Source organism: Mesorhizobium sp. WSM2561, from assembly GCF_000513915.1.
Lineage (GTDB): Bacteria > Pseudomonadota > Alphaproteobacteria > Rhizobiales > Rhizobiaceae > Mesorhizobium > Mesorhizobium muleiense.
Window position 1 is genome coordinate 1 of the sequence record NZ_AZUX01000018.1, and the last position, 56,995, is coordinate 56,995.

Below are 56,995 nucleotides of genomic sequence, written 5' to 3' on the forward strand. Positions count from 1 at the left end.
TACCGTGGCGACGGGCTGACGGGAGAGCGGCAGAAGGAACTCAACACCGAGATCATGCTGCGGCTGCAGGAAGACGGCATCGCCGTCCTCTCGGATACGACGGTGCACGGCCAGCATTGCCTCAGGGCAGCGATCAACAACCACCGCACCCGGCGCGACGACCTGGATTTGTTGGTGCGGGAGACGGTGCGGCTTGGACGGGAGGTTTCAAGGCGTGGCGTGGCTCTGCCTTCTCCCCTTGTGGGAGAAGGTGGCCGCGNAGCGGCNGGATGAGGGGTGTTCCAGCTTGGCACCGCCGCACTCCATCCAGCACCCCTCTTCCGTCTTGGCGCTGCGCGCCAATCCACCTTCTCCCACAAGGGGAGAAGGAAAGACCCGCGATCACGCCTCGAGCCAAACCTTGTCGAAATGCTGCTCCAGCGACTGATGCTGCTCGCAGCCGTGCACGCCCTTGCGGAACGTCCGGTAGACCGAGCGCCAATAGGGCTGGATGATGATGCCGGAGTCGCGCAGATTCCGCTCGATCTTGGCCATGATCTCCTTGCGCGCACTGGCGTCGGGTGTGGCCAGCGCCTTGTCGAGCAAGGCGTCGAACTCCGGGTTGGCGTAGGCGGTCTCGTTCCAGGCAGCGCCCGATCTGTAGGCCAGCGCCAGCACCTGGACGCCCAGCGGCCGGCCGAGCCACTCGGTGCAGGAAAACGGATATTTGCTCCAGTCGTTCCAGAACGTCGCCGCCGGCAGCACGGTGCGTTTGACCTTCAGCCCGGCGTCGCGCATCTGCGCGGCGATGGCGTCGCCGGTGTTCTTCTGCCAGTCGACATCGACGGAGATGAGCTCGTATTCGTGATCGGACTTGCCGGCCTCGGCAAGCAGCGCCTTGGCTTCGTCGACATTGCGGACGGCCGGGCCGATAGCGGCGTATTCGGCATGCATCGGGCCGACATGATGGTTCTCGGCCGGCTTGCCGCGGTCGTCCATGCCGATCTTCAGGATTGCGGCATTGTCGACGGCGAGCTGGGCGGCGCGCCGCACCCTGATGTCGTCATAGGGCGGATTGCCGACGTTGAAGCGCGCGACGATGGTCGAGCCGGTGGCAAGCTCGGAATTGCTCAGACCCATGGCGTCGGTCTGCGAGACGGTATCGGCGGCGGTTTCGTGGTTGGTGTCGATCTCGCCCGATTCGAAGGCCGAAAACATCGCATTGGGATCGGAGCCGTAGTCGACCCATTGGATGCCGTCGAGCCAGAAATCGCCCTTCCACCACGGCTTGTCCTTGCGGCGGACCTCGGCGCCGACCTCGGCATCCCATGCCACCAGTTCGCAAGGTCCAGTGGTGATCGCCAGGGCCTTCAGCGGATCGCTGTCGCCGTCGTAGCTGCGGTGCATGATCAGCGCCGGATAGTCGGTCATGCCGGCAATCAGCGAAATGTCGGGCTTCGGCAGATTGAGCCGGACGGTAAAGTCGTCGACACGCTCGATGCCGCCGTCGATCGGCTTCTTGGTGGCGGCGTCGACCAGCGCCCCCATCCGCTCGGCGACCGAATTGCCGGCAACGCTCGCATCGCACCAGCGCGTCAGGTTGTGGACGACGTCGTCGGCGTTGAAAGTGTCGCCGTTCGACCAGGTGATGCCCTTGCGGACGTGCAGCGTCAGCACGCGGGCGTCGTCGCTGGTCTCCCAGCTCTCAAGCAGCCACGGCTCGAAGGTGAAATCGCGGTTCCAGCGCACCAGATATTCGTTGCAGTGGCGGGCAACATTGGACATTTCGACGCCGTCGAAGGTGCGCGGGTCCTTCCAGCCCTTGACGTTCATGGCGACGCGCAAGACGCCGCCGCGCTTCGGCTCCTGCGCCCTGGCCGGGGAAGGCGCGAGGCCGCCAAGCGCCAGCGCGCCGGCGACGCTGACGCCAAGTGCTGCCATGGTGGCGAGATATTCGCGCCGGTTCATGCTGCCTTTTTTAAAACCGTCGGCGACGGGCTCGGCCTGCGGATGCAGCGCTCTTTCGGTCAGCATCAACTTCATCGTCGAATCCTCCCTGTCGGCGCCCGGTCGACCGCGTCGCGGGGGCGGATGCGGCCGCCGGGCGCCTTTCGCCAAGCGATGATAGTGCGGGATTCAGCGAGGAAGTGTTCGGGTTTCCGCAGTTGTTGTGCGTTGTTCCGCAGAAGCTTGCGCTACTGCGGCGCAGAACCTTTCGAGACGCCGGCGGGACAGCGCCCCCCTCTGCCCTACCGGGCATCTCCCCCACTTGGGGGGAGATCGGCTGTCGTCCCGGCTCGCCAATTTCCAACATCGCAGCAGGAGCGCAGCGCCGAAGCTGCCAATCTCCCCCCCCGTGGGGGAGATGCCAAGTTTTGGCAAGGAGGGCAGGACAGAGGGGGGCGCCAAGGATCGCCAGCCTTCCTGGTTCAGAGCTCGGCGTATAGCCGGGCGGCGTTTTCATAGGTGAAGCGCAAAGGCACCGAACCCACGACCTGCCATGCATCGACCGTCTCGCCTGTCATCAATCGGCAGGCGCCCTCGGTTGTGGTGACGGCGCCGCCATAGAGCCGGTTGGCAAGGTTGAGGATGGCGGTCTGGTGCATCGCCGTGCTCCCGCTGCCGCAGGCATCCTTGACCAGCAGCACGCGAAAGCCCGATGATACCGCATCCCTGACGGTGGCGTCGATGCAGGCCTCGGTCCACACGCCGGCAACGACCAGCCATTCGATGCCTTTGGCCCTGAGCCGGCCCGCGGCAGGGCCCGAACCGAAGGCGCTGGCCTCGGTCTTGACCAGCATCATCTCGCCGTCGACCGGCGCCACTTCCGGACAGATCGCCGTCAGCGGATCGTCCTTGTCGGAGAAGGCCGACCTGCCATTGGCATCGACCGGATGGAACCGCCGCGCCTCCCTGGTGAGATCGACGATATAGGCCGAATGGTAGAGCAGCACATCGTTGGCCCGTGCCGCCGCCTGCAGGCGCTGGACGTTGGCGAGGATGTCGGCAAAACCCTCGACCAGATAGCGCTTGTCCTGCCGGTGCTCCTCCTGGAGGTCGACGAACACCGCGGCCGCCGTGCCGCGTCTGATCGAGACCGGGCCCTTCATGCGGACACCTGAACGAAAGCATGAGCGCTGCGGTTAGTCCCGACGATTTGCGATACCGCACCGCGATTGGTGGTGGATGTTGGGATCAAACCTGTTTCTCCAGAAAATCGTCCTCATAGGGAAAGCGCGACAAAAGCTCGGTGCCGGTCTCGGTGACCAGGATCTCGTCCTCGAGCTTGACGCCCTCGCGTCCGCCTTTCTCGCCGATATAGCTCTCGACGCTGACCACCATGCCGGGCACGACAAAACCGTCGCGGCCATAGGTCTCGTAGTCCATGGCGTGCGCGATGAACGGCGTCTCGCCATGCATGCCGACGCCGTGCATGACAGACGTATAGCGCTGGTCGACGAAGCGGTCGGGGATATTCCAGGCCTTTTCGGCGATCTCGCGAAACGCCATGCCCGGCCTGACGATCGAGATATTGTGCTGAACCTGGTCGTGGGCCATGCGGTAGAGCGATTTCTGATAATCCGTCGGCTTGCCCGGGCCGCAGCGGAAGGTGCGCGAGAAGTCCGAATAATAGCCGTAGCAGCCGATCGTATCGGTATCCAGCGCCAAGAGTTCGCCGGGCCTGATCTTGCGGCCGCTGGCTTCGTTGAACCACGGATTGGTGCGCTGGCCCGAGGTCAAGAGCCGGGTTTCGATGAACTCGCCGCCCTGCCGGATCACCTCGTGATACATGATGGCGAACAGTTCGTTTTCGGAAACGCCGGGCTTGATCGCCTCGCGCACCGCATAGACGGCCGCCTCGGCGCCGGCCATCGACACTTGCAGGCATTTTACCTCTTCGGGCGTCTTGACCGCCCGCACGGCAAGAATTTCGCCCTGGCAATCCCGGACCTCGCAGCCGCGCTTTTCCAGCGCCAGCGCCTGCAGATGGCCGCAGCGGTCGAGGCCGAGCTTCATCGAGCCGCCGCCATGTACCTTGAGCAGCTCAGTGATCTCGTCGGCGAAGGGGCCGGCGGTCTCGTCGTCGCGGCCCGACACCGAAGACCACACCAGCTTGGACGGCCGCGCCTCGTCGATGGTGTCGAGCACCATCGAGACATGATAGCTCTGCGGATATTCGAACAGCACGATCGGCCCTTCGGTCGGGATGAAGAAGTAGCGCGTCGAGTTGCGCAGAAAATAACCGAACATGTTGCGCGAGCCGGTGGCGTAGCGCTGGTTGTAGGGGTCGAACAGCACGACGCCGCCATAGCCGGCCTCGCGCATCCAGGCACGCAGCTTCGCCAGCCGGCCTTTGCGCAGCGCGTCCGCATCGATGAAGGACGGCTCGGTGTCGGACAGCCACATGCCGCCGGCCGGATCCGCCGCCGCCGGGTGGCGCATGCGGTTCTTGAAGTCGACGTCCTCAGTGCTGTCGGGGTCGAACACGACAATGCTCATGGGTGCCTCCTGGAAGCCCTGAACATAGCGGTGCACCGCGAAGAGGCTGTGCGGAATTTCGCAGATGTTGTGCCGGATACCGCTTGAAGCCGTTCCGTGATGCTCTACGGCGCCCCCTCTGTCCTGCCGGACATCTCCCCCACTTGGGGGGAGATTGGCAGCTTCGGCGTTCCGCTCATTCCTGTAACGTTGGCGATTGGCGAAATCAGCGATGACAGCCGATCTCCCCCCAATTGGGGGAGATGGCCGGCAGGCCAGAGGGGGGCGCTGTCCCGCCGTCGTTGCGCCGCGTCAGCGCGCGGACGCCTAATGCCTCCGCGCCACCTTCGGCGCATGCCCATGCTCCTCCCGAAACGCCCGCGCAAAGCTCGACATCGAAGCAAAACCGCAGGCCAGCGCCACGTCGCGCACCATCAGCGTCGAATGCGCCAGGAGGTCGGCGGCGCGCTTCAGCCGCAGGCGGCGGTAATAGCCGTTGGGCGAGATGGCGAGCTCGGAGCGGAAGTTGCGTTCGAGCTTGTCGGAGGAGACGCCGAGCTTTTCCGCCAGCGCCGCCATGCCGAGCCGCTCCTCCACCGCATCCTCCATGATGGCGATGGCCGACAGCACCAGTTCGTTCTGGACGCCGGTGCGTAACCGCAGCGGCATCAGCTTGCGGTCGACGCTGGAGCGCAGCGGGCTGTGCACGAACCATTCGGCGACGCCGGCCGCGAGTTCGGCGCCATAGTCTGATGTGATGATCTCCAGCATCATGTCGAGGCTGCCGACGCCGCCGGCCGAGGTGAAGCGCTTGCGGTCGATCACGTAGAGATCGCGCCTGAGCTCGATGTCCGGAAACGCCTCGGTGAACGCCGCCTGGCTGGTCCAGTGCAAGGTGCAGGCATGGCCGTCGAGCAGGCCGGCGCGGGCCAAAAAGAAGGCGGCGTCCGCCACCGCGCCGATATGGGCGCCGCCGCGTAGGCTCCTGCGGATCCAGCTCACCGCGTCTTCGGCCACGAGATGATCGGCATCGCCGCCCGAGCAGACGACGATGCGGTCGACCTTCGGCGCATCGCCGGCGAAAAAGCCGGGCTGGATGACGACCCCGTTCGAGGCCGCGACCGGGCCTTCAGCGGCGCCGACGATGATCCAGCGGTAGCATTCTTTCTTGGCCAGCACGTTGGCCGCGCGCAACGGCTCGATGACCGAACTGAACGCCATCATCGGAAAGCCGGGGAAGACCAGCACCGCGAAGGTGAGCGGGGCGTCGTTTGCCGTCGGCTGGTCTCGCTCTCGAGTAGTCATGACTTCAACCGTGCCTGTGGGCAATTGCAGGGAAGGCCACAATTCCGCCGGATGCCACTCAGGTCAACGGGCGGTTGGGTCAGTTTGAAAATTCCATCGCGCCTAGGCGTTGTCGCCTATCGGCCGAACTCCTAAATGCTTGCCGTAGCATTGGAGATAGTGACGGTCGCACTGCGCGGCCCGTATTAGAAGCGAGTTTAGGTCGCTAAAATTAGCTTCTTGACCTGTTTACGGTCTTCCGGCGATCATTGCTTCGGGTCTTCCCCGTGAGCGATCGCGCCGTGAAGCTCGACGTGCTTCATCACTTCCGCCTCGGTCTCTGCCGTGAACATCGCTGGACAGGCCTCGTTTCCCGGATAATCCCTGCAACGATACGAGTAAGCCATGACTTTCCCTCCAGGTTGCCCCGATAGCAAAGCGAGGGTACGTCGCCTTTGTCAATTCACAGTTGGATGCGCCAGTCAGCCGGGAAATTTCAAACTGACGCCACTATCCAACAGGGCACGGACCCCCCTTCAACTCGCCAGCGCCTGATCCAGATCCGCGATCAGATCGTCGCCATCCTCGATACCCGCCGACAGCCGCACCAGCGAATCGGAAATCCCGATTTCCGCGCGTTTTTGCGCCGGGATCGAGCCGTGCGTCATCAGTGCGGGGTGCTCAATCAGGCTTTCGACGCCGCCGAGGCTTTCGGCCAGCGTGAACAGTTGCGTGTGCTCGAGGAAGCGTTTGGTGCCGGCGAGGTCGCGGTCGAGCTCGACCGTGATCATGCCGCCGAAGGCGTGCATCTGCCGCCTGGCGATGGCGTGCTGCGGGTGGCTGGGGAGACCGGGATAGATGACGCGGCGGATGTCGGGACGGCTTTCCAGCCAGTGCGCGATCTTCTGGCCGTTCGACGAATGGCGCTCCATCCTCAGCGCCAGCGTCTTGAGGCCGCGCAGCGCCAGAAAACTGTCGAACGGTCCGGAAATGGCGCCGATGGCGTTCTGCAGGAATTTCAGCCGGTCGGCGAGATCCTTGTTGTCGCCGACCACGGCGACGCCGCCGACCATGTCGGAATGGCCGTTGAGGTATTTCGTCGTCGAATGCACCGATATGTCGATGCCGAGCTCCAGCGGCCGCTGCAGATAGGGGCTGCAAAAAGTGTTGTCGGCAACCGAGAGCACGCCTTTGCGCCTGGCCAGTGCCGCGACCGCTTCGAGATCGACGACGCGCAGCAGCGGGTTGGTCGGCGTCTCGACCCAGAGCAACCTGGTTTCCGGGCGGATCGCCGCTTCGACCGCGGCCAGGTCGGTGAAGTCGACGAAGTCGACCTGCAAATTGGCCGAGCGCTTGCGCACCCGCTCCAGCAGCCGGAACGTGCCGCCATAGATATCGTCGGTGGCGACGACATGGGCGCCGGAATCGAGCAGTTCGAAGATGGTGGCGATCGCCGCCAGCCCCGAGGCGAAAGCGAAGGCGGCTGCGCCGCTTTCGAGATCGGCCACTGCGCGCTCGAAGGCAAAGCGGGTCGGGTTCTGGCTGCGGGCGTATTCAAAACCCTTGTGCACGCCCGGGCTCTGCTGGCCATAGGTCGAGGTCGCATAGATCGGCACCATCACCGCGCCGGTCGTCGGGTCGTGGCTCTGGCCGCCATGGATGGTGCGCGTCGAGAAGGCCAGGCGGTTGCTGCCCGATACGGTGGCTTTGATGGTCATCTTGCGCGGCGCCTCAGATGGTTGATCAGGTCGATGCGGGTAATCAGGCCGATGAATTCGTCGCCGTCGAAGACGATGGCGACCTCGTTGCGGTCGAACACCGGCAGCAGCGCGTCCAGCGTCTGGCTGGCCTGCAGCGTGTGCAAATTGGCGGTCATCGCCGTGCGCACCGGGGCCTTGAAACGGTCCCAGCGGCTGTCATAGGGGCCTTCGACGTGGGCGAGGATATCGCTTTCGTCGACGATGCCGACGAGCTTGCCGTCGTCCAGCACCGGCAGTTGCGAGACATCCGAACGGCGCATGCGGCCATAGGCGTTGAGCAGGCTTTCGTCCGGGCCGACAGACACGATGTCGCCGGTGCGGTGCGTGCGCATCACCAGGTCGCGCAGATCGCCATGCTGCTCGTGCTCGGCGAGGCCCTGCTCGATCAGCCAGAAATCGTCGAACACTTTCGACAGATATTTGTTGCCGCTGTCGCAGACGAAGGTGACGACCCGCTTCGGCACGGTCTGCTCGCGGCAATAGCGCAGCGCTGTCGAAAGCAGCGTGCCGGACGACGAGCCGGCGAGGATGCCCTCCTTGGAAAGCAGGTCGCGCACCGCCAGCATGCTTTGCTTGTCGGTGATCGAGTAGGCCTTCTTGACCAGCGACAGATCGGCATTGGGCGGGACGAAATCCTCACCGATGCCCTCCACCGTCCAGCTGCCGGCCTCTTGCATCTTGCCGGTCTTGATCAGGGGCGCCAGCACCGAACCGACCGGATCGGCGAGAATCATCTCGGTCTTCGGCGAGATTTTTGCGAAATAGCGGCCAAGCCCGGTCAGCGTGCCGCCCGAGCCGACGCCGACGACCACTGCATCGACGTCGCCGTCGAGCTGCGAATAGATCTCCGGACCGGTCGTGGTTTCATGGGCGTCCGGATTGGCCGGATTGGCGAACTGGTTGGCATAGAAGGCGCCGGGCAGCTCGGCGGCGATCTTTTCGGCCATGTCCTGATAGTATTCGGCGTGGCCCTTGCCGACATCGGAACGGGTCATGCGCACTTCGGCGCCGAGCGCCCGCAGATGCTGGATCTTCTCGCGCGACATCTTGTCGGGCACGACGAGGACGATGCGATAGCCCTTGGGGATGCCGACCTGGGCGAGGCCAAGGCCGGTGTTGCCGGCGGTCGCCTCGACAATGGTGCCGCCGCGCCTCAGCTTGCCCTGTTTTTCGGCGTCGGCGATCATCGACAGCGCAATGCGGTCCTTGATCGAGCCGCCGGGATTCTGGCTTTCGAGCTTGATGAACAGCCGGCACTTGCCGATGTCGAATTTGGTCAGCTCGACAACCGGCGTCTGCCCGATCAGGTCGAGAACCGATGCATAGGGCGGACGCAGGCGGGACATTGCCCTGTCCGGGAGGGCGATCTTGTGCACGCTCATGCTGATGCTCCATGGTCAAGCGACCGCCTTGGGCAGGCTGTCAGCCTATCTTCTTTTCCAGCCGTTTGTAGTCTGAAAGAAGATAGATCGTGCCAATCCGTTGGCCAGACGGGGAATGGGATTCCGGTGGGGCCGCTCCGTCACGCCAATCACGATAAGGTCGCGGGACAGCNCCCCCCTCTGGCCTGCCGGCCATCTCCCCCAGGTGGGGAGATCGGCAGCTGCGCTGACCCGCCATTCTTTCGACGTTTGGGATTGGCGAAGCCTTTGCGACATCCAATCTCCCCCCTCGTGGGGGAGATGCCAAGTTTTGGCAAAGAGGGCAGGACAGAGGGGGGCGCCGTAGAGCGCCGGCCTCACCAGTCATATCCTCACCCGAGCAGCCGCTTCCCCAGCCGCGCGCATTGCACGCGAATATCCGGTATGGCGTCGATCTCGAAGAAGGTGCCGCGGGTCAGCGGCCCGACCGCGAGAATCTTGGCCGATACGGTGCCGTCGCTGGCGATGACCTCGCAATTGTCCGATACGTCGAGGCCAAGGCGCAGCGGATCCGGCCGGGCCAGCCCGCGGTCGACCAGCGATCGCACCACGCTGTTCGACGTTGTCGAGATGTCCCTGGCGATGCCGGTGCAATCGTAGATGCGGGCGACATCGAACGTCTCGATGTTTTGCGTGTGGCGCGACTGGACCTGCACGCTGAATTCGTCGCCCGCCGTGATGCCGACGACGCGCCCGGCGACAAGCCGGATGCGGCCCGACTGCACCGCCTCGGTGACACGGGCATAGACTTCCGGCGCCATGCGATGGCGGTGGATGTCCCACCACGCCTTGGTGTGCTCGACGAAGCGGCGCTTGGCCGAAGACGGCCAGTTTTGCCAGATCTTCTGGTTGAACGGCCTGAGACCGTCGACGACGTCGCGCCAGTCGATGCCGGCCTTCTGGTTTTCCCGGATCAGGTCGCGGAACCAGCCGACGAAATAGGAGAGCTGGGTGCCGAGCGGAATGTCGGCGACGTCGAGCTTGATCGGATTGCCTTTGCGATGCGGCGAAGGCAGCAGGCCGCGCCGCGACACCGCAATAATCTCGCCGCGATGGCCGCGCTGTTCGAGCGACAGGAAGGCATCGACCATGCTCAAACCCGTGCCCAGCACCAGGACTCGGGCTTCCCCGTCGACCACGGTGTCGGCCTCCGATCCCATCCTCGTCGCATGGCCGTGGCCGGCGCCCGGCTCCTCGTCATGTCCGGTCGCCAGCACGGCAAGGTGGGCGACGACGCTGGTGCCGTTGGCCAGCGCCACCTCGACCCCGGATCCGGTCGGCGAGATCGACAGGCTCTCCTCGCGGATCAGGCGAAGACGCCCCGTCTCGCGGGCCTCGAGCTCGTCCAGCAGTTCCTTCAGGTAGCGGGCGTAGACGCTGCGCGGCGCGTAGACCGGCGCCTGCTCTGGGGTTGCCAGGCCGCGCTCAAGCAGCCAGCGCCAGAAATTGCCGGGGTCGTCGGCATGGGCGCTCATGCCGGCCGCGCTGACATTCAGCACATGCGCCGACAGCAGCGTGGAATAGGCGATGCCCTGGCCGAAATGCGGGCGCTTTTCGATCAGCGTGACACGCAGATCGGGATTGGGCGACTTCAACAGATGCGCGGCAAGGACGACGCCGCTGGCGCCGCCGCCGACGATAATGATCGAACTTGGGACAATCGAATTTGCGCGGCCGGTCATGCGCGCACCAAGTGCCTGAGGAGCCGTCGGTTCCGGCTCAGGCCTGGATTTTCAACGCAGCCGAAAGGTCGTCGTCGCCGGCGATATCGCGCATCTCGGCGAGGCTGCGCTGATCCAGCACCTCGGCGATCGCTTGCCGGACCTCCAGCATCAGATGTCGGACTTGGCATGTCGCCTCGTTGCAGTCTTCACAGCGCGAATACCGGGTGCGGCTGGCGCAGGGAATTGGGGCAAGCGGTCCGTCGAGCACGCGCACGACGTGGCCGATCTTGATTTCATCCGCCGGCCGCGCCAGGCGGTAACCGCCCTCCTTGCCCTTGCGACTCTGGACGAAACCGGCATTGCGCAGTTCGCCGAGGATGGCGTCGAGAAATTTCTTCGGAATGTTGTTTCCGGTGGCGATATCGGCAACGAAGGCGAGCTGACCAACCGGCAGCCGCGCCAGATGGACGAGCGCCTTGAGGCCGTACTTGCCCTTCTTTGTGAGCATGGACCGAACGTTTCTCTGTCATGCAATGGCGCAAGGCCACCGGTTGCGAAACGCCTGGCGTGCGTCCCCACCGCGTCCGCGTCCAGGCTTTCAAGACACATAATTCTAGTGACATGATATACAAGACGGGCACCATTGATTTTGCTTGATTTTCAAGCCGCTGCGACGACTTGCCGGACGTTTTTCCTCCTGAAGCCGGGAGGCACGCCAATGGCGACAGCCAGCCCTCGACCCTCATGCGGGTGATCGCCGCGATATGGACATCGCTCCGTTCTCCCAATTCCTGCAATGTCGATAAGACTACTATACTTAGCCGCGATACAGGAACCGGTTTTCAAATCGTCGGCCATTCGCAGCATTCATTTGCCGAAGCTGCGTGCAAAACAGGAAATGCTTGTTTGCGGCGGGCGCGCATTCGCCGGTCGACCGAAACGCCGCCAGGGTGAGTGTCAGGGGAGCGAACGGTTCGCCCACACCAGTCCGCCTAGGCCGACCAGCGCAGTGACGATGCCGATATAGAGCCATTGCGACTGGCCGGTCATGAAGCTGCCGCCGACGAGGCCGATGCCCTGCAGCGACCACAGCGCACCGCTGGCGAGCACAATCAACGCCAGCAGATTCTTGATCAATCTCATCGTCGCAATTCCCTTCCCAAGTCGATCGTCAATTCCGCCATGACCGCGATGGCAAGGCGAAAGGAAGCGACCCGATCGCTCTCACATCTACTTGCATGATAAAGCCGGGTCTTGCCGGAAACACCCCGGTGCTGGTGCGAAGACCACCAGACATACATCGGCGCAATCCCGACATTCCATGACAGACTGTTTCCCGCCGACTCCAAACGTGTACTGTTGTCATGGAACCGCCAGACGACTGCCGCATTTGGTGCCACATTCCATCCGTAACGGCCGGGTCTGTCAAACGGAGCCCCTTGCCGCAGATGAAGAAACCCAACCGGACCGCGCTTGTCGCGGCGGCGATAGCGGCTGGCCTGATGGTCGGCGCATCCACCTCCCCTGCCGCCGCGCAATGCGGCCGCGCCTCCTGGTACGCGCTGACCTCGAAGACCGCTTCCGGCGAGCGGATGAACCCGTCGGCGCTGACCGCCGCGCACCGCACCTTGCCTTTTGGCACCAGGCTGAAGGTCACCAACCGCAAAAACGGCCGCAGCGTCGTCGTGCGCATCAACGACCGCGGCCCGTTTATCAAGGGTCGCGTAATCGACCTGTCGAAGGGCGCAGCGGGGCGGCTCGGCTTCATCAGCTCAGGCCATGCTGCTGTGTGCACCGACCGCGTGTGAATGGCCGCGCCGCTTTGCGGCCAGGCGGATGAGGGGCAGCGCAAACCTGAAGCGATTACCCATGCTCTCTCCGGCACCTTTCGCAGCTGCACAATAAGCCGGCTGCCGCCGTTCAAAACCGATTTTCAACGCCTTAGACAAAAGTATAAGCATAAATCAATTCAATTGACGTATTGCATCGCAGCAGTTTGTTGTTAACCTTTGCGCGAGAGATTCAAGGCTCGGCACTGCTGTCGTCCCTTCGGTCGCAGCAGCGGAGTTCTCGATGTTCTACCAGCTCTACGAATTGAACCACGCCGCCGTTCAGCCGGCCCGCGTCTATGCCGATGCGGTGCGGATGTTCTACACCAATCCGCTCAATCCGTTTGCGCACACATCCTGGGGCCGCTCGGTCGCGGCGACGGCCGAATTGTTCGAGCGCACGACGCGCCGCTACAGCAAGCCGCAGTTCGGCCTGACCAGGACCGTCGTCGACTGGAAAAGCGTCGCTGTCACCGAAAAGACGGTGTGGTCGCGGCCGTTCTGCAATCTGCTCCGTTTCGAGCGGGCGGTTCCCGCCGGCCGCCGGCCTGATCCGAAGCTGCTGATCGTGGCGCCGATGTCCGGCCACTACGCGACGCTGCTGCGCGGCACGGTCGAGGCGATGCTGCCGCATGCCGACGTTCACATCACCGATTGGGTCGACGCCCGCATGGTGCCGCTCAGCGAGGGCAGCTTCGACCTCGACGACTATATCGACTACATCGTCGACATGCTGCATGCGCTGGGCCCGGACACCCATGTCATGGCGGTGTGCCAGCCTTCAGTCCCGGTGCTGGCGGCGGTGGCGCTGATGGAAACGCGGGGTGACCCGTTCGTTCCCTCGACGATGACGCTGATGGGTGGGCCGATCGACACCCGCCGCAATCCGACCGCGGTCAACCTTCTGGCTGAGGAAAAGGGCACCGACTGGTTTCGCGACAACGTCACCATGCAGGCGCCATGGCCGGTGCCGGGCTTCGGCCGCGAGGTCTATCCCGGCTTCCTGCAGCTTTCGGGTTTCATGAGCATGAATCTCGACCGCCACATCATCGCCCACAAGGACTTCTTCATGCACCTGGTGAAGCATGACGGCGACAGTGCCGAGAAGCACCGCGACTTCTACGACGAATATATGGCGGTGATGGATCTGACAGCGGAGTTCTACCTGCAGACGGTCGACACCGTGTTCGTCCGCCATGCTCTGCCCAAGGGCGAAATGATGCATCGCGGCATCGCCATCGATCCCGCCGATATCCGCAATGTCGCGCTGTTCACGGTCGAGGGCGAGAACGACGACATTTCCGGCCTCGGCCAGACCCAGGCCGCGCACGACCTCTGCATCAACATCCCCGCGGACAGGCACGCCCACTACATGCAGCCGGCGGTCGGCCATTACGGCGTCTTCAACGGCTCGCGCTTCCGATCCGAAATCGTGCCGCGCATCGTCGACTTCATCACCAGCTATGGCCGCCAAACCCGCGTTGCGGTGAGGCCGAAGCTGGTTCGCACCGCCAAAAAGTAAAGATGTCCCGGATGGCAGCCGCCGTTCAAGTCGACCTGTTGCACAATAGCCGCGCTTTCGGCCGCGCGGGTAACCATATCGCAAAACTGGCCGTTGGTATTATTGACAGGGACTGTAGATCGCCCTTAACGTTTCATTAACAACAAGGGACGAGGGGGACAATGATTTCCTCACCAATGGCGAGAGGGCTGCGCGTGTGCGCCCTGTTAGGGCTGGCACTTGCGACAGGCTGGTCTACGGCGGCTTCGGCGGCCGGGCCAATGGCAACCGGCGGCCCGACATCGCAGCCGATCGGCCATTACGATTTCTGCAAGACCAGTCCGGCCGAATGCTCGATCCACCCGGGCAATCTCGCCCCCGCCACCATGACAGGCGCGCTCTGGCGCAAGATTCTCAGCGTCAACGCCAGGGTCAACAACGCCGTCAAGCCGATAAGCGACATCGATATTTACGGCAAGGACGAGGTCTGGGCCTACCCCGTCAGGGGCGTTGGCGACTGTGAGGACTATGTCCTGGAAAAGCGCCGCGAATTGAACCGCTTGGGCGTGTCGTACGCCAATCTTCTGATGACCGTCGTGCGCAAGCCGGATGGCGAGGGCCATGCCGTGCTGACCGTGCGCACGAGCAAGGGCGACTACGTCCTCGACAATCTGGACGGAAAGGTCCGCTCGTGGGACCGGACCGGCTACCGCTTCCTCAAGCGGCAGGCGATCGACAATACCGGTCGCTGGGTGTCGATCCGTGATGGCCAGCAGGTCCTGGTCGGCGCGGTCCAGTAAAATATCTAACCCGTGAGGGTGAGCAGATGAATAGAGTTCCGCACCCTTGCGACGCTCCATCGTTACGGCATGGATCCTAGGGTCTCCGCTACGTCGCTTCGCTCCTGCTCCGCCCTAGGATGACGAACGCAGGTGGTTTAAGGCCAATCGCGGATGTCGGAAATTTGCAGCTGCGTGCCGGGTAGCGGGATCGCGGCCAATGGCAATCGCAAACCTTCGAGATTGGCTGAACCGATCCTCACTTCGTCATCCTAGGGCGGAGCGCAGGAGCGAAGCGACGTAGCGGAGGCCCTAGGATCCATGCCGTTACCTTCGAGCAATGCCGCGTTGAACAGCGCTCTCGCTTGACGGACTGCCTCAGTCGTCGTGGCGCAATGATGACCCTCAAGTCCGGGATCAAATACCTACCTCCGCCCCAGCGCGGCGCGGATCGATGCGGTGATGCGGCGAAGCTCCGCCTCGTCTAGTTTTTCGATGTTTTCGGCCAGGACATTGGCAAGCTCGGTGGCGGCGGGGCTGAGGCCCGACGTGTCGAGTTTTACCCGCGGGTGCGAGGTCTCGGCCAGCCGCGCCAGTTCTTCGGCATCGTCCCAGATGACATTGAAATAGCCGATGATCTTCTGGATCAGCGTCCAGGTCGGCGCGCCGCGGCGTCCGTGCTCCAGCGCCGACAGATAGGCGGCGCTGACGCCGATCGCCCTGGCCATGGCCTTTTGGCTGACGCCGCGTTCGCTCCGCAGAGCGCGAAGCTTTTCGCCGAACGGAGTCACAAGTCCATCCTCGTGGGGTGCACCCTCATGCGCGCATCTGCATCAGCGCGTGCGCCGCAGGCGGACATAGAGCGCGCCCGAGCCGCCATGCTTGCGGGCGGCGTGGTCGTGGCTGGAGACCAGCGGTCTGAATGCGGGTGTCGACAGCCAGGCCGGCACGGCGCGCCGCAGGATGCCGTCGCCGCCGGACGAGGAGCCCTTGCCGGTGATCACCAGCACATAGCGGATGCCGCCGGCATGCGCCCGGTGCAGGAAGGAGAACAAAAGCGAATAGGCTTCGTCCTGGCTCAGGCCGTGCAGATCGACGCGGCCTTCGATCGGCAGCCGGCCCTTCGACAGTTTTTCCAGCGTCGGCTCGTCGAGCGCATGCGAAACATACTGCGTCCTGGCTTTCGTGGCCGCAGCAGGAGCCATCGCCTGGTCACGCAGCGGTGGCTTGGTGTCATCCGCGATGTCCGGGCCAATATCTGGGATGTCGATGGCGGACTTGCCCTTCAGCGGCTTGGCAGTGCGCGCCACCAGGTTCCACAGCACCCGGTCGTCCTCGCTCAGCCTGTCGATGCGCCGGGTCATCGCCCCGCTCCCGGCACAAGCCGACGCGGGATCAGCGCGTAGAAATCGGCAGGGTTGCGGACAACACCGGCGATCTCGCCGGCCGCATCTCCCGTACCAGTGAACAGGTCGCCACGGGCCGGGCCGGTGATGGCCGAGCCGGTGTCCTGCGCGATCATCAGCCGCCGAAACGGCTTGTTGTCGAAAGCGGTCAGCGACGGCCCATCGATGTAGAACGGCGTGCCGAATGTATGCAGCAGACGGTCGACAGCGACGGAGCGGCCCGGAGTCAGCGGTACTTTTGCGGCAGCGATCGGCCCGAGTTCCGGGTCGTCGACCGCCGCCTCGCTGACCGAAATCTCGCGGAAAAAAATATAGGAGCGGTTGCGCCACAGGATCTCGTCGATGCGCTGCGGATGCGCCTTGAACCAGGCGCGGACCGACTGCATGGTCACCGCTTCCAGCGGGATTTCGCCTAGCTCACCCAGGATTTTGCCCGGTCCGGTAAAGCGCTGGCCGGATTTGGCGACATAGGTGACGCGGCAAAGCCGGCCGTCGGTCATGGTGAGCCGCGCAGAACCCTGTACGTGAATGAAGAAGGCGTCGACCTTGTCGGCGAGCCAGGCGATTTCCAGACCCTTGCCCGCCAAATCCTTGCCTGCAAGCGCGCCGCGCTCGATCTCGCCGCGATCGAAATACTCGACCGGTCCGTCCGGCGTGGCGCGGCCGAAGGCGAGATAGGGATCCATGCCGACCGGCCGATTGGCGTCGTCGATGTCGACGAGATCGGCCGGACGCGACAGCAACGGCACCGTAAATCGTTCGGTTCGCACCGGCGAAGCGTCGACCACCGGCTCATAGAAGCCGGTGACGAGGCCGGCGCCACCGCTTTCCGCCGCTATGTGCGCCGGGATGAAATGCCGCTCGAAGAAGGCGCGGGCTTCGCGCCGGTCGGTTGGCGAAATGGTGCGGGCTGCAGCATAGGCGTCGGTGAAGGCATTGAAGTCCACCCCGAGCCCGCCGGAGCGATAGGGTTTCGTCAGGATGTGAAGAGCCGAACGCCGGAAAGCAGCGAACGCGGCCAGATGGTCGTCCTCGTCCCAGCCGGGCAGATCGTCAAAGGATGTTTCGCGGAACGCCTGAGAAAGCGACACGACAGACCCCGCCGTGGTCCGGGCTCAGTCTTCTTCTTCGGTGGCGACGAGCTTCCAGTTCGGGTCGCGCGAGCGCGTATCGCGGGCAAAGGTCCAGACATCCTTGACCTCGGCGACGGTTTCGGGATCGCCGTCGATGACGGCGCCGGCCTTGTCGCGCGTTGCCGAAATCAATTCGCTGACGATGCGCAAGGTGATATGCGCCTCGCTGCCCTTCATCTCGGCGGAAACGATGTCGGCCTTGTCGATGCCGACGAAGGAGGATTGGATCTTTTCCGACTTCGCCTCGCGGTCGCCGATCGCCGCGACAAAGCCGTCATAGACCTCGCGCGACAACAGGTTCTTCAGCGTCTTGCGATCGCCATCGGCATAGGCCATGACGATCATCTCATAGGCCATCTTGGCGCCGTCGACGAAGGTCTTGGGGTCGAATGCCGGATCATTGTCCTTGATCGCGCGCAGGCCCTTGTTGAGATCGGTGTCAGGCTTGGCGAAGGCGTCGATCGCCGCATAGGCGTCGATTGCCGGCTCTCCCGGCGCTCGCTTGCGCGGCAGCGAGACCACATTCTCGGGTTTTTGGGCGTCGTCGCGGGTGCGGCCCGCCGTATAGGGGTCGAACGGCGGCCGCTCGCTGCCGGTGCGGCGGCCGAGCACATTGCGCAGCTGGAAAAAGATCACAACCGCCGCAACCAGAAAGAAAATCGTGCCGAAGTCGAAGAATCCCATATCTTCCGCCAATCAATCCCTACTCCGGCCGGACCGCCCGGCCAGGCAATGGCTGCGGTCGCATAGCGTTCAACATCCAAAGCATATAGAACGCAAGCTGCAATCATTCAAATTAAAGGCAGCCATACCTATCTAAAAGGTTCAGTGCCAGCGGCGATTGCCCGCCTGCCGGCAAAACATCGAAACGATCGGTCAAGATTTGCGCATTTCGCTGCTTCCCCTGTTCATCCTCGCGCTTCCGCTGCTGGAGATCGCCGGTTTCGTCGTTGTCGGCCGCCAGGTCGGCGCCCTGGCGACGGTCGGGCTGGTGATGGCTTCGAGCATCGCCGGCGCGCTGTTGTTGCGATACCAGGGGTTCGGCGTCATGACCCGGGTCCGTGCCGAAATGGACGCCGGACGTGATCCAAGCCGTCAGCTCGCGCATGGCGCCATGATCGTGCTGGCGGCGATCCTGCTCATCATTCCCGGCTTCATCACCGACATTTTAGGCATTCTGCTGCTGCTGCCGCCGGTCCGCGACCTCGCCTGGCGCCGGCTGAAAGGCCGCATCGTGATGGCCACCAGTTTCGGCACCGGTGGATTCCGGGCCCGGCAACGCGACAAGACCATCGACCTCGACGACAGCGACTATTCGCGCGGCGACGAGCACGGCCCCGATCGCAATTCCCCCTGGCGCCGCCTCAAGGACGAGTAGATCGCCTCGAGGACGAGTAGCCCGGCGCAGCTCTCCCTTCTCCCCTTGTGGGAGAAGGNGGCCNCGCGAAGCGAGGTNGGATGAGGGGTGTTCCAGCTTGGCACCGACGGCGATCCTTCCAACACCCCTCAACCGTCTTGGCGCTGCGCGCCAATCCACCTTCTCCCGCAAGGGGAGAAGGGAAAGCAAAGCGCGCAAAACCTTGTCTTGTCATGCCGGCCATGGTAGCGAACGCCCGATTTCAATCCGGTCAGCAACGCTGCCGAGGCAAAAGGACAAAGGCTTATGGCCAGCAAAGACGACGCGCCGACCGGCGCGGCCAGTGGCAACGGCGACGCGACGCAGCCTTCGCTCAACGTACTTGCCCAATATGTGAAGGACCTTTCCTTCGAAAGCCCCGGCGCGCCGAACTCGCTGCGCGGCCGCGACAAGGCTCCCGGCATCGCCATCAACGTCAATGTCAACGCCAACCCGCTTTCGGACAAGCAGTTCGACGTCAATCTGACGCTGAACGCCAAGGCGTCCTTCGACAAGGAAGTGCTGTTCAACGTCGAGCTGGTCTATGGCGGCGTGTTCGCCATCAGCGGCTTCCCGCAGGAGCACATGCTGCCGCTGCTGTTCATCGAATGCCCGCGGCTGCTGTTCCCGTTCGCCAGGCAGATCATCGCCGAGGCGACCCGCAATGGCGGCTTCCCGCCGCTGATGCTCGACCCGATCGATTTTGCGCAGATGTTCCAGCAGAAGCTGGCCGAGGACCAGGCCGCCAGCAAGGTCAAGGTGAGCTGAGGCGAGTGCTCGGTGAGGTGTGAAAAACCCGGCCTCGCGCCGGGTTTTTTGTTGAGAAGTCGGCGGGACAGCGCCCCCCTCTGGCCTGCCGGCCATCTCCCCCACAAGGGGGAGATTGGCAGTTTCGGCGCTCCGTTCATTCCTGCGACTTTGCAGACTGGCGAAAGCCGGTGTGAAGTCCAATCTCCCCCCTCGTGGGGGAGATGTCCGGCAGGACAGAGGGGGGCGCGAAGGATCGCTACGCCAAAAATCGCTATGCCGCAGAACTCGCTTCCCGGGCGACGCGCAGCCAGAGCGCCTTTTCGCCTAATGTGCCGACCATGTTCGCATGCGCGGCGCGCTCTGCTTCGGTCAGGCGAGACGGCAGCGCTATCGGCCGCGCGGCGATGCTGATGTCGATGTCGTCGACGTTTCTCCTGCCGCCGGCCGGCGCCGTGGCGCTGTCGAGGATGAGCGCCGCCTGCTTGCCGCCGATGAGCTCGATATAGACCTCGGCCAGCAATTCCGAATCGAGCAAGGCGCCGTGCTTGGTGCGGCGGGCATTGTCGATGCCGTAGCGCCGGCACAGCGCGTCCAGCGAATTGGGCCCCATCGGATGCTTGCGGCGCGCCAGCGCCAGCGTGTCGACGACAAGTCCGGGGTCAACGACCGGATGGCCAAGCCGGCCGAATTCGACATTGAGGAAAGCGATGTCGAAAGTCGCATTGTGGGCGACCAGCTTGGCGCCGTCGATGAAGGCAAGGAACTCCTCGGCGATGTCGCTGAAGGTCGGCTTGCCCATCAGGTCGGCGGCGCTGATGCCATGAACGGCCTGCGCCTCGGCATGGATCGGTCGTCCCTGCGGATTGAGGTAATGGTGGAAGGTGCGGCCGGTCGGGAAACGGTTGACCAGCTCGATGCAGCCAAGCTCGATAACGCGGTCATCGCGGAAATCGAGGCCGGTGGTTTCCGTATCGAAGATGATCTCGCGCATCGAATCAGTCCGTTGGGTCCGGCGGTAGTCCAGCCGAATCATGATGGGAACAAATTGGCAACATATTACGCCGGGCGCAAGCGCCGTTAAGCAGGCTTGCCGGCTTTATCCCCGACCAGTTTCGCGACGATTGCATTGACCGCCGCGCGCGCCGCATCAAAACCTTGTCCGGTGTCGATGACGAAATCGGCGCGCTCACGCTTTTCGGCGTCGGGAACCTGCCTGGCCAGGATCGACGCCAGTTTCTCCTCGCTCATGCCCGGCCGCGCCAGCACGCGGGCGCGCTGGATGTCGGGCGACGCGGTGACGACCACGACCTTGTCGACACGGTCGCGGCCGCCGGTTTCGAACAGCAGCGGGATGTCGAGAACGACAAGCGGCGCGCCGGCGGCCCGGTGTCTGGCCAGGAAAGCGTCGGCGTCGGCGCGGACCAGTGGGTGGATGATCGCTTCCAGCCGTTTCAGTGCAGCTGCATCACCGAGCACCCGCTCGGCCAGCCTGGTGCGATCGACGGAGCCGGATTTCGCCGTTCCGGGAAACGCCGCCTCGACCAGCGGAGCCGCCTTGCCGGCGTAGAGGCGATGCACCGCCTCGTCCGAATCGTGGACAGGCACGCCGGCCTCGGCAAACATCCTGGCCGTCGTCGACTTGCCCATGCCGATCGATCCGGTGAGGCCGAGCACGATCATGTTTTTTTACTCCCTGGCGCCGAGATCGGCGACGATCATCTGCCGCAATTCGGCAGTGACCTCAGGCCTGATGCCGAACCAGCGCTCGAAGCCGGGCACTGCCTGGTGCAGCAGCATGCCGAACCCGTCGACGGCTTTCAGGCCGCGCGCCTTGGCGGCGGCCAGCAACGGCGTTTCCAGCGGCACATAGACAATGTCGGTGACGATGGCATGGTCCGGCAGCCTGGCCGGATCGGCGGACAGGCCTTCATTGCCGTGCATGCCAAGCGCTGACGTGTTGACCAGCAGGCCGGCATCGGCAAGCAGCTCGCGCGTCGCCGCCGTGCCGTGGGCCGAGACCCCGGCGCCGAAGCGGTGGCGCAGCTCCTCGGCTCGGGCGAGCGTCCGGTTGACGATGCGGATGTCACTGATGCCGCGCTGCTTGAGCGCATGGATGACCGCGCGGGCGGCGCCGCCGGCGCCAAGCACCACCGCCGGGCCGTTGTCTGCCCAGCCCGGCGCATGCTCGTCGAGATTGGCGGCAAAGCCATGGGCGTCGGTGTTGCCGCCGCACAAAATTCCGTCCTCGAGCCACAGCGTGTTGACGGCGCCGATCTGTTCGGCCGCGTCGTCGCGGCGCGCCGCCAGCGCGAAGGCGGCCTCCTTGTGCGGGATGGTGACGTTGCCGCCCCGATAGCCATTCGCCTCGAGTGTTTCGACGAATTCGGCAAAAGCATCCGGCGCGACGTCGATCGCCCGGTAGCTGCCGTCGATGCCGTATTTCGCCAGCCAAAAGCCGTGGATGTTCGGCGACCGGGAATGCGCAACGGGGTGGCCGGTGACGAAGGCCTTTTTCGCGGCCTCAGCCATCGATGGCTCCGAGTTCGCGCAGCTTGGCCAGGACGGGCAGAAGCGGCAGGCCGACAATGGTGAAATAGTCGCCCTCTACTCTTTCGAACAGCTGGATGCCCTCGCCTTCGATCTGGTAGGCGCCGACGCTGGACAGCGCCTTGGCGCCGACGCGCGCCAGATGGCGGCCGATGAAGGCCGGATCGAGCTTTCGCATGGTCAGGCTGGCGACGCCGACATGCCGCCACAGAACCGCGCCGTCGCGGGCCAGCACCACGGCGCTGTTGAGCTGATGGGTCTTGCCCGACAGCGCCAGGAGATGGCGGCGGGCGGCTTCCATGTCGGCCGGCTTGTGAAACACTTCGTCGCCGAGCGACAGCGTCTGGTCGCAGCCGAGCACCAGGGCGCCGGGCATTCGCTCGCTGACCTCGGTGGCCTTGGCCTCGGCCAGCACCAGGGCGACGTCCTCGGGCGAGATACCGCTGCCCTGCAAGGGTGCTTCGAGCGCGCGCTCGTCGACTTCCGCCGGGACCGCGTCGACCGGCACGCCGGCATTGACAAGCAACGCCTTGCGGAACGGGCTGCCCGAGGCAAGGATGATTTTTTCGGCCATGATGTACGCGCCTAAGGTTGGTTGAGATTCCGATCCGGAGACGGACGCGCAGACAGTCGCTGGATCGCTGCGCTTCTCGGGCACAGTAACGGCATCCTAGGGTCTCCGCTACGTCGCTTCGCTCCTGCTCCGCCCTAGGATGACGAAGGCATAGTGGTGTAAGGCCAATCGCAGATGTCCGAGATTGGCAGTTGCGTCGCGCATACCGGGTGGCGGCTGATGCCAAATCGCAAACCTTCGAGATTGGCTGAAACGCTCCTCACTTCGTCATCCTAGGGCGAAGCAAGGAGCGAAGCGACGCGGCGCGGACCCTAGGATCCATGCCGTGACCTTCGAGCCTTGCAGCGCTGAACGGCTAGACAAAACCTCACCATTTCCTGACTTCTCAGTTATCTTGTCTTTCCCCGCAGGGCAACGATCGCCGCCGCCGTCTCCTCGATCGAGCGGCGGCTGACGTCGATCATCGGCCAGCCGTGCCGCGTGCAGATCTGGCGGGCGTAGGCGAGTTCCTCGCTGATTGCCGCGCGGTCGACATAGTCGGTCGGCTCGTAGGCGCTGGTGTTGCCGAGGATGCGGTTCTGGCGCACCTGCGAGATGCGCTCGGCGGTGGCGATCAGCCCGACGATCAGCGGCTTCGTGGCGTTGATCAGGCTTTCCGGCACCGGCACACCGACCACGATCGGGATGTTGGCGGTCTTGATGCCGCGATTGGCGAGATAGATGCTGGTCGGCGTCTTCGAGGTGCGCGAAATGCCGACGAGCACAATGTCGGCGTCGTCCATATTGGCGGGCAGCTGGCCGTCATCATGCTCCATGGTGAAGTTGAGCGCGTCGATGCGGCGGAAATATTCGGCGTCCAGCACATGCTGGGCGCCGACGCGGCGGCCGGCCGGCGTGCCGAGATAGGACTGGAACACGGTCAGCACCGGTTCCAGCACGGAGACGCAAGGCAGGCCCATGGCGGCGCAGCGCTCGTCGATGCCGCGGGCGAGCTTCTGGTCGACGACCGTGTAAAGGATGATGCCCGGCTCCTCCTCGATGTCCTCGAACACTTTCGTCACCTGCTTTTCGGTGCGGATCAGCGGGTAGATATGCTCGATGGCGCGCGCGTCCTTGTATTGCGCCGAAGCCGCGCGCCCGGCCGCCAGCAGCGTTTCACCGGTGGCATCGGAAATCAGGTGAAGGTGAAAGAAGCTCTGGGGTTTGTTCACAGGGGTACGTTCCAAGCTGTGGGCCGATGTGGATAAGGTCGGTCGGAAAGATCGGCCGGTTCGGGGCGACTGTATCAGATGCCGGTTTGTCCACAATTCGATGCGCTATTCGCTTCGTCGGGCGGCTGGGGACAAGTCCGGGGACGGGCTTTTTCGACTCGGCCTCATCCACAGGGCCATTTTCTCCAGGCGGGCGGTAACGCATTGTTCCCAGTCGGGAATTTCCAACTGTCCCCAAACTCCTCCTATCCGGCAGAAGAAGCACGCGACAATATGCTGGCTGGTCTTTTCCGGGGCAAGGCGGGACAGCAGACAACCACCGATACCAACAGACTCTTAGAATCATAAGATTCCTAGAAATAGAATACTTAATTATAAAGAAGCCTGGAGAGGCGAGTGCTGAATGCCTGAAAACCGCATCATGCTGGACGTGTTGAGAGGCAAGACGGTATCTCCGCCGCCGCTCTGGATGATGCGGCAGGCCGGCCGCTATCTGCCGGAATATCGCGAGACACGCAGGCGGGCCGGATCGTTCCTCGATCTTTGCTATAATCCCGATATTGCCGTGGAAGTGACGCTGCAGCCGATCGAGCGTTTCGGCTTCGATGCATCGATCCTGTTTTCCGATATCCTGGTCGTGCCGCATGCGCTGGGCCGCGACGTGCGCTTCGAGGAGGGCCGCGGGCCGCTGCTGACGCCGATCTCGGCGACGGAGATTGCCGCTCTCGACGGCGAAACGTTTCACGTGAATCTCGAACCGGTCTACGAGACGGTCAGGCGATTGCGGACAAGACTGCCTGATCAGACGACGCTGATCGGCTTCTGCGGCGCGCCGTGGACAGTGGCGACCTATATGATCGCCGGGCACGGCACCTCGGACCAGGCCCCGGCGCGGCTGTTTGCCTATCGTGAGCCGGCGGCTTTTTTACAATTGCTGAACGTGCTTGCCGATCACTCTGCTGCCTATCTGATCCGACAGATCGAAGCCGGCGCCGATGTGGTGCAGATCTTTGACTCGTGGTCCGGCGTGCTCGACGAAGTTTCTTTCGAGGCGTTTTGCGTCAGGCCGGTGGCGGAGATCGTCAGGCAGGTCCGGGCCGTCCATCCCGACGTTCCGATCATCGGCTTTCCCAAGGGCGCCGGCGCCCATTACCGCAGCTATCGCCAAAAAACCGGCGTGACCGGGCTGGGGCTCGACTGGACTGTGCCGTTGACGACGGCGAGGGAACTGCAGCGCGACGGCGCCGTGCAGGGCAATCTCGATCCGTTGCGGCTGGTGGCGGGCGGCAAGGCGCTTTCAGACGGTGTCGACGCAATCCTGAAAGCACTGGGCGATCGACCGCTGATCTTCAATCTCGGCCATGGCATCACGCCGGAAACGCCGATCGCGCATGTCGAGGCGATGGTGAAGATGGTGCGGGCGCATCGATGACCGACATGAACAACGCCAACAGTGGTGCGGGCAGCAGCGGTGGTGCAGCGATGCGTCGAGCAGCGATCGCCATCGTCATCTTCCTCGTCCTGGCGGCGCTTCTGTTCCTGTTCGGGCCGGATGATTTCTATCCCTGGGCAAAGGCGATCCATGTCATCGCCGTCATCTCCTGGATGGCGGGCATGCTCTATCTGCCGCGGCTGCTGGTTTATCATGCCGACGCGGAAAAGGGCTCCGTCCAGTCGGAGACCTTCAAGGTGATGGAGCGCCGGCTGCTGCGCGGCATCATCAATCCAGCCATGATCATCACCTGGGCGTTTGGCCTCTGGCTTGCCTGGAAAGGTTTTGGTTTTCAGGGTGGCTGGCTGCATGCCAAGATCGCCGCGGTGCTCGGCCTCTCGGCCGTTCATGGCTATCTGGCCGGCGCGGTACGCAAATTCGCCGAGGACCGCAACGAAAAGCCCGCGAAGCACTGGCGGATCGTCAATGAGATTCCCACATTGCTGATGATCGTCATCGTCGTGCTGGTCATCGTGAAGCCGTTTTGAGCTTCGTGCTTAGCCGATATCTGCAACGCTGGTAATTGGCGAAACCATCAATGAGAGCGCCCCCCTCTCCCCGGTCACTATACGGGGTGAGGATGCCGGCAGGCAGGTGAGGGGCAGCGCAAACCTGATGCGATTGGCGCTCGCAAAAGGCGGCTTGCTCTTTCAGTCGACCAACGATAAAAGACGGGTCTTCCTTCCCGTCATGCGCCGCCCCATTCATCGCTTCGGCCGCGCCCGGCATTTGTCGCATCCCGCCGATATTTTCCCCATACTTACTCACTCAGAGTCCGTCTAATGATGCAAGAAATGAAACTCACAGAGTTCAAGAACAAGAAACCGCCAGAGCTGATCGCTTATGCCGAATCGCTCGAGGTCGAGAACGCCAGCGTGATGCGCAAGCAGGAGCTGATGTTCGCGATCCTGAAGCGGCTGGCGACCCAGGATATCGAGATCATCGGTGACGGCGTCGTCGAAGTGCTGCAGGACGGTTTTGGCTTCCTGCGCTCGGCCAATGCCAATTATCTGCCGGGTCCGGACGATATCTACATCTCGCCGTCGCAGATCCGCCGGTTCTCACTGAAGACCGGCGACACCGTCGAGGGCCCGATCCGCAGCCCGAAGGAGGGCGAGCGCTATTTCGCCCTGCTCAAGGTCAACACGATCAATTTCGACGACCCGGAAAAGATCCGCCACAAGATCCATTTCGACAATCTGACGCCGCTTTACCCGACCTCGCGGCTGAAGATGGAAATGGACGTTCCGACCTCGAAGGACATCTCGGCCCGCGTCATCGACCTGGTGGCGCCGCTCGGCAAGGGCCAGCGCGCCCTGATCGTGGCGCAGCCGCGCACCGGCAAGACGGTGCTGTTGCAGAACATCGCCCATTCGATCACCACCAATCATCCCGAATGCTACCTGATCGTGCTGTTGATCGACGAGCGGCCGGAAGAAGTCACCGACATGCAGCGCTCGGTGAAGGGCGAGGTCGTCTCCTCGACCTTCGACGAGCCGGCGGTGCGCCACGTCCAGGTCGCCGAAATGGTGATCGAGAAGGCCAAGCGCCTGGTCGAGCACGGGCGCGACGTCGTCATCCTGCTGGATTCGATCACCCGCCTCGGCCGCGCCTACAACACTGTGGTGCCGTCATCCGGCAAGGTGCTGACCGGCGGCGTCGACGCCAATGCCCTGCAGCGGCCGAAGCGCTTCTTCGGTGCTGCCCGCAACATCGAGGAAGGCGGCTCGCTGACCATCATCGCCACCGCGCTGATCGACACCGGCAGCCGCATGGACGAGGTCATCTTCGAAGAGTTCAAGGGCACCGGCAACTCGGAAATCGTGCTCGACCGCAAGGTGGCGGACAAGCGCATCTACCCGGCCATGGACATCCTCAAGTCCGGCACCCGCAAGGAAGATCTTTTGGTCGCCCGCCAGGACCTGCAAAAAATCTTCGTGCTGCGCCGCATCCTGGCGCCGATGGGCACCACCGACGCCATCGAGTTCCTCATCGACAAGCTCAAGCAGACCAAGACCAACGCTGATTTCTTCGATTCGATGAATACGTAAGAGGGGCAAAGACCCGGCGATCCTTCGCGCCCCCCTCTGTCCTGCCGGACATCTCCCCCACAAGGAGGGAGATTGGCCGTCATGACTGATTTCGCCAACCACCAACTTTGCAAAAGGGACGCTGTCGGCGAAGCTGCCGATCTCCCCCAAGTGGGGGAGATGTCCGGCAGGACAGAGGGGGCGCTGTCCCTCCAGCGTTCCCGGTTCTGCGGACCTTTGCGCCTACCGACGATGTAACAGGCGTTCGAGTTCTTCCGGATTCGTTATCACCGGCAGGCAGACCTGCCCGGTGCACAGCCAGGCGCCAGGCTCGGTCGTTGGCGGCAAAACGCCGCCTGGCAGCATCGGCAGGCTTGTCGCCGAACCGACCGGCACGATCGTGTCGATCCGGCGCGGGTCGGGATTTCGATTCGCTACCGGAACAAGCCTTGGACTCTCTGGGCTATCCACCAGCACCAGCTTCAACGGCTCGATTGCCAGGGCACAGGCGTTGACGATCCCCGCCTGGCCATAGGCCTGATGCGCCGCACGGCCGGCGGCGTGTTCGGCGATCCTCCAGGTCTTTTCCTGCAATTCGAGATCGCCGGAAAGCGACGACAATCGAACCATGGCCTCGATGATCTGGCCGGTGGCCGAAGGAATGGCCTCGTCGGCATCGCCCCTGATGCGGATCGGTACGTCGCTGCTGTCCGACGCGGTCAGGTAGTAGCCGGTGCTGTTCTCATCGCTATGCCATTGGTCGAGCTGCGCGATGAATTGGCCGGCCAGCTCGGCATAACTCGATGTTCCGGTAGCCTCGAACAGCGAGATTGCGGCGTTGGCCATGGCGGCGTAGTCGCTCGACAGCGCCGGAAACAGCTTCTTGGCGCCAAGCATCGAATGCGGCAGGCGACCGTCTCGACCGGCACTGGCAATGGCAGCAAAGGCCTGTTCCGCCGCCTCGATCCAGTCGATCCGTTTCAGGGCGCGCCCGGCCTCGGCGAGAGCCGCGATCACCAGGCCGTTCCAGTCGGTCAGGATTTTTCCGTCACGCCCGGGCCTGACGCGCTGCTCCCTGGCCGCCAGCAGTTTTTCTGTGAGCGGAATGAGCCGGTCGCGATCGGCGACGCTTTGTGTTTGCTGGGCCGCAGTCTGGTGGATGATCGGCTTGCCCTCCCAGCCGTGCGGGCTGGAAAGCGTGAAGTATTGGAAAAACAACGTCGATTCGTCACCGAGAGCAGTTTCGATCTCATCCCTGCTCCAGGTGTAGAACAGCCCCTCCTCACCCTCGCTGTCGGCGTCGAGGCTGGCGGCGAAAGCACCGCCATTGATGCGCATCTCGCGCAACAGGCAGTCGATTGTCTCTTCGATTCGTATCCGGAACAATTCATTGCCGGTCGCCGCAAAAGCCCAGTTGCACAGCCGGATGAGCTGCGCGTTGTCGTAGAGCATCTTTTCGAAATGCGGCACCAGCCACTCGGCATCGGTCGAATAGCGGCTAAGACTGCCGCCGACATGGTCATAGATGCCGCCCGCCAGCATCTTTTCGAGGCTGAGCAGGACAGCATCACGATGGGCTGTGGCGCCGTCGCGCAGCCAGGACAGCCACAGCGTCTGCATGAACGGCGCATTGGGGAACTTGGGCGCGCCGCGCAGGCCGCCCAGATCCCGGTCGATCATGCCGTCGATGCCGTCGGCGAGCGTCGCGAGCGTGTCGCGGTCGAGCACCGTCTTGGCATGGCTGCCCGCCAGCCGCGCCTCGACATGCGTGGTCAGGCCGTCGGCGCTTTGGTTAACGCTTTCTTTCTTCTCGCGCCACGCCTTGTCGACCGCCTCCAGCACCTGGACGAAGCCCGGGCGGCCGTAGCGGGGCTCGCGCGGAAAATAGGTGCCGCCCCAGAAAGGTTTGCCGTCCGGCGTCAAAAACATGGTCAGTGGCCAACCGCCCTGCTCGCCCATCGCCGACAATGCGGCCATATAGATCTGGTCGATGTCTGGTCGCTCTTCGCGATCGACCTTGATATTGACGAACAGACAGTTCATGACGGCGGCGACGTCGGCGTTCTCAAAACTTTCGTGCGCCATGACATGGCACCAGTGGCAGGCGGCGTAGCCGACTGAGAGCAGGATCGGCCGCTCGAGCGCCTTGGCTTCGGCGAGAGACGCCGGCGACCACGCCCGCCAATGCACCGGGTTGCCGCTGTGCTGCTGCAGATAGGGGCTGGCCTCTTCGGCAAGCAGGTTTTTCGCGGGCAACGTCACTGTTGATAACTCGGCAATCTGTTGCTGAACAAGCGAAGCTAGGGCGGTTGTGCTGGGTCGGCAAATGATTTCAGGTAATTCCATTGTTGCCCTGTCTAGCGGCCGCCTGCCCGCCGGGGTTGCCGTGATCCGCATTTCCGGACCGCAAAGTCGATTCGCCGTTGAAACGATTGCCGGTTCCATGGTTCAGAACCGCGTTGCCGCCTATCGCCAGTTCAGGGCGCCGGACGGATCGGTGCTCGACAGCGGGCTGGTCGTTTTCTTTGCCGGCCCAAACAGCTTTACCGGCGAGGATGTCGCCGAATTCCACGTCCATGGCGGGCGGGCCGTGGTGGCGAAGATGCTGGAGGTGATCGCCGGCTTCGACGGCGTCAGACATGCCGAGCCGGGCGAGTTCACCCGCCGCGCCTTTCTCAATGGCAAGGTCGATCTGGTCGAGACCGAGGCGCTGGCCGATCTCGTCAATGCCGAGACCGAGGCGCAGCGGCGCTTTGCCGTCCAGAATGCCGAAGGCGTGCAGAGCGAGCTCTACCTCAACTGGCGCCGTCGGCTGATTCATGCGCGGGCGATGATCGAGGCAGAAATTGATTTTGCCGACGAAGACGATGTGCCCGGTTCCGTTGCAGAGACGGTCTGGTCCGACGTCCGCGCGATGATCGGCGAGATCGAGCGTCATGTCCAAGGCTTCCGGGCCGCCGAAATCATCCGTGACGGCTTTGAGGTCGTCATTCTTGGTGCGCCGAATGCCGGCAAATCGAGCTTGTTCAACGCTTTGGCCCGGCGCGATGCGGCGATCGTCACCGAGGAGCCCGGCACCACCCGCGATCTGCTCGAGGTGGTGCTGGACCTGGAGGGGATGCGCATAAGAGTGACCGATACCGCCGGCTTGCGCGAGACGCCCGGCAGGATCGAGGCGATCGGCATCGGAAGGGCGAGGAGCAAGGCCGGCACTGCCGATTTGTTGCTGGTGCTGGAGGATTTGGTGGAGCCGGTGCCGATCGACGCAATACCACCTGATGTCTCGGCCTTGCTGATCGGGACGAAGGCCGATTTGCTGCCGGATGAATCGGTGACGCTTGCGAGGCGTTACGACGCGGTAATCTCAACCAGGGACGGCACCGGGCTGGCGGAGTTGCTGGCCGAGATCGGGCGTCGCGCCGCAGTGCAGATCGGCCATGCCGGCGATATCCTGCCATCGCGGCTGCGGCACGTCGAACTGCTCAACGAGACGAAGCGCTTCTTGCTGGCGGCAGCGGCAGAGGATGGGCGCGGGCAGGAATTGCGGGCAGAGGAATTGCGGCTGGCGGCGGATCGGCTTGGCCGCATCGTTGGGGCGGTCGATGTCGAGGACATGCTCGACGTCATCTTTGCGCAGTTCTGCATCGGCAAATGACTCACGTGAAACATTGCGGGCCGGCCAGCTCTGGGTGATTCACGTGAAACACCACGCGATTAGCTCGAAGGCATTGTTTCACGTGAAACGATCCACGGTCCCCGAGACGGGATCGAATTTCAGACTTAGCGCTGCCCCTCATTGCCCTGCCGGGCATTTCTCCCCGTATAGTGACGGGGAGAAAGACACAACCGTCGACGGTTTCCCCAATCACCAGCGTTGCAAAAGACCCGTCGTTGCTGCGGCTAGCCCGCTTCTCCCCGTCACTATACGGGGAGAAGGTGCCGGCTTGACACCACGTCCTGACGGGGACATGTGTCGGTCACCCTGAATCTGGAACACTAAAAATGACCGATCACTATGATGTGGTTGTGGTGGGCGGCGGCCATGCTGGTTGCGAGGCGGCCGGTGCTGCCGCGCGCGCTGGCGCCAAGACCGCCCTGGTGACGCTGCGCTTCGCGACGATCGGCGTCATGTCGTGCAATCCGGCGATCGGCGGGCTCGGCAAGGGCCATCTGGTTCGCGAGATCGACGCCATGGACGGGCTGATGGGACGTGTCGCCGATGCGGCCGGCATCCAGTTCCGTCTGCTCAACCGCCGCAAGGGCCCGGCAGTTCGTGGGCCGCGGACGCAAGCCGACAGAAAGCTCTATCGGCTTGCCATGCAAGCGGCGATTCGCGAACAGGCGGGCCTCGACGTGGTCGAGGGCGAGGTCCTGGATTTCGAAATCGCCAATGAGCGCCTGGCGGCGGTGCTGCTGGCGGATGGCCGCCGGCTTGGCTGCGGCGCCGTGGTGCTGACCACCGGCACTTTCCTGCGCGGGCTGATCCATATCGGCGAGAAGAAGATCGTTGCCGGCCGCATGAACGAGCAGGCCAGCCTTGGTCTGTCGGCGACGATGAGCCGCGCCGGCTTCAAGCTCGGGCGGCTGAAGACCGGCACACCGCCACGGCTGGATGGACGCACGATCGATTGGGCGTCGCTGGAAAGCCAGGCGGCGGATGATGACCCGGTGTCGTTCTCGCTGATGACCGACCGCATCGACAATCCGCAGATCCATTGCGGCATCACGCGCACAACTGCAGCGACGCACGAGCTGATCCGCGCCAATCTGGGCCGCTCGGCGATGTATTCCGGCTCGATCGAAGGGGTGGGGCCGCGTTACTGCCCGTCGATCGAGGACAAGATCGTCAAGTTCGGCGACCGCGAAGGCCACCAGATTTTTCTCGAGCCGGAAGGGCTGGACGACGATACCGTCTACCCGAATGGCATTTCGACCTCGCTGCCGGAGGACGTGCAACTCGACATTCTAAAAACCATTCCGGGCCTTGAATGCGCCACCATGCTGCAGCCCGGCTATGCCATCGAGTACGATCATGTCGACCCGCGCGAGCTCAAGCCGACGCTCGAAACCAAGCGGATCGCCGGTCTTTTTCTAGCGGGGCAGATCAACGGCACCACCGGTTACGAGGAGGCCGGGGCGCAGGGGCTGCTGGCCGGCCTCAACGCCGCGCGGCAGGTTTCGGCAAGCGACCAGATCGTGCTCAGCCGCACCGAGGCCTATATCGGGGTGATGGTCGACGACCTGACCAGCCGTGGCATCGCCGAACCGTATCGGATGTTCACTTCGCGGGCCGAGTTCCGGCTGTCGCTGCGGGCCGACAATGCCGATGAGCGGCTGACGCCGCTGGCGATGAAGCTCGGGATTGCCTCGCAGGAGCGGATGCAACGGTTTAGCGACGTCGTGCAGAACCTTGAAAAGGCGAGGGACCTTGCGCTTGGCACGACCATGACCCCCAATGTAGCGGCGCGTCATGGGCTGGAGATCAACCGGGACGGGGTACGCCGCTCGGCCTATGAATTGCTGGCCTATCCCGGCGTCGACGTCGCGTGGCTGGCCCGGATCGCCCCGCAGTTTGCGGGCATTGACAGCAAAACGGCAGAGCGCCTTGAAACGGAAGCGAAATATTCAGTCTATCTCGACCGCCAGCAGGCTGACGTCACGCAGATCAGGCATGAGGAGAGCCGATTGATCCCGGCGTCGCTCGACTTTGCTTCCGTTCCGGGGCTGTCCAACGAGCTGAAGCAAAAGATGCTGGCGCGCCAGCCGCGCTCGATCGCCGACGCACAGCGCATGGAGGGCATGACGCCGGCGGCGCTGGCGATCATCGTCGCGCATGTCCGCAATGCCGAGGCTGCCGCGCGAAGGAATGTTGCGTGAGCGCTGCCTCATGGGCGAGCCTGCAAGCGGCTGCCGGCCCGGTTTCACGTGAAACATTCGAACGCCTAGTAGAGTTCGAGACGGTCTTTCAGAAATGGAATCGCCGGATAAACCTGGCGGCGCAGTCGACGCAGGACGATGTCTGGCGCCGCCACATCCTCGACAGCGCGCAACTGGCGCGAATCAAACCAGAGGCGAAGCGCTGGCTCGATCTCGGCTCCGGGGGCGGTTTTCCCGGCCTGGTGCTGGCCTTCCTGCTTGCCGAGCGCGACGGCGCCAGCATCGATCTGATTGAAAGCAATCGGAAGAAAGCATCGTTCCTGCAAGCGGTCGTCGGCCAGTTCAACCTGCCCGCCAGGGTCGTCGCGCGGCGCATCGACGACACCTATCCGTTTGTTTCAACACCGCAAATCGTCACTGCCAGAGCGCTGGCGTCGCTTCCGGTGCTGCTCGATCTGTCGGCGCCGTGGCTGACGGCTGGCGCCTGCGGCCTGTTCCACAAAGGCCGGGATTACCGCAGCGAGGTGGCAGAAAGCGCTCAACGATGGTCATTCGATCTGGTAGAACATGCCAGCGCGACCGACGCTCATGGCGTCATCCTCGAACTGTCTGATTTGCGCCAACTGACTTAGATCGGCGACCTCGGCATGAATTTCTGGCATAGACCCATGATGAAGAATGGCCCCCGAATCATCACCGTAGCCAACCAGAAGGGCGGCGTCGGCAAGACGACGACGGCCATCAATCTGGCGACGGCGCTGGCGGCGATCGGCGAGCGGGTGCTGATCGTCGATCTCGACCCGCAAGGCAATGCCAGCACCGGTCTCGGTATCGACCGGCGCGACCGCACCGTTTCCTCCTATGACGTGCTGACCGGCGAGCTCGATCTGGAGGCGGCGGCGATCCCGACGGCGGTGCCGGGACTGTCTATCGTGCCGTCAACGCTCGACCTGCTCGGCATCGAAATGGAGATCGCCTCGGCGCCGGACCGGGTGCTGCGGCTGCGCAACGCCTTGCGCGCCTCGGCCGAGCGCTCGGCGAATTTTGGCTATGTGCTGATCGATTGCCCGCCGTCGCTCAATCTGCTGACGCTCAACTCGATGGCGGCAGCCGATTCGGTGCTGGTGCCGCTGCAATGCGAATTCTTCGCGCTCGAAGGTCTGAGCCAGCTGCTGGAAACGGTCGAGCAGGTCCGCCGCTCGATCAATCCCGAGCTGACCATCCAGGGCATCGTGCTGACCATGTTCGACGGGCGCAACAACCTCGCCAACCAGGTGGTGCAGGACGTGCGGGCGCATATGGGCGACAAGGTCTATGAAACTGTCATCCCGCGCAATGTGCGCGTCTCCGAGGCGCCGTCCTACGGCAAGCCGGCGATCCTCTACGACCTCAAATGCTCCGGCAGCCAGGCCTATCTGCAGCTTGCCTCCGAGGTGATCCGCCGCGAGCGCAAACTGCGCGCCGCTTAGAAGCCGAATTGATACCGAAACGATCTGGACAGACGATGAGCGAAGACCTTTCGAGAAAAAGACTGGGCCGGGGACTGGCGGCGCTGATCGGCGAAATCGATCGTCCGGCAGCCGTGGAAAAGCCGGGCATGAATGCCGACGGCAAGGTGCCGATCGAGTTCCTGAGCCCGAACCCAAAGAATCCACGCCGGCATTTCGGCGACGCCGACCTGACCGATCTTGCCCAGTCGATCCGCGAACATGGCGTGGTGCAGCCGGTGGTGGCACGGCCATCGCCGACGCAAGCTGGCCGCTACGAGATCATCGCCGGCGAGCGGCGCTGGCGCGCGGCGCAGCGCGCCGGGCTGAGCGAGATCCCGATCATCGTGCGCGATGTCAACGATCGCACCGCGCTCGAGCTGGCGATCATCGAAAACGTCCAGCGCACCGACCTCAATCCGGTCGAGGAGGCGATGGGCTACCAGCAGCTGATCGACGATCACGGCTACACCCAGGCCGATCTCGGCCAGGTGATCGGCAAGAGCCGCAGCCATGTCGCCAACACGCTGCGGCTGTTGAAGCTGCCGGACGTGATCCGCGACATGCTGGTCGACGGCGCGCTGTCGGCCGGCCATGCCCGTACATTGGTGACGGCGCAGGATCCGGCGGGTCTGGCCAAGCGCATCGTCGAGGACGGGCTTTCGGTGCGCCAGGCCGAAGCGCTGGCGCAGATGCCGGCGGGTGCGCCGACCGTGAAGCGACAACCTGCAGCACCGGTGCAGAAGGATGCTGATACGCGGGCGCTTGAAAAGCTCATGACCGACACGCTCGGCATGTTCGTCACGATCGAGCACAACGAGCGCGGCGGCGTGATCAGCGTCGCCTATCGGACGCTGGAGCAGCTCGACGAGCTTTGCCGGCGGTTGAAGCATGAGGGATAGCTTATTAGCCGGCAAAGGGCCTCAGGGTCCCGCTTGTTTTAGACGAGGATCGGCGCCCTTATAGGCTACCTGCTCCAGCGTTTGCGCCGCCCCTCACCTGCCTGCCGGCATCCTCTCCCAGTATAGTGACGGGGAGAGGGGGCTGTCATCGACGGCTTCGCCAATCACCAACGTTGCAGATAAGAGGCCGGCAGGGCAATGAGGGGCGGCGATTGCCAGCCCTTCCCTTTTCTAGCGCCGGTGATTGGCGAAATCGTCGAGGCTGCTGATCTCCCTCCCTGAGGGGAGATGGCCGGCGGGCCAGAAGGGGTCGCCTCACATCAAGCGCCGGCACCTTGCTGAAGCGAAGAAGATGTCGGCGCTCCACGCGCTGCGACCCCCTCTGTCGCCTTCGGCGACATCTCCCCCCCTCAAGGGGGGGAGATCAGGTGCGCGCCAGTCTTGCGCTTTCCACGGCAATGCCGAGCAGCGCCTGCCGAGCCAGCGCGACCGCGAGGTCCGGCCGGCGGCGGGTCTGCAGGACCGCTGTCTGCAGCCTGGTCAAGGCGCGGCCGAGCGCCTCGCCGCTCCAGCGTTCGAGGGCTTTTTCGACCAGCTTGCGCCGCGTGAAAAAAACCGGCGGGCGCGCCGCGGCAACCACCGAAGCGGCGTTGCGGCCGCCGGCGTCCATCAGGCCGCGCATTGCCTGGATCGCCTGCAGCTGCCGCATCGCCGACGACAGCACCAGAAAAGCCTGGCCGCCGGACTGGCAGTGACGGGTGAAGGCGATGTCGAAGTCGCCGACCTTGCCGTCGAGCAAGGCATCGACGGCGTCATCGAAGGACAGGCCGGAGACGTCGCCCGACGTCGCCTTGACGTCATCGAGGCCGATTTCGCTCTGGCCGTAGGCATAGAGCACCAGCTTTTCGATCTCGCCGCGCGAGGCCAGCCGGTCACCACCGAGGTTGCGGCGCAGCGCCTGGCGGGCCTCCAGCGTCATCGACATGCCGGCCTTGCGCAATTCGTCGTCAATGACCGTGTCGAGGTCGCGCGCCTCGTCGGCGTAGCACGGCAGCGCCATGGCAATGTCCGCCGCCTCGACGATGGCGCGCAGCCCGACGCCCTTCTTCAGGTCGCCGGCCTCGATCAGGATGATGGCGTCACGCGGCGGCTCCGCGGTCAGCGCCTTGACGTCGTCGGCAAGCGCCTTCTGGCCGGACGCATTGCGCACCCAGAGCAAGCGCCGGTCCGAAAACATCGGCACGGTGCGGGCCTCGTCGAGCAGGCGGCCCTCGTCGCGATCGACTTCCGACCCGTCCAGCCTGACCACCGAGAACGGATCGTCGAGCGGCAGGCCGGTCTTGCCGGCAAAGGCACGGGCGCGCTCGGCGACCAGCCCGCGGTCGGGCCCGTAGAGCAGGACGATCGAGACACGCGGGTCCGGCCGCGCCAACCACGAATCGACCTCGTAACCTTTCTTCTGTGCCATGGGTTATGGGTTAGCATGATGCGGGCGCGGGGTGAACGGCGCCGCTCCTCATTTCCTTCTCCCCTTGTGGGGCCCGAAGGGCGGGCGAGGCCCGTGACTCGCCCCGGGCGGTGGATTGGCGCGCAGCGCCAAGACGGAAGAGGGGTGTTGGACGGAGTGCCGTCGGTGCCAGGCTGGAACACCCCTCATCCGTCGCCTTCGGCGACACCTTCTCCCACAACAAGGGGAGAAGGAAAGGGCCGCAGCGCTAGCCGCTCGATCCGACGTCTTGTCCAATCTGGCGGGAAACCCGGCGCAATCATGCGCCAAATTGCGCGCAGAGCCGGAAGATCGACAAGAAATTTCGCTGACATATCTTCATCCTGACAGGTGCTGCTGGCGGCGCGGTGGTTGGCCGGAGCCCTTGCCCGACGAATTGGCACTGGTCTGCCGGTGTGCAAGTATCTTGGCCGGGCAACATGGGAGGACGAAGGTCATGGCCGATGCGGGAATGTTGCGCTTTCATGTGCCGGAGCCCGAGGTGCGACCGGGCGGGACGCCGGATTTTTCTGATGTGACCATCCCCAAGGCCGGCTCGGTGCCGCGTCCCGAGATCGATGTCGATCCGCGTGATATCCGTGATCTGGCGTTTTCGATCATCCGTGTGCTCAACCGCGCCGGCGAAGCCGTCGGGCCTTGGGCCGGCCTTCTTTCCGACGACGAGTTGCTGGAAGGCCTGCGCCACATGATGACGCTGCGCAGCTTCGACGCGCGCATGCAGATGGCGCAGCGCCAGGGCAAGACCTCCTTTTACATGCAGCACCTCGGTGAAGAGGCGGTGAGCTGCGCCTTCCGCAGGGCGCTGGCGCCGGGCGACATGAACTTTCCGACCTATCGGCAGGCCGGCCTGCTCATTGCCGACGGCTATCCGATGGTCACGATGATGAACCAGATCTATTCGAACGAGGCCGATCCGCTGAAGGGCCGGCAGCTGCCGATCATGTATTCGTCGAAGGAGCACGGCTTCTTCTCGATCTCCGGCAATCTGGCGACGCAATACATCCAGGCGGTCGGCTGGGGGATGGCTTCGGCGATCAGCAATGATTCGAAGATCGCCGCCGCCTGGATCGGCGACGGCTCGACGGCCGAGTCCGACTTCCATTCGGCGCTGGTCTTCGCCTCGACATACAAGGCGCCGGTGGTGCTCAACGTCGTCAACAACCAGTGGGCGATCTCGACCTTCCAGGGCATCGCCCGCGGCGGCTCCGGTACCTTCGCCGCGCGCGGCCTCGGCTTCGGCATTCCCTCGCTGCGGGTCGACGGCAACGATTATCTCGCCGTCCATGCGGTGGCCAAATGGGCCGCCGAGCGGGCGCGGAAAAACCTCGGGCCGACGCTGGTCGAATATGTCACCTACCGCGTCGGGGCGCATTCGAGCTCCGACGATCCGTCGGCCTACCGGCCGAAGGCCGAATCCGACGCCTGGCCGCTCGGCGACCCGATCGTCAGGCTGAAGAACCACCTCATCCAGCGCGGCGTCTGGTCGGACGAGCGCCACACCCAGGCCGAAGCGGAGATCCTCGAAACGGTGATCGCGGCGCAAAGAGAGGCCGAGCGCCACGGCACGCTGCATGCCGGCGGCAAGCCTTCGACGCGCGACATGTTCGAAGGCGTCTATGGTGAGATGCCGCCGCATCTCAGACGCCAGCGCCAGCAGGCGGGGGTCTGAGATGCCAAGACGGACCATGATCGAGGCGATCCGCGACGCCATGGACGTCTCGATGGGGCGCGACGAACGCGTCATCGTGTTCGGCGAGGATGTCGGTTTTTTCGGCGGCGTGTTTCGCTGCACCCAAGGCCTGCAGGCGAAATACGGCAAGAGCCGCTGCTTCGACACGCCGATCAGCGAAGCGGGCATCGTCGGCTCGGCCATCGGCATGGCCGCCTACGGCCTGAAACCTTGCGTCGAGGTGCAGTTTGCCGACTATGTTTATCCGGCCTATGACCAGATCGTCTCGGAGGCGGCGCGGCTGCGCTACCGCTCGAACGGCGATTTCACCTGCCCGATCGTGGTCAGGATGCCGACCGGCGGCGGCATTTTTGGCGGCCAGACCCACAGCCAGAGCCCGGAGGCGCTGTTCACGCATGTCTCCGGCCTGAAAGTCGTCGTGCCGTCCAATCCGCATGACGCCAAGGGTCTTCTGATCGCGGCGATAGAGGATCCCGATCCGGTGATCTTCCTGGAGCCGAAGCGGCTCTACAACGGCCCGTTCGATGGCCATCACGAGCGCCCGGTGACGCCGTGGTCGAAGCATGAGCTCGGCGAGGTCGCCGACGGGCATTATACGGTCCCGCTCGGCAGGGCGGTGATCCGCCGGCCGGGCGCCGCTGTCACCGTGCTGGCCTACGGCACGATGGTCTATGTCGCGCAGGCGGCGGCCGAGGAGACCGGCATCGACGCCGAGATCATCGATCTGAGGACGCTGCTGCCACTCGATCTCGAGACGATCGTCGACTCGGTCAACAGGACAGGTCGCTGCGTGATCGTGCACGAGGCGACGCTGACATCCGGCTTCGGCGCCGAGCTGTCGGCGCTGGTGCAGGAAAACTGCTTCTACCATCTGGAAGCGCCCGTGGTGCGGGTCGCCGGCTGGGACACGCCCTATCCGCATGCGCAGGAGTGGGACTATTTCCCCGGTCCGGCCAGGCTCGGCCGCGCGCTCGTCGAAACGATGGAGGCCTGACGATGGCAGGCAGAGCCTCGGACCAATTGCCAATGGTGGCGCCGCCCCTCATCCGCCTGCCGGCACCTTCTCCCCGTGCAGAACGGGGAGAAGGGACTGGCCGCCACGCCGGCGATCCCCCTCTCCCCGTTGTTCACGGGGGTCCGAAGGACGGGCGAGACAAGCGGCTCGCCCCGGAATGGGCAGGGGTGAGGGGCAGCGCAAACGCTTCGGTAGAGGGGACCTGACGATGGGCGAATATGTGATCAAGCTGCCCGATGTCGGCGAAGGCGTCGCCGAGGCCGAGTTGGTCGAGTGGCAGGTCAAGGTCGGCGATCTCGTGCGCGAGGACGCGGTGCTTGCCGCCGTCATGACCGACAAGGCGACGGTCGAGATTCCTTCGCCAGTCGACGGCGAGATCGTCTGGCTGGGTGCGGAGATCGGCGACACGGTGGCGATCGGCTCGCCCATCGTACGCCTGAAAGTGGCCGGCGAGGGCAATGTGGGGGCAGCTGCGGAGCCGGGCGGCGAGGTAACCCCCACCGGCGCTACCCCGACCCCTGGCCCCTCCCCACAAGGGGGAGGGGGACGCGCCCAGGCCGCTGAAGCCAGTGCCAAATCGGCCCCGCCCCCGCCCCCGCCCCCGCCCGGAAAAGTCTCTGAGCGTGAGGTTGCATCGGCGACGGAATCCTCCTCCCCCTTGTGGGGAGGGGCCAGGGGTGGGGGTGCTGCGGTCGATCGGGGGCCTGCATCCGTCGCCGCGCCGCGCCCCGAAGGTGAAAAGCCGCTGGCGTCGCCGGCCGTCCGCCTCAGGGCGAAAGAGGCCGGTGTCGATCTCCGACAGGTCAGGGGAAGCGGCCCGGCCGGCCGCATTCTCCACGAGGACATCGACGCCTTCCTGGCGCGCGGACCGCAGCTTGCGAAGGTCTCCGGCCTCGCCCGCAACGAGGCCGTCGAGGACATCAAGATCATCGGGCTCAGGCGCAAGATCGCCGAGAAGATGGCGCTGGCCAAGTCGCGCATCCCGCACATCACCTATGTCGAGGAGATCGACGTTACGGCATTGGAGGATTTGCGCGCGGCGCTCAACAAGGAGAAGCGCAGCGGCGTCGAGCGGCCGAAGCTGACGCTGCTGCCGTTCCTGATGCGGGCGATGGTCAAGGCGATCGCCGACCAGCCCAATATCAACGCGCTGTTCGACGATGAGGCCGGCATCGTCCACCAGCATGGCGGCGTCCATATCGGCATTGCCGCGCAGACGCCTTCGGGGCTGGTGGTGCCGGTGGTCAAGCACGCCGAGGCACGCGACATCTGGGATTGCGCCGCCGAGGTTTTCAGGCTGGCCGAGGCAGCCAAGTCAGGCACGGCGGCGCGCGACGAGCTGTCGGGATCGACGATCACCATCACCTCGCTCGGCGCCATGGGCGGCGTGGCGACGACGCCGGTGATCAATCATCCGGAAGTGGCGATCCTCGGCGTCAACAAGATGATGATGCGGCCGGTGTGGGACGGCACCCAGTTCATGCCGCGCAAGATGATGAACCTGTCCTCCAGCTTCGACCACCGCGTCATCGACGGCTGGGACGCAGCGGTGTTTATTCAACGGATCAAGACGCTGCTGGAGACCCCGGCGCTGATTTTTGTGGATTGAGGCTGTGATGCAAGAAATGAGAGGGGCAACGATCCTTCCCACCCCCCCTCTGTCCTACCGGACGGGGTGCTGTCCCTCCGACAGCAAAATTTTGCACCGCTGCGACGCCTTGAGAGGAACCCCATGAAGGAAATATCCTGCAAGCTGCTCGTCATCGGCGCCGGTCCGGGCGGCTATGTCTGCGCCATCCGCGCCGGCCAGCTCGGCATCGATACGGTGATCGTCGAATTCGGCAAGCCGGGCGGCACCTGCCTCAATGTCGGCTGCATTCCGTCCAAGGCGCTGATCCATGCGGCCGAGGAGTTCGAGAAAATCTCGCACATGACGAGCGGCAAGAGCCCGCTCGGCATTTCAATCGCCACGCCATCGATTGATCTCGAAGCGACCGTCGCATGGAAGGACGGTATCGTTAGCCGGCTGAACAGCGGCGTTGCCGGCCTGCTCAAGAAGGCCGGGGTCAAGACCGTGCATGGCTGGGCGAAATTCCGCGACGGCAAGACCGTCGAGGTCCAGACCGAGACCGGCATGCAGGTCGTCCGCGCCGAGACGGTGGTGATCGCCACCGGCTCGGCGCCGGTCGAGCTGCCGTCACTGCCGTTCGGTGGGCCGGTAATCTCGTCTACCGAAGCGCTGGAGCTGAGCGAAGTGCCGGAAAGGCTTGCCGTCGTCGGTGGCGGCTATATCGGGCTCGAGCTCGGCATCGCCTTCGCCAAGCTGGGCGCCAAGGTGAGCGTGGTCGAGGCCTTGCCGCGCGTGCTGGCGCTATATGATGCCGAGCTGACCCGGCCGGTGGTGAAGCGGCTCGCCGAGCTCGGCATCGAGGTGCTCGTGAATGCCAAGGCCAAGGGCCTGTCGAGCAAGGGCGATGCGCTGCTGGTCGAAACGGCGAGCGGCAAGAATGGCAAGATCGCTGCCGACAGGATCCTGGTCACCGTCGGGCGCAAGCCGGTGGTCGAAGACTGGGGGCTGGAGCAGATCGACCTCGATATGGCGGGTAAATTCATCCGCATCGACGACCAGTGCCGCACCTCGATGCGCGGCATCTTTGCCATTGGCGACGTCACCGGCGAGCCGATGCTGGCGCACCGGGCGATGGCGCAAGGCGAAATGGTCGCCGAGATCGTCGCCGGCCACAAGCGCAGCTGGGACAAGCGCTCAATTCCCGCCATCTGCTTCACCGATCCGGAGCTGATCACCGCCGGCCTGTCGCCGGAGGAGGCCAAGGGGCTCGGCGGCGAGATCAAGGTCGGCCTGTTTCCGTTCGCCGCCAATGGCCGGGCGATGACCAAGCTGAGTGAGGATGGCTTCGTCCGGGTTGTCGCCCGCGCGGACAACCATCTGGTGCTCGGCATTCAGGCGGTCGGCCAGGGCGTGTCGGAACTGTCGACGGCGTTCGGCCTGGCGCTGGAAATGGGCGCGCGGTTGGAGGATATCGCCGGCACCATCCATGCCCATCCGACGCAGGGCGAGGGTTTTCAGGAGGCGGCGCTGAAGGCGCTTGGGCGGGTGTTGCATGTTTGAGAGGAGGTGATCTCCCCCCTTTGAGGGGAGATGGCCGGCAGGCCAGAGGGGTCGGTTCGACAGGATGCGACCTCCCTTGCGACAGATGGAGGGTGGCGTTCTACGCGAGGCGACCCCCCCTCTGTCGCCTTCGGCGACATCTCCCCCTCGAGTGGGGAGATGTCACACCTAACCCGCAAGCCGGCTAACCATCTCGTGCTGCGCATAGGCGCGGCCGAAGCGGTTGGCGAGGAACGCGTCGAGCGCGATGTCTTCCTGCTTGATAAAACCCTGCGCCGGCAAGCTGCCGTCGGCCAGCATGTCGAGCACAGCGCAGATGGCGGAGGCGGTGGTGATCTGGATGGCGCTGCGCACCTTGTCGCCGACGCGCCTGGCGTAGATCTTGTTGGCGTAGGTTTCCTGCAGCAGGCGGCCGTTCTTGCGGCCGCTGACGGTGACGAAGACGATGACCACGTCCTGCAGCGTCGCCGGCAGGGCGCTCTCAAAAATGTCCTTCAGCACGTCGCGGCGGTGGCGCAGGCCGAGATCGTTGAGCAGCGCCTTCATGATCGCGGCGTGGCCGGGGTAGCGGATGGTGCGATAGTTCAGCGTGCGCACCTTGCCCTTCAGCGTTTCGGCCAGAGTGCCGAGCCCGCCCGAGGTGTTGAACGCCTCGTAGGTGACGCCGTCGAGCGAGAATTCCTCGCGCTCCTCCAGCGGCGGTACCTCGATCAGTTCGCCTTCGACGATCGCCTCGCAAGGCTCGCAATATTCGTTGATGACGCCGTCCGTGCTCCAGGTCAGATTGTAATTCAGCGCATTCGACGGGTATTGCGGCAGTGCGCCGACCCGCATGCGCACGCTCTCCAGCGTGTCGAAGCGGCTGGCGAGATCATTGGCGACGATCGAGATGAAGCCCGGCGCCAGCCCGCATTGCGGGATGAAGGCGCTGTTGGCTGTACGCGCCAATTGCCTGACGCGCCGGGTCGCGACGACGTCCTCGGTCAGATCGAGATAATGCACATCGGCACTGGCCGCCGCTTCGGCGATGCGCGTGGTCAGGTGGAAGGGCGCGGCGCTGAGCACCGCGAACTTGCCGGCCAGGGCCGCTTCGAGCGTGCCGGCGGCTTCGATGTCGAGTTCCAGCGTCTCGACCGTTTCAGGCAGTTCGGCCGCGCCGAGCTGTGCGGCCGAACGGTCGACGAGGGTTATGTGATAGTCGCCGGTGGAAACCAGCATCTCGGCGATGGTCGAGCCGATCTTGCCGGCGCCGACAATTATGATGTTGTTCATGACAGTTCCCTCGCCTTGCCTTTCACAGAGCGGACAGAATCGCAGCTTGCCTGTCGAAAGGAAGTGTTGAACTGTTCAAAACGAAGTGCCAAATTGGACAGTATGCTGATGAGGTTCGTCGAAAGTGCTTAGCAACGCCGAACAGGCCCTGCTCTCCCTGCTGCGCGCGAATGCGCGCGCCTCGACGGCCGAACTGGCGCGGCGGCTCGGCGTGTCGCGGACGACGGTGCAGAGCCGGATCGAGCGGCTGGAACAGCGCGGCATCATCACCGGCTATGGCGTCAGGCTTTCACCCGACTACGAACAGGGACTGGTGCGGGCGCATGTCCTGCTCACCGTCACGCCCAAGCTTGCCGACAAGGTGGTGCGCAGCCTGCAGGCGCTGCCGCCGGTGCGGACGCTGCATTCGGTGAGCGGCAATTTCGACATGATCGTCATCGTTGACGCGCCATCGATCAAGGATCTCGACACGCTGCTTGATGAGATTGGCGCGATGGACGGGGTCGAGCGGACATCGTCGTCGATCATCCTGTCGACGCGGATTGATCGGTGAGTGCTGCCCGCGTTGGCGCGGCCCAGAAACGTTGGCGGGACAGCACCCCCCTCTGCCCTGCCGGGCATCTCCCCCTCAAGGGGGAGATCGGCAGTTTCGGCACTCCCGCTCCCGCTCACACCTGCGACGGTCTTGTAATAAAGCAACATCAATTCCGAATAATGTTGCTTTCCGACATGGCCTATATGAGAATTGCGCGGACACGCCGGTTGAACGAGAACAGACAGGAGCCGGACGCCGATGCGATTTGATCTCCTGCTGAAGGGCGGCCGCGTCATCGATCCGGGGTCCGGCCTCGACGCGCGACGCGATCTGGCCATCGCAGGTGGCCGCATCGCCGCGATCGATGCCGACATTCCCTTCGAGCGCGCCGCGCGCGTCATCGATGCGACGGGGTCCATTGTCGCGCCCGGCCTCATCGACCTGCACAGCCACGTCTATTGGGGCGGCACCTCGCTCGGCGTCGATGCCGACCGCCTCGCCGCAAAAAGCGGCACCACAACCTTCATCGACGCCGGAAGTGCTGGCGCCGGCAACTTCCTCGGCTTTCGCCGCCACGTCATCGAGCGCTCGAAGGTCCGCATCCTGGCCTATGTCAACATTTCCTTTGCCGGCATTTTCGGCTTCTCGCAGACCGTTTCGGTTGGCGAGTGCAGCGATCTGCGGCTCTGCGAACCGCGCGAGACGGTGGCGGCGGCGCGCGAGCATGCAGACGTGGTCGTCGGCGTCAAGGTACGCTCGGGTCGCCATGCCGGCGGCAGCAGCGGCATCGCGCCGGTCGATCTGGCGCTCGAGGCCGCCGACCAGGCCGGCCTGCCGCTGATGGCGCATATCGACGAGCCGCCGCCCGGCCGCTCGGAAGTGCTGCCGCGGCTGCGCAAGGGCGATATCCTCACCCACTGCTTCAGGCCGTTTCCCAACGCGCCGGTCTTCGCCTCGGGCGTGGTGCGCCCCGACATGCGGCTGGCGCGCGAACGCGGCGTCATCTTCGACATCGGCCACGGCATGGGCTCGTTCGATTTCGCGGTCGCCAGGGCGATGCTCAGCGAAGGGCTGGCGCCGGACGTGATCAGCAGCGACGTCCATCTCTACTGCGTCGACGGTCCGGCCTTCGACATTCTGGTCTGCATGTCGAAATTGCTGGCGCTCGGCATGCCGCTGGTCGAGGTGCTGCGCGCGACGACACAACGGCCGGCCGAGGCGATCGCAAGGCCCGAGCTTGGCACGCTTAAGGTCGGTGCCGTCGGCGACATCGCGGTGCTGCGGCTGCGCCCGGGCAGTTTTACCTTTGTCGATGCGGTCGGCGCATCGCTGATCGCCGAGCAGCGGCTGGTATCGGACGGCATCGTGATTGGCGGCACCTGGTGGCCGAACGAAGCGGCTAACGATTTTGGCGATACCGAACGCTTCGAAGCGCATGCGCATGAGACGCATGTCGATGTGGTGAGCCGGCATTTCGGGCGTGGGTGAAGGCTGGGCGGCTCTTCCTTCTCCCCTTGTGGGAGAAGGTGGCCGAGCGAAGCTCGGTCGGATGAGGGGTGCTCCAGAGAACACCAACGCCTCACTCCGTCCAACACCCCTCATCCGTCTCGGCGCTNCGCGCCGATCCACCTTCTCCCACAACAAGGGGAGAAGGAGAGATGCGCTGCTACCCATAAACCGGTGTCGCCACGCCTTCCATCCGCGCCTTGATCTGCAGCGCCACATATTTCGAGTAAAAGCGCGACAGCGCCAGATTGCCGCCGTGGAACCATAGCGCTTCCTGCGCCGTCGGCTTCCACATGTTGCGCAATTCGCCTTGCCATGGTCCCGGGTCGCCCCTGGTGCCAGAGCCGAGTCCCCAGCACGGCCCGACCTTGTCGGCGACCTCGCGCGAGACGATCGCCGCCACGGTTTCGTTCATCGACTGATAGCCGGTGCAGGAGATGATCGCGTCGGCCGCCAGTTCGCTGCCGTCGTCGAACAGGATTCCGGTTGGCGTCAGCGACTTGATCTCGACAGCGCTGCGGACGCCGATCTCGCCGTCGATGATCAGGTCGGACGCGCCGACGTCGATGTAATAGCCCGAGCCGGTGCGGTAGGCCTTCATCAGCAGCCCGGTCTCGTCGTCGCCGAAATCGATGGCGAAGCCGGCGCCGCGCAAGCGGTCGTAGAAGGCCGCGTCACGCGCCTTGATGATGTCGTACAGCGCCCGCTGGCCTTGCGGCAGCAGCGCGAACGGCGTCGAGGCGACGATCATGTCGGCCTTTTCGGTGGTGATGCCGCGGGCCAGCGCCTTTTCCGAAAAGATCTCGAAGCCGACCTCCATCAGCGTGTCTGACTTCACCACCGTCGTCGGCGAGCGCTGGATCATGGTCACCGCAGCGCCGCTCTCCCAGAGGTCGACGGCGACATCGTGCCCCGAGCTTGCCGCGCCGATGACCGCGACGCGCCTGCCGCGGAATGTCTCGCCGCTAAAATACTGGCTGGAATGCAGGATCTCGCCCTGGAACGCAGCGGCGCCCGGCAGGTCGATCTGCCGCGGCGGGCCATAGGCGCCGGTTGCGAAGACGATGTGCTTTGGCATCAGCGTGATGCGCTCGCCGGCGCGGTCGACCTCGACCGTCCAGATTTTTTTGGCTTCGTCGTAGGACGCGCTGATGCATTCTGTGGAGGTCCAGTAATTGAGCTCCATGACGCGCGTGTACATTTCCAGCCAGTCGCCCATCTTGTCCTTGGGCGTGAACACCGGCCAGTTTTCCGGAAACGGGATGTAGGGCAGATGGTCGTACCAGACCGGATCGTGCAGCACGAGCGAGCGATAGCGGTTGCGCCAGGAATCGCCGGCCTGCGCATTCTTCTCGACGACGATGGCCGGCACGCCGAGGTGCCGCAGCCGCGCGCCCAGCATGATGCCGCCCTGGCCGCCGCCGATGACCAGGCAATAGGGCTGCTCAATGGCACCGAGATCACGCGCCTCGCGCGCCCTCGCCTCGGCCCAGGTCTCGCGGTCCGGATCGGCCTGGTGGCGGACACCCAGCGGCCGCGCCGGTCCCTTGCGCTCCTCAAAACCCTTGAGGTCGCTCATCGCCGTGAACAGCGTCCGGCATCTGCCGTCCTGCAGGCGCATGTTGCCATGGCCCCACGCCGATGACGTCTCGAAGCTGAACCAGGCTTCTATCGTGCCTTCGTGCGAGCTTGCTTCGCCAGTGAGCTGCCAGGCAGTCGGCTTGGTCGCCGCCAGAGTGGCGTCCAGCATGTTGCGGATCGCCGCGCGGCCTTCCATCGTCTTGATGTTCCAGGTGAAGGTCAGCAGGTCACGCCAGTAGCAATCCTCGACGAACAGATCGGTCGCGGCCGCGGCGTCCCCCGCCTCGAGGGCGCGGGAGAGCGAGGAAAGCCAGCTGGCCGCCTGTTTTGAGGGTGCCATGTCGAGCATTTTTTTCTCCTTCGAGTCGCCGAATCCGGATTGGGTCGTCAATTGTCGAACTCGGCGCTGCCCCTCATCCGCCTGCCGGCACCTTCTCCCCGTGAACAACGGGGAGAAGGGACTAGCTCCAGCGCTGGCGACCCCCTCTCCCCGTTTTTCACGGGGAGAGGGCAAGGGTGAGGGGCAGCGCAAACGCCCCTTAACCAGGCCTCAATCCCCCAGCGGCTCCATCTCCTTGCCCGTCCTGTGGATCTGGGCGTTGTATTTGATGCGGCGGACCGTTTCGCGGGCCGAGCCGTCGAGCTTGTATGCGGCCGCCACCGCCATCAGGTCGATCGCGGCCAGAAAGGCGAAGCGCGAGGCGGTCGGCTTCAGCGTGTCGGGATATTCGGGCACCGCCACCGTCAGCCTGACGTCGCAGGCGCGGGCAAGCTCGGTGTCGGGCGCGGTCACGCCAATCGCGTTGGCGCGGTAATGCTTGGCGAGCTCGAGGGCCTCGATCACTTCGCGGGTGCGTCCGGTCGCCGAAATGGCGATCACCAGGTCGCCGGGTTTCAGGGTCGAGGCGGTCATCCGCATCAGATAGGGGTCGCACTGGGCGCTGACGGTGATGCCATAGCGGAACAGCCGGTACTGGGTCTCCTGCGCCAGCGCCGAAGAGCTGCCGCCGAGGCCGAACACCGTGACCTGGCGCGCCTGGGCGATGAGCTCGGCGGCTTTCAGCAGCTGCGCCGGATCAAGCTGCCGTTCGGCCTCCTGCAGCGCCCGGCGGGCCTCGCCGAACACGGCATTCCAGTACGGCATGCCATTGTCGCTGTTCAGCGGCGGCGGCTTGCTCAGATAGAGCGCGCCGACGACCAGGCTCTGCGCCAGCTTCAGCTTGAAATCGCGAACCCCTTCGCAGCCGATGGCGCGGCAGAACCGGGTTACCGTGGGTTCGCTGACCTGGGCGCGCTGGGCGAGCACGGCATTGGAGGCGTCGACCGCGAATTTGACGTCGTCGAGCACGACATCGGCGACGCGCCGCTCCGCCGGGCGCAATTCACCGTAAGAGTCCTTCACCAGCGAAATGATGTCGGGGATGCGCCTGTCGCGCCCATCGGCTTCGTCGCCCGAGGTCAATCGTACATGGCCTTCAGCTTCGGTCATGACTTATACCTGCCGTTTGTGGAGCTCGACCTCTATCATGCTTGCGTGGCCGGTTTGCGAAGTATGTAGGAAAGCAACAAGCTTTTCAAGAAATAGAAAAGCTAATTCAAACAACACTGTAGACGCGGTGCAAACGATCCCGATGACTTGAGCCGCGGTCGCCGTTCGACTGCAAAGTCGGATAGTTACAGGACGCGCGCCTCCCCTTCTCCCCCTGTGGGAGAAGGTGTCGCCGAAGGCGACGGATGAGGGGTGCTCCAGCTTGGCACCGACGGCGATCCGTCCAACACCCATCTTCCGTCTCGGCGCTGCGCGCCGATCCACCGCCCGGGGCGAGTCACGGGCCTGCCCGCCCTTCGGGCCCCACAAGGGGAGAAGGCAAGGTAGGTCAGTCCGAACCGCCATCCAGCCACGCGATGTCGTCGGGTGAAAGCGCAATGTCGAGCGCCTGCAGGCTGTCCTCCAACTCGTCGAGCGTGCGCGGTCCGATCAGCGGGACGGACGGGAACGGCTGGGCCAGGACGTAGGCGAGCGCGACATGGATCGGGCTCTTGCCCAGCCTGTTGGCGAGCTCGATCGCGCGGTCGCGGCGGCCGAAATTCTTCTCGGAGTACCAGACCCGGACCAGCTCTTCATTGTCACGCTGGTCACGCCCGGCGCGGCCGGTGAAGAAACCCCTTCCCTGGCTCGACCAGGCGAAATTGGGCATCTGCCGGGCGGTCAGCCAGGCCTTCCAGTCATCGCTGGACGAGGTGACGCAACCCGGCCAGATCGGCACCAGCATCTCGGCCAGCGAAAAATTGTTCGAAAGCGCGCCAGGTTTCTGCTTGCCGGTCCGCTCGGCATAGGCAATCGCCTCGTCCATGCGTTCCCTCGTCCAGTTCGAGCCGCCGAACGGACCGCGAATGCGGCCAGCCCTGACCTCTTGATCCATCGCGTCGACGAATTCGTCGACCGGCACGTCGGGATCGTCGCGGTGCATGAAATAAACATCGACATGATCGGTCTGCAGCCGGTCGAGCGACTGGGTGAGCTGCTTGCCGATCACATCGGGATAGCAGAGCGGGGTGTGCGCGCCCTTGCCGATGACCACCGAGTGCTCACGCACGCCGCGGTTCTTCAACCATTGGCCGAGCAGCGTTTCGGTGTAGCCGCTGCCATAGATGAAGGCGGTGTCGAAGACGTTGCCGCCGGCTTCGAAATAGGCATCGAGCAGGATCATGCCGGAGGAGAAGGTGCGAAAATCCTCGAAGCCGAGCGCCAGGCACGAGGCCGGCCGCGGCAGGCCCGGAATTTCACGCTTCGGGATGGTGGTGCCGCCGGAGCGCAGCCGCCGGCCGGAGATGGTGTTGACACGTTTTTCGGGTTTTTCGATTTCGTATTCGAGGCCGATGGCGGCGCGCCATTTGTCGAGCACGCGCAGATTGCCGAGGCTGTCGGCCCAGCCCATCCCCGGCCAGGCAAACTCCTGCTTTCCGGCCAGGATCGCCTCGCCGGCGGCGTCGACCTCGAAAGCGTAGAGCCAGCGGTCTTCCCTGACCTCGACCACCTCCTCACCGCCTGAACGGATGATGCGGATTTCACCGATGCCGCCTTCCCTGCCGCTCGCATACCAGAAATCCGCGACCTCGATTCGGCCGCTGGTGCCAAGGATGCGCAGGACATTGTCCTGGGCGAGCGAGATGCCGCAGGAGACTTCGGCGACGATGCCGTTGGGAAAATGCAGCAGCGCCGAGGCCCATTCGTCGACGCCGGACTGGCCGAGATGCGCGGCACCGGCGACCTTGTCCGGCTCGGCGAAAGGCTTTCCCGATGCGGCCCCGGCAATCAGCCGCGCCATCGAAACGGGATAGCCGCCGACGTCGAGAATGCCGCCGCCGGCGAGATCGTTGGCATAAAGCCGGTGCTCCGGCATGAAGCCAGGCATGGCGAAGCCGAAGCTCGATTTCACCATGCGCACCTCGCCGATCGCGCCGGACCTGACCAGGTCGACCAGCTTTGCCGTCTGCGGATGCAGCCGGTACATGAAGGCCTCGCCGAGAAAGGTGCCGGCCCTGCGCGCCGCATGGATCATCGCGTCCGCTTCGAAAGCGGTGAGCCCCATCGGCTTTTCGCAAAGCACATGTTTTCCGGCCTCGGCCGCCCTGATTGCCCATTCGGCGTGGCTCGGATGCGGCGTCGAAATGTAGACCGCATCGACGTCCGGATCGGCGAGCAAAGCCTCGTAGCCGTCGAGGATGCGGGCACCCGAGAAGTTATCGGCGAGGCCTGATTTGCCGGGATTGCGCGCACCAATGGCGACCAATGTGCCGGTGCGCGAATGGGCGACGCCGCCGGCAAAGGCCTTGGCGATGGTGCCGGGCCCGAGAATGCCCCAGCGGATCTTTTGTGGTTCGGACGTCATTCCTGGATCTCCTTGGGGTCGCCTCGGCGTCGCGAGTTGGTGAAAGAAAAACTTCGTGTCTTGGTGTGGATGTCGTCGTCCCAAAACCGCTGCGCACTCTCGGTTCCCGCCCGAGGGCATGCTTTTGGGCACTAGCGAATGCGAGCACCTGACTTGTCGAAGAGAAGCGACCGGCCGGCCTTGATCGACACCGCCATGTGATCGCCAGTCGCCCGCTGCCGCGACGCCTCGCGCTCGATGATCAGTTCCTCTGGTCCGGCATTGGCCCCCGGGGCGGCCCCGGCACTGGCATAGACGTAGCTCACCGATCCGAGGTGCTCGGCGACATCGGCCTTGACGGCGATGTCGCAATCGCCTTCGCCTGCCTCGAAGAAATGCTCCGGCCGCACACCGAGTACGACCTCGGCGCCGACCGCAGGCGGGGCGCCCGACAGCGGTTTCCGCAGCCGAGCGCCGCCATGGTTGGCGAGTTCGATGACCGTCGCATTGTCGTCGTTGCCGACCACTTGTGCTGCCAGAAAATTCATCTTCGGCGAACCGACGAAACCGGCGACAAAGCGGTTGGCCGGGTCGTCATAGAGATCGAGCGGCGCGCCGATCTGCTCGATATTGCCGGCGTTGAGCACAACGATCCTGTCGGCCAGCGTCATTGCTTCGGTCTGGTCGTGCGTCACATAGATCATGGTGACGCCGAGCTCCTTGTGCAGGCGCGAGATCTCGACCCGCATCTGCACCCTGAGCTCGGCGTCGAGATTGCTGAGCGGCTCGTCGAACAGGAACACTTGCGGCTCGCGCACGATGGCGCGGCCGATGGCGACGCGCTGGCGCTGGCCGCCCGACAATTGCCGCGGGCGACGCTTCATCAGCTCGGCGATGCGCAGGATCTCGGCGGCCCGTTTCACCCGCCGCTCGGTGTCGGCTTTCGGGTTGCCGTTCATCCTCAGCCCAAAGCTCAGATTCTGCTCGACGCTCATATGCGGATAGAGCGCGTAGGACTGGAACACCATGGCGATGCCGCGGTCGGCCGGCTCGACATCGTTCACCACCTTGCCGCCGATGGCGATCTCGCCGCCGCTGATGTCCTCGAGCCCGGCGATCATCCTGAGCAGCGTGGACTTGCCGCAGCCGGAGGGGCCGACGAAGACGACGAATTCGCCGTCGTCGACGTCGATGTTCGCGCCGTGAACGATCTCGAAGACGCCGAAGCGCTTGACGACATTTTTGAGTGTGACCGCTGCCATGCTGATCCTATTTGATGGCGCCGGCGGCAATGCCGGCGACGAAATGGCGCTGCAAGAGCACGAACACGACGAGCATCGGCACGGTGAGCATCACGGCGCCCGCCATGATGCCGCCCCACGACACTTTGGTGAGGCCGATCAGCGTGCCGAGCGCCACCGGCGCCGTCATCGCGCCGGGCTTGGAATTGATCAGCAGCGGCCAGAGATAATTGTTCCAGGAGGCAAGGAACAGGATGATGGCGAGCGCCGCCAGCATCGGCCGCGCCAGCGGCAGCGCGACGAACAGGAAGATCCGCCATTCCTTGACCCCCTCGACGCGTGCGGCGTCGAACAGATCGCCCGGCATCATCGAGAAGCTCTGCCGCATGAACAGCACGCCGAGCGAATTGAACAGCGGCGGCACGATCAGCGCCACCCAGGTGTTGGCGAGCTTGAAGTCGCGCGCCACCATGATGAATTGCGGGATCAGCACGACAGCATAGGGAAGCGTGATGGTGCCGAGGATGATCGCGACGACGACGCCCTTGCCGAAGAACTGGTAGCGCGCCAGCGCCCAGCCGGCCATCGAGGTGAGCAGCACCGACAGGAACGTATAGGTCACCGCCACCGAGACCGAGATGCCGATGGCGCCGATGAAATTGGTGTCGCGCTGCAGGTTGTTGACGTTGTCGAGGAAGCTGCCGTGCGGCAAAAGCTCGATGCTGGGGCTGAAAATGCCCCTGTCGGGCATGGTCGAGAAGATCACCATCATCCACAGCGGAAACAGCCAGATCAGCGCCAGCGGCGTCAGGAAGAGATGCAGCGCGATGCTGCGCCCCAATCTTGAGGAGGAACGGCTCGAAGCGGAACGTGAGCTCATTTCGGCTCCCTCGTCAGCCACAGTTGCACCAGCGAGATGGCGATCGCCAGCCCGGCCATGGTGTAGGCAATGGCCGAGGCGTAGCCGAAATTGAGCGACCTGAAACCCTGGCGGTAAAGCAGCAGCCCGAGCGTTTCGGTGCCGCCGCCCGGCCCGCCGCGCTCGGTGATCAGGAACGGTTCGGTAAACAGCTGCATGGTGCCGATGATCGACAGCACGGCGCAGAAGACAATGATCGGCTTGAGCAGCGGCAGGGTGATGTAGAAGAACTGCTTGAGCTTGCTGACGCGGTCCAGCGTCGCCGCCTCATAGACATCCTGGGGGATGGACTGCAGACCGGCGAGCAGGATGATGGCGTTGTAGCCGGCCCAGCGCCAGGTCACCGCGATCATGATCACCGCCATTGCCGGGGTGACGTTGGAAAACCAGTCGATACGCGGCAGGCCGACGCTGTTCAGCAGCTTGTTGATGATGCCGTAGTCGAGATTGAACATCAGCCGGAACACCGCCGAATAGGCGACTTCGCCCACCACGACCGGGGCGAAGAAGGCGAAGCGGAACAGGCCACGGGCCTTGAGCAGCGGCGAATTGAGCAGCACCGCCATGACGATCGCCAAAGTGATCATCACCGGCACCTGGATGACGAGGATGAGCAGCGTGTTCTTCAATGCGTTGAAGAAGGCCGGGTCGCCGATCAGCCGGCCCCAGTTGAAGGTCGGCGCGAACCGCCACGGCACGGTGCGCGTCGCCTGGAAGGAGATCAGGAAAGAGTTGATGATCGGCCACAGCCAGAAGATCGAGAAGATCAGCAGATAGGGCGCCAGGAAGCGGTACGCCGTGGCGTTCTGATAGCGCATTCTTTCTCCTTCCTGTCTCTAGATTTGCCGGTCTTGTCTTTCCTTCTCCCCTTGTGGGAGAAGGTGGATCGGCGCGCAGCGCCGAGACGGATGAGGGGTGTTGGACGGAATGAGACGTTGGTGTTCCCTGGAACATCCCTCATCCGTCGCCTTCGGCGACACCTTCTCCCACAAGGGGAGAAGGGGGAGCCGCGTAGCTCACTCTTCGACCGGCAGGCCGGTCGCCGAGGCGATCTGGCTTGCAGCATCGTCGAGCGCCGCCTTGGCGTCGGGGTAGCCGCCGCCGAGATATTTGGTCTGCACCGCGCGGACGATGATTTCCGCGTCGCTCTGGAACGGCGTGCCGCGGCTGGGGACGACTTTCGGCAAGGTGCCGAGGATGTCCTTCCACACCGCCTGGCCGCCCCAATAGGGCTGGCCTTCGGAGACATAGGGGTCGTCGAGCGCCGAGATCAGCGACGGCACCAGGCCAAAACCCTTCAGCATCGCTATCTGGCCCTCATTGGTCGCGAGCGCGTATTTCAGGTAGGCGTAGGCGGCTTCCTTGTTGTTGGACACCGAGGTGATGGCGAGCGAGGAGCCGCCGAGATTGGCGGCGCGCGGGCCGTCGGCAGTGAGGCTCGGCATCAGGTAGACGCCCCATTTGCCGCTGCCGTCGGGCGACTCGGTGCGTATGGTGCCCTCGTACCAGCCGCCATACATCTGGCTGGCGACCTTGTCGGCGGTGTTGTTGGTGATCTTGGTGCCCCAATCGGCCGAGGAGATGATGCCGGCATCCTTCATCTCCTTGATCTTGGTCATCGACGCCACGCAGCCCGGCTGGTTGACGGTGATCGACTGCCCGTCGGCGGCGAAATAGGCGCAGCCCTGCTCGTTGGCGATCATGCGGAAGAATTCGGAGTCGCCGTTGAAATCGGCGTTGGTCATCGTCACGCCGGGATTGGCCTCCTGGATCTTCTTGCCGGCGGCAATGAAATCGTCCCAGGTCTTGATCGATGCGGGATCGACGCCGGCCTTCTCATAGAAGTCGCGGCGATAGTACATCGCCACCGGGCCGGAATCCCACGGCATCGCATAGGCCTTGTCTTCCACTTCGAGCTCGGTGCGCTTGAAATCGGGGAATTTTGCCTGGTCTTCGGCTGTATAGCCGAGCGTGTGGAGGTCGACGAAGCAGTCCGGGAACTGGCTCCAGTAGTTCTCGGCCTCGCCGTTCTCGATCGTCACGATGTCCGGCAGCCCCTCGCCGCCGGCGGCGCAGCCGGCGATCGACTTGTCGTAGGTCGGCTGGTTGCCGAGATCCTGGACGGTGACCTTGATGTCGGGGAACTGCTTGTTGAAGCCTTCTATGGTGGCCTTCAGCGACGAAGCGGCGACGTTCCAGCTCCAGATCGTGATTTCGCCGGATTGCGCAAAGGCCGGGGCCGAGCCCAGGGCAAGCGCGAACGCGGCGCAGGTCAGTGTGATGCGCATTGAAATCCTCCCATTTCATTTGCTCTCTCTTCGCGAGCATGGCTAGACTAGGCGCTGGCGAAGGCTTGTCCGCGACAAAGGGAATAAAGAATGGGCGGAAAGTAAGATGCCGGAAAGGCCGTTTTACCAGCCCGGCGCCAGCAGCGTGGAGGGTCTGCCGCTGCTGCTGCAGATGTTTCACACCCAGCCCCTGGTGATGCTGAAGCCGCATTGGCATGCCCAGGTCGAGGTGAATTTCATCGTCCGCGGCGCCGTGCACTACCGCATGGATGAGCACGAGATCGCGCTTTCGGCCGGCGACATGTGCCTGTTCTGGGGCGGCCTGCCGCACCAGATGGACGATGCGTCGGACGATGCCGTCTATGCCGGCGCGCATCTGCCGCTGGTGCACTTCTTCCGGCTGCACCTGCCCGCCGACGTCCGCAACCGGCTGATGACCGGCGCGACCTTGGTGACCAATGCCACCGACCGGTCCGACAGCGACAATTTCGAGCGCTGGAACCGCTATGTCCGCTCGGGCGATGCGGGCAAGGCCGAGCACGCCGTCAACGAACTCTTGCTGCGGCTGGAGCGGGTGCGCTTCGAACCTTACCGGCTGGTGCCCGAAACCCCGATCGAGCAGGAAGCAGGCAGCCCCTTCGATCAGCAATCGCTGCGCAATGTCGGGCGCATGTGCGACTTCATCGCCGAGAATTTCCTCTACGACATCGACTGCGTCGACATCGCGGCGGCGGCCGACATCCATCCCAAATACGCCATGAGCGTTTTCAAGAAGTCGACCGGCATGACGCTCAACGAATATGTCAATCTGTTGCGGCTCAGCTACGCGCAGGCGCTGCTGATGCACCAGGACGCCAACGTGCTGCGCGTCGCCATGGACTCCGGCTTCGGCTCGCTCAGCGCCTTCAACAAGTCGTTCCGCAAGCTGGCCGGCATGT

General features: G+C 64.1%; 49 protein-coding genes and 1 pseudogene (1 of these 50 cut by a window edge). 21 read left to right on the forward strand and 29 right to left on the reverse strand.

Features of this window, described 5'->3' with window-relative positions:
• A pseudogene (locus M727_RS36630) lies at positions 1-273 on the forward strand (amino acid decarboxylase); the annotation flags it as partial.
• 108 nt (positions 274-381) lie between these two features.
• Here the strand turns inward: M727_RS36630 and M727_RS0116595 are convergent.
• The 10 genes from M727_RS0116595 to M727_RS0116640 form a co-directional block, all read right to left on the reverse strand.
• Positions 382-2,022, reverse strand: a complete 1,641-nt coding sequence (locus M727_RS0116595) for an ABC transporter substrate-binding protein (protein ID WP_027153608.1) — start codon at positions 2,020-2,022, stop codon at positions 382-384.
• Positions 2,023-2,408: 386 nt separating this feature from the next.
• Entirely contained in the window at positions 2,409-3,089 is a 681-nt protein-coding gene (locus M727_RS0116600) for an isochorismatase family protein (RefSeq protein WP_027153609.1), read from the reverse strand.
• An 85-nt stretch (positions 3,090-3,174) separates the two neighbouring features.
• Positions 3,175-4,479, reverse strand: coding sequence for a Xaa-Pro peptidase family protein (locus M727_RS0116605; RefSeq protein WP_027153610.1), 1,305 nt, complete (start codon positions 4,477-4,479; stop codon positions 3,175-3,177).
• Positions 4,480-4,785: 306 nt separating this feature from the next.
• The gene (locus tag M727_RS0116610) at positions 4,786-5,763 is read right to left on the reverse strand and encodes a GlxA family transcriptional regulator (RefSeq protein WP_027153611.1); all 978 of its coding nucleotides are present in this window, start codon (positions 5,761-5,763) and stop codon (positions 4,786-4,788) included.
• 245 nt (positions 5,764-6,008) lie between these two features.
• The gene (locus tag M727_RS43790) at positions 6,009-6,149 is read right to left on the reverse strand and encodes a DUF1059 domain-containing protein (protein ID WP_084646767.1); all 141 of its coding nucleotides are present in this window, start codon (positions 6,147-6,149) and stop codon (positions 6,009-6,011) included.
• Between the two features lie 129 nt (positions 6,150-6,278).
• A complete protein-coding gene (locus M727_RS0116620) occupies positions 6,279-7,460 on the reverse strand; it encodes a cystathionine gamma-synthase (RefSeq protein WP_027153612.1) in 1,182 nt (393 codons plus the stop codon).
• Positions 7,457-8,884 (reverse strand): pyridoxal-phosphate dependent enzyme, encoded by a 1,428-nt coding sequence (locus M727_RS0116625; protein ID WP_027153613.1) that lies wholly within the window; start codon positions 8,882-8,884, stop codon positions 7,457-7,459. Before M727_RS0116625 ends, M727_RS0116620 begins: the two co-directional genes overlap by 4 nt.
• A 371-nt stretch (positions 8,885-9,255) precedes the next feature.
• Positions 9,256-10,605 carry an FAD/NAD(P)-binding protein gene (locus M727_RS0116630; RefSeq protein WP_027153614.1) on the reverse strand — a complete coding sequence of 450 codons (1,350 nt, stop codon included), beginning with the start codon at positions 10,603-10,605 and terminating at the stop codon, positions 9,256-9,258.
• Between the two features lie 37 nt (positions 10,606-10,642).
• Entirely contained in the window at positions 10,643-11,095 is a 453-nt protein-coding gene (locus M727_RS0116635) for an Rrf2 family transcriptional regulator (protein ID WP_027153615.1), read from the reverse strand.
• A 449-nt stretch (positions 11,096-11,544) separates the two neighbouring features.
• Positions 11,545-11,730, reverse strand: coding sequence for a hypothetical protein (locus M727_RS0116640; RefSeq protein WP_027153616.1), 186 nt, complete (start codon positions 11,728-11,730; stop codon positions 11,545-11,547).
• A 305-nt stretch (positions 11,731-12,035) separates the two neighbouring features.
• Here M727_RS0116640 and M727_RS0116645 point away from each other — a divergent pair, with 305 nt between their 5' ends.
• From M727_RS0116645 to M727_RS0116655, 3 genes are all read left to right on the forward strand, one after another.
• Positions 12,036-12,395, forward strand: a complete 360-nt coding sequence (locus M727_RS0116645; RefSeq protein ID WP_023802673.1) for a septal ring lytic transglycosylase RlpA family protein — start codon at positions 12,036-12,038, stop codon at positions 12,393-12,395.
• A 265-nt stretch (positions 12,396-12,660) separates the two neighbouring features.
• Positions 12,661-13,938: a polyhydroxyalkanoate depolymerase gene (locus M727_RS0116650; protein WP_027153617.1), complete on the forward strand. Its 1,278-nt coding sequence runs from the start codon at positions 12,661-12,663 to the stop codon at positions 13,936-13,938.
• 161 nt (positions 13,939-14,099) lie between these two features.
• Positions 14,100-14,717: a transglutaminase-like cysteine peptidase gene (locus tag M727_RS0116655; protein WP_027153618.1), complete on the forward strand. Its 618-nt coding sequence runs from the start codon at positions 14,100-14,102 to the stop codon at positions 14,715-14,717.
• 404 nt (positions 14,718-15,121) lie between these two features.
• Here M727_RS0116655 and M727_RS0116660 read toward each other — a convergent pair whose 3' ends face one another.
• From M727_RS0116660 to M727_RS0116675, 4 genes are read right to left on the reverse strand one after another with little or no spacing between them, the layout of a single operon-like run.
• The gene (locus M727_RS0116660; RefSeq protein WP_027153619.1) at positions 15,122-15,487 is read right to left on the reverse strand and encodes a helix-turn-helix transcriptional regulator; all 366 of its coding nucleotides are present in this window, start codon (positions 15,485-15,487) and stop codon (positions 15,122-15,124) included.
• Positions 15,488-15,529: 42 nt separating this feature from the next.
• Complete coding sequence (locus M727_RS0116665) at positions 15,530-16,060, reverse strand: Smr/MutS family protein (RefSeq protein ID WP_027153620.1); 531 nt, start codon at positions 16,058-16,060, stop codon at positions 15,530-15,532.
• A complete protein-coding gene (locus tag M727_RS0116670) occupies positions 16,057-17,193 on the reverse strand; it encodes a murein transglycosylase A (RefSeq protein ID WP_027153621.1) in 1,137 nt (378 codons plus the stop codon). The genes M727_RS0116665 and M727_RS0116670 overlap by 4 nt, the downstream gene beginning before the upstream one ends.
• A gap of 24 nt (positions 17,194-17,217) precedes the next feature.
• Positions 17,218-17,919 carry a Tim44/TimA family putative adaptor protein gene (locus tag M727_RS0116675; protein ID WP_023802679.1) on the reverse strand — a complete coding sequence of 234 codons (702 nt, stop codon included), beginning with the start codon at positions 17,917-17,919 and terminating at the stop codon, positions 17,218-17,220.
• A 199-nt stretch (positions 17,920-18,118) separates the two neighbouring features.
• Between M727_RS0116675 and M727_RS0116680 the strand changes: the two genes are divergently transcribed.
• The gene (locus M727_RS0116680; protein ID WP_027153622.1) at positions 18,119-18,613 is read left to right on the forward strand and encodes an FxsA family protein; all 495 of its coding nucleotides are present in this window, start codon (positions 18,119-18,121) and stop codon (positions 18,611-18,613) included.
• 285 nt (positions 18,614-18,898) lie between these two features.
• Positions 18,899-19,399 carry a protein-export chaperone SecB gene (gene secB, locus M727_RS0116685; protein WP_027153623.1) on the forward strand — a complete coding sequence of 167 codons (501 nt, stop codon included), beginning with the start codon at positions 18,899-18,901 and terminating at the stop codon, positions 19,397-19,399.
• A 253-nt stretch (positions 19,400-19,652) separates the two neighbouring features.
• Here secB and dnaQ read toward each other — a convergent pair whose 3' ends face one another.
• The 5 genes from dnaQ to M727_RS0116710 form a co-directional block, all read right to left on the reverse strand.
• Positions 19,653-20,372 (reverse strand): DNA polymerase III subunit epsilon, encoded by a 720-nt coding sequence (dnaQ, locus tag M727_RS0116690; protein WP_027153624.1) that lies wholly within the window; start codon positions 20,370-20,372, stop codon positions 19,653-19,655.
• Positions 20,373-20,458: 86 nt separating this feature from the next.
• Entirely contained in the window at positions 20,459-21,061 is a 603-nt protein-coding gene (gene coaE, locus M727_RS0116695) for a dephospho-CoA kinase (RefSeq protein WP_027153625.1), read from the reverse strand.
• Between the two features lie 6 nt (positions 21,062-21,067).
• A complete protein-coding gene (locus M727_RS0116700) occupies positions 21,068-21,910 on the reverse strand; it encodes a shikimate dehydrogenase (protein WP_027153626.1) in 843 nt (280 codons plus the stop codon).
• Entirely contained in the window at positions 21,903-22,502 is a 600-nt protein-coding gene (locus M727_RS0116705) for a Maf-like protein (protein ID WP_027153627.1), read from the reverse strand. Before M727_RS0116705 ends, M727_RS0116700 begins: the two co-directional genes overlap by 8 nt.
• 389 nt (positions 22,503-22,891) lie before the next feature.
• Positions 22,892-23,713, reverse strand: a complete 822-nt coding sequence (locus M727_RS0116710; RefSeq protein ID WP_027153628.1) for a pyruvate, water dikinase regulatory protein — start codon at positions 23,711-23,713, stop codon at positions 22,892-22,894.
• A 403-nt stretch (positions 23,714-24,116) separates the two neighbouring features.
• On the opposite strand from M727_RS0116710, the gene hemE reads away from it, so the two are divergent.
• The 3 genes from hemE (at position 24,117) to rho (ending at position 27,256) form a co-directional block, all read left to right on the forward strand.
• A complete protein-coding gene (gene hemE / locus M727_RS0116715; RefSeq protein ID WP_027153629.1) occupies positions 24,117-25,145 on the forward strand; it encodes a uroporphyrinogen decarboxylase in 1,029 nt (342 codons plus the stop codon).
• Entirely contained in the window at positions 25,142-25,693 is a 552-nt protein-coding gene (hemJ, locus tag M727_RS0116720; RefSeq protein ID WP_027153630.1) for a protoporphyrinogen oxidase HemJ, read from the forward strand. The genes hemE and hemJ overlap by 4 nt, the downstream gene beginning before the upstream one ends.
• Positions 25,694-25,990: 297 nt before the next feature.
• On the forward strand, positions 25,991-27,256 hold the full coding sequence (rho, locus tag M727_RS0116725; protein ID WP_027153631.1) for a transcription termination factor Rho: 1,266 nt from the start codon (positions 25,991-25,993) through the stop codon (positions 27,254-27,256).
• Between the two features lie 222 nt (positions 27,257-27,478).
• Here rho and M727_RS0116730 read toward each other — a convergent pair whose 3' ends face one another.
• On the reverse strand, positions 27,479-29,497 hold the full coding sequence (locus M727_RS0116730; protein ID WP_027153632.1) for a thioredoxin domain-containing protein: 2,019 nt from the start codon (positions 29,495-29,497) through the stop codon (positions 27,479-27,481).
• A 64-nt stretch (positions 29,498-29,561) separates the two neighbouring features.
• Between M727_RS0116730 and mnmE the strand changes: the two genes are divergently transcribed.
• From mnmE to M727_RS0116755, 5 genes are all read left to right on the forward strand, one after another.
• Complete coding sequence (mnmE, locus tag M727_RS0116735) at positions 29,562-30,890, forward strand: tRNA uridine-5-carboxymethylaminomethyl(34) synthesis GTPase MnmE (RefSeq protein WP_027153633.1); 1,329 nt, start codon at positions 29,562-29,564, stop codon at positions 30,888-30,890.
• Positions 30,891-31,237: 347 nt separating this feature from the next.
• Positions 31,238-33,112, forward strand: coding sequence for a tRNA uridine-5-carboxymethylaminomethyl(34) synthesis enzyme MnmG (gene mnmG, locus M727_RS0116740; RefSeq protein ID WP_027153634.1), 1,875 nt, complete (start codon positions 31,238-31,240; stop codon positions 33,110-33,112).
• Positions 33,109-33,744, forward strand: coding sequence for a 16S rRNA (guanine(527)-N(7))-methyltransferase RsmG (rsmG, locus tag M727_RS0116745; protein ID WP_027153635.1), 636 nt, complete (start codon positions 33,109-33,111; stop codon positions 33,742-33,744). Before mnmG ends, rsmG begins: the two co-directional genes overlap by 4 nt.
• 36 nt (positions 33,745-33,780) lie before the next feature.
• Positions 33,781-34,581 (forward strand): ParA family protein, encoded by an 801-nt coding sequence (locus M727_RS0116750; RefSeq protein ID WP_084646769.1) that lies wholly within the window; start codon positions 33,781-33,783, stop codon positions 34,579-34,581.
• Positions 34,582-34,616: 35 nt separating this feature from the next.
• Positions 34,617-35,501 carry a ParB/RepB/Spo0J family partition protein gene (locus M727_RS0116755; protein WP_027153636.1) on the forward strand — a complete coding sequence of 295 codons (885 nt, stop codon included), beginning with the start codon at positions 34,617-34,619 and terminating at the stop codon, positions 35,499-35,501.
• Positions 35,502-35,925: 424 nt separating this feature from the next.
• Here the strand turns inward: M727_RS0116755 and holA are convergent, their stop codons facing one another.
• Entirely contained in the window at positions 35,926-36,969 is a 1,044-nt protein-coding gene (gene holA, locus M727_RS0116760) for a DNA polymerase III subunit delta (protein ID WP_027153637.1), read from the reverse strand.
• Between the two features lie 475 nt (positions 36,970-37,444).
• On the opposite strand from holA, the gene M727_RS0116765 reads away from it, so the two are divergent.
• The 4 genes from M727_RS0116765 (at position 37,445) to lpdA (ending at position 42,843) form a co-directional block, all read left to right on the forward strand.
• Positions 37,445-38,677: a 3-methyl-2-oxobutanoate dehydrogenase (2-methylpropanoyl-transferring) subunit alpha gene (locus M727_RS0116765; RefSeq protein WP_027153638.1), complete on the forward strand. Its 1,233-nt coding sequence runs from the start codon at positions 37,445-37,447 to the stop codon at positions 38,675-38,677.
• Position 38,678: 1 nt separating this feature from the next.
• Complete coding sequence (locus tag M727_RS0116770; protein WP_027153639.1) at positions 38,679-39,692, forward strand: alpha-ketoacid dehydrogenase subunit beta; 1,014 nt, start codon at positions 38,679-38,681, stop codon at positions 39,690-39,692.
• 229 nt (positions 39,693-39,921) lie between these two features.
• Positions 39,922-41,322, forward strand: coding sequence for a dihydrolipoamide acetyltransferase family protein (locus tag M727_RS0116775; RefSeq protein WP_027153640.1), 1,401 nt, complete (start codon positions 39,922-39,924; stop codon positions 41,320-41,322).
• Positions 41,323-41,445: 123 nt separating this feature from the next.
• The gene (lpdA, locus tag M727_RS0116780; protein WP_027153641.1) at positions 41,446-42,843 is read left to right on the forward strand and encodes a dihydrolipoyl dehydrogenase; all 1,398 of its coding nucleotides are present in this window, start codon (positions 41,446-41,448) and stop codon (positions 42,841-42,843) included.
• 168 nt (positions 42,844-43,011) lie between these two features.
• On the opposite strand, the gene M727_RS0116785 is transcribed toward lpdA, so the two are convergent.
• Positions 43,012-44,115: a saccharopine dehydrogenase family protein gene (locus M727_RS0116785; RefSeq protein WP_027153642.1), complete on the reverse strand. Its 1,104-nt coding sequence runs from the start codon at positions 44,113-44,115 to the stop codon at positions 43,012-43,014.
• Positions 44,116-44,239: 124 nt separating this feature from the next.
• Here M727_RS0116785 and M727_RS0116790 point away from each other — a divergent pair, with 124 nt between their 5' ends.
• Together M727_RS0116790 and M727_RS0116800 are read left to right on the forward strand one after the other, a co-directional pair.
• On the forward strand, positions 44,240-44,668 hold the full coding sequence (locus tag M727_RS0116790; RefSeq protein WP_027153643.1) for an Lrp/AsnC family transcriptional regulator: 429 nt from the start codon (positions 44,240-44,242) through the stop codon (positions 44,666-44,668).
• A 240-nt stretch (positions 44,669-44,908) separates the two neighbouring features.
• Positions 44,909-46,138 carry an amidohydrolase/deacetylase family metallohydrolase gene (locus tag M727_RS0116800; RefSeq protein WP_027153645.1) on the forward strand — a complete coding sequence of 410 codons (1,230 nt, stop codon included), beginning with the start codon at positions 44,909-44,911 and terminating at the stop codon, positions 46,136-46,138.
• A gap of 178 nt (positions 46,139-46,316) precedes the next feature.
• Here the strand turns inward: M727_RS0116800 and M727_RS0116805 are convergent, their stop codons facing one another.
• The 7 genes from M727_RS0116805 to M727_RS0116840 form a co-directional block, all read right to left on the reverse strand.
• Entirely contained in the window at positions 46,317-48,086 is a 1,770-nt protein-coding gene (locus M727_RS0116805) for an NAD(P)/FAD-dependent oxidoreductase (protein WP_027153646.1), read from the reverse strand.
• Positions 48,087-48,287: 201 nt separating this feature from the next.
• Positions 48,288-49,226: a MurR/RpiR family transcriptional regulator gene (locus tag M727_RS0116810; protein ID WP_027153647.1), complete on the reverse strand. Its 939-nt coding sequence runs from the start codon at positions 49,224-49,226 to the stop codon at positions 48,288-48,290.
• A 388-nt stretch (positions 49,227-49,614) separates the two neighbouring features.
• Complete coding sequence (locus M727_RS0116820) at positions 49,615-51,630, reverse strand: aldo/keto reductase (protein WP_027153649.1); 2,016 nt, start codon at positions 51,628-51,630, stop codon at positions 49,615-49,617.
• Between the two features lie 131 nt (positions 51,631-51,761).
• Positions 51,762-52,871 carry a sn-glycerol-3-phosphate ABC transporter ATP-binding protein UgpC gene (gene ugpC, locus M727_RS0116825; RefSeq protein WP_027153650.1) on the reverse strand — a complete coding sequence of 370 codons (1,110 nt, stop codon included), beginning with the start codon at positions 52,869-52,871 and terminating at the stop codon, positions 51,762-51,764.
• Positions 52,872-52,878: 7 nt separating this feature from the next.
• Positions 52,879-53,730, reverse strand: coding sequence for a carbohydrate ABC transporter permease (locus M727_RS0116830; RefSeq protein WP_036262495.1), 852 nt, complete (start codon positions 53,728-53,730; stop codon positions 52,879-52,881).
• Positions 53,727-54,587, reverse strand: coding sequence for a sugar ABC transporter permease (locus M727_RS0116835; RefSeq protein ID WP_023802709.1), 861 nt, complete (start codon positions 54,585-54,587; stop codon positions 53,727-53,729). The genes M727_RS0116830 and M727_RS0116835 overlap by 4 nt, the downstream gene beginning before the upstream one ends.
• A 198-nt stretch (positions 54,588-54,785) precedes the next feature.
• A complete protein-coding gene (locus M727_RS0116840; protein ID WP_027153652.1) occupies positions 54,786-56,057 on the reverse strand; it encodes an ABC transporter substrate-binding protein in 1,272 nt (423 codons plus the stop codon).
• A gap of 106 nt (positions 56,058-56,163) precedes the next feature.
• Here M727_RS0116840 and M727_RS0116845 point away from each other — a divergent pair, with 106 nt between their 5' ends.
• Positions 56,164-56,995: the 5' portion of a helix-turn-helix domain-containing protein gene (locus tag M727_RS0116845; RefSeq protein WP_027153653.1), read on the forward strand. Its footprint extends 38 nt past the window's final position; only the first 832 of its 870 coding nucleotides appear in the window; the start codon lies at positions 56,164-56,166; its stop codon lies beyond the right edge, outside the window.

Bases quoted from the DNA above. Each gene is read 5' to 3' on its own strand.
- M727_RS0116635 (WP_027153615.1), bottom strand. From the start codon at position 11,095: ATGCTCACAAAGAAGGGCAAGTACGGCCTCAAGGCGCTCGTCCATCTG.
- M727_RS0116820 (WP_027153649.1), bottom strand. From the start codon at position 51,630: ATGACGTCCGAACCACAAAAGATCCGCTGGGGCATTCTCGGGCCCGGC.
- M727_RS0116675 (WP_023802679.1), bottom strand. From the start codon at position 17,919: ATGGGATTCTTCGACTTCGGCACGATTTTCTTTCTGGTTGCGGCGGTT.
- M727_RS0116765 (WP_027153638.1), top strand. From the start codon at position 37,445: ATGGCCGATGCGGGAATGTTGCGCTTTCATGTGCCGGAGCCCGAGGTG.
- dnaQ (WP_027153624.1), bottom strand. From the start codon at position 20,372: ATGCGCGAGATCATCTTCGATACGGAAACCACCGGCCTCGATTTCCGC.
- M727_RS0116785 (WP_027153642.1), bottom strand. From the start codon at position 44,115: ATGAACAACATCATAATTGTCGGCGCCGGCAAGATCGGCTCGACCATC.
- M727_RS0116705 (WP_027153627.1), bottom strand. From the start codon at position 22,502: ATGGCCGAAAAAATCATCCTTGCCTCGGGCAGCCCGTTCCGCAAGGCG.
- M727_RS0116770 (WP_027153639.1), top strand. From the start codon at position 38,679: ATGCCAAGACGGACCATGATCGAGGCGATCCGCGACGCCATGGACGTC.
- M727_RS0116655 (WP_027153618.1), top strand. From the start codon at position 14,100: ATGATTTCCTCACCAATGGCGAGAGGGCTGCGCGTGTGCGCCCTGTTA.
- M727_RS0116810 (WP_027153647.1), bottom strand. From the start codon at position 49,226: ATGACCGAAGCTGAAGGCCATGTACGATTGACCTCGGGCGACGAAGCC.
- secB (WP_027153623.1), top strand. From the start codon at position 18,899: ATGGCCAGCAAAGACGACGCGCCGACCGGCGCGGCCAGTGGCAACGGC.
- M727_RS0116830 (WP_036262495.1), bottom strand. From the start codon at position 53,730: ATGAGCTCACGTTCCGCTTCGAGCCGTTCCTCCTCAAGATTGGGGCGC.
- holA (WP_027153637.1), bottom strand. From the start codon at position 36,969: ATGGCACAGAAGAAAGGTTACGAGGTCGATTCGTGGTTGGCGCGGCCG.
- M727_RS0116625 (WP_027153613.1), bottom strand. From the start codon at position 8,884: ATGAGCGTGCACAAGATCGCCCTCCCGGACAGGGCAATGTCCCGCCTG.
- M727_RS0116645 (WP_023802673.1), top strand. From the start codon at position 12,036: ATGAAGAAACCCAACCGGACCGCGCTTGTCGCGGCGGCGATAGCGGCT.
- coaE (WP_027153625.1), bottom strand. From the start codon at position 21,061: ATGATCGTGCTCGGCCTCACCGGATCGATCGGCATGGGCAAGTCGACG.
- M727_RS0116605 (WP_027153610.1), bottom strand. From the start codon at position 4,479: ATGAGCATTGTCGTGTTCGACCCCGACAGCACTGAGGACGTCGACTTC.
- mnmE (WP_027153633.1), top strand. From the start codon at position 29,562: ATGATTTCAGGTAATTCCATTGTTGCCCTGTCTAGCGGCCGCCTGCCC.
- M727_RS0116595 (WP_027153608.1), bottom strand. From the start codon at position 2,022: ATGAAGTTGATGCTGACCGAAAGAGCGCTGCATCCGCAGGCCGAGCCC.
- M727_RS0116805 (WP_027153646.1), bottom strand. From the start codon at position 48,086: ATGCTCGACATGGCACCCTCAAAACAGGCGGCCAGCTGGCTTTCCTCG.
- M727_RS43790 (WP_084646767.1), bottom strand. From the start codon at position 6,149: ATGGCTTACTCGTATCGTTGCAGGGATTATCCGGGAAACGAGGCCTGT.
- M727_RS0116800 (WP_027153645.1), top strand. From the start codon at position 44,909: ATGCGATTTGATCTCCTGCTGAAGGGCGGCCGCGTCATCGATCCGGGG.
- M727_RS0116665 (WP_027153620.1), bottom strand. From the start codon at position 16,060: ATGACCCGGCGCATCGACAGGCTGAGCGAGGACGACCGGGTGCTGTGG.
- M727_RS0116630 (WP_027153614.1), bottom strand. From the start codon at position 10,605: ATGACCGGCCGCGCAAATTCGATTGTCCCAAGTTCGATCATTATCGTC.
- hemE (WP_027153629.1), top strand. From the start codon at position 24,117: ATGCCTGAAAACCGCATCATGCTGGACGTGTTGAGAGGCAAGACGGTA.
- hemJ (WP_027153630.1), top strand. From the start codon at position 25,142: ATGACCGACATGAACAACGCCAACAGTGGTGCGGGCAGCAGCGGTGGT.
- M727_RS0116620 (WP_027153612.1), bottom strand. From the start codon at position 7,460: ATGACCATCAAAGCCACCGTATCGGGCAGCAACCGCCTGGCCTTCTCG.
- M727_RS0116840 (WP_027153652.1), bottom strand. From the start codon at position 56,057: ATGCGCATCACACTGACCTGCGCCGCGTTCGCGCTTGCCCTGGGCTCG.
- M727_RS0116835 (WP_023802709.1), bottom strand. From the start codon at position 54,587: ATGCGCTATCAGAACGCCACGGCGTACCGCTTCCTGGCGCCCTATCTG.
- M727_RS0116775 (WP_027153640.1), top strand. From the start codon at position 39,922: ATGGGCGAATATGTGATCAAGCTGCCCGATGTCGGCGAAGGCGTCGCC.
- M727_RS0116610 (WP_027153611.1), bottom strand. From the start codon at position 5,763: ATGACTACTCGAGAGCGAGACCAGCCGACGGCAAACGACGCCCCGCTC.
- M727_RS0116755 (WP_027153636.1), top strand. From the start codon at position 34,617: ATGAGCGAAGACCTTTCGAGAAAAAGACTGGGCCGGGGACTGGCGGCG.
- lpdA (WP_027153641.1), top strand. From the start codon at position 41,446: ATGAAGGAAATATCCTGCAAGCTGCTCGTCATCGGCGCCGGTCCGGGC.
- mnmG (WP_027153634.1), top strand. From the start codon at position 31,238: ATGACCGATCACTATGATGTGGTTGTGGTGGGCGGCGGCCATGCTGGT.
- rho (WP_027153631.1), top strand. From the start codon at position 25,991: ATGCAAGAAATGAAACTCACAGAGTTCAAGAACAAGAAACCGCCAGAG.
- M727_RS0116750 (WP_084646769.1), top strand. From the start codon at position 33,781: ATGATGAAGAATGGCCCCCGAATCATCACCGTAGCCAACCAGAAGGGC.
- M727_RS0116650 (WP_027153617.1), top strand. From the start codon at position 12,661: ATGTTCTACCAGCTCTACGAATTGAACCACGCCGCCGTTCAGCCGGCC.
- M727_RS0116700 (WP_027153626.1), bottom strand. From the start codon at position 21,910: ATGGCTGAGGCCGCGAAAAAGGCCTTCGTCACCGGCCACCCCGTTGCG.
- M727_RS0116640 (WP_027153616.1), bottom strand. From the start codon at position 11,730: ATGAGATTGATCAAGAATCTGCTGGCGTTGATTGTGCTCGCCAGCGGT.
- ugpC (WP_027153650.1), bottom strand. From the start codon at position 52,871: ATGGCAGCGGTCACACTCAAAAATGTCGTCAAGCGCTTCGGCGTCTTC.
- M727_RS0116600 (WP_027153609.1), bottom strand. From the start codon at position 3,089: ATGAAGGGCCCGGTCTCGATCAGACGCGGCACGGCGGCCGCGGTGTTC.